Annotated in this window: 47 protein-coding genes and 1 pseudogene (1 of these 48 running past the window's edge); 25 read left to right on the forward strand and 23 right to left on the reverse strand. The window is 74.9% G+C overall.

Features of this window, described 5'->3' with window-relative positions; all coding sequences use genetic code 11:
* The first annotated feature begins 131 nt into the window (after positions 1-131).
* On the forward strand, positions 132-506 hold the full coding sequence (locus ACF09K_RS18275; RefSeq protein ID WP_392244714.1) for a hypothetical protein: 375 nt from the start codon (positions 132-134) through the stop codon (positions 504-506).
* 100 nt (positions 507-606) lie between these two features.
* Positions 607-3,000, forward strand: a complete 2,394-nt coding sequence (locus tag ACF09K_RS18280; RefSeq protein WP_392244716.1) for a SpoIIE family protein phosphatase — start codon at positions 607-609, stop codon at positions 2,998-3,000.
* 6 nt (positions 3,001-3,006) lie between these two features.
* On the opposite strand, the gene ACF09K_RS18285 is transcribed toward ACF09K_RS18280, so the two are convergent.
* On the reverse strand, positions 3,007-3,702 hold the full coding sequence (locus ACF09K_RS18285) for a peptidoglycan-binding protein (RefSeq protein ID WP_392244718.1): 696 nt from the start codon (positions 3,700-3,702) through the stop codon (positions 3,007-3,009).
* A gap of 79 nt (positions 3,703-3,781) precedes the next feature.
* Complete coding sequence (locus tag ACF09K_RS18290) at positions 3,782-4,609, reverse strand: hypothetical protein (protein WP_392244720.1); 828 nt, start codon at positions 4,607-4,609, stop codon at positions 3,782-3,784.
* A 287-nt stretch (positions 4,610-4,896) separates the two neighbouring features.
* On the opposite strand from ACF09K_RS18290, the gene ACF09K_RS18295 reads away from it, so the two are divergent.
* The 4 genes from ACF09K_RS18295 to ACF09K_RS18310 all read left to right on the forward strand — a co-directional run bounded on the left by ACF09K_RS18295 (position 4,897) and on the right by ACF09K_RS18310 (position 10,223).
* Positions 4,897-5,745, forward strand: coding sequence for a bifunctional methylenetetrahydrofolate dehydrogenase/methenyltetrahydrofolate cyclohydrolase (locus ACF09K_RS18295; protein ID WP_392244722.1), 849 nt, complete (start codon positions 4,897-4,899; stop codon positions 5,743-5,745).
* Positions 5,746-5,829: 84 nt separating this feature from the next.
* Positions 5,830-6,612 carry a TetR family transcriptional regulator gene (locus ACF09K_RS18300; protein WP_392244723.1) on the forward strand — a complete coding sequence of 261 codons (783 nt, stop codon included), beginning with the start codon at positions 5,830-5,832 and terminating at the stop codon, positions 6,610-6,612.
* Positions 6,613-6,777: 165 nt separating this feature from the next.
* Positions 6,778-7,194, forward strand: coding sequence for a Zn-ribbon domain-containing OB-fold protein (locus tag ACF09K_RS18305; protein ID WP_392244725.1), 417 nt, complete (start codon positions 6,778-6,780; stop codon positions 7,192-7,194).
* Between the two features lie 251 nt (positions 7,195-7,445).
* A complete protein-coding gene (locus ACF09K_RS18310) occupies positions 7,446-10,223 on the forward strand; it encodes a hypothetical protein (RefSeq protein WP_392244726.1) in 2,778 nt (925 codons plus the stop codon).
* A gap of 108 nt (positions 10,224-10,331) precedes the next feature.
* Here ACF09K_RS18310 and ACF09K_RS18315 read toward each other — a convergent pair whose 3' ends face one another.
* A complete protein-coding gene (locus ACF09K_RS18315; RefSeq protein WP_392244727.1) occupies positions 10,332-10,718 on the reverse strand; it encodes a PPOX class F420-dependent oxidoreductase in 387 nt (128 codons plus the stop codon).
* 501 nt (positions 10,719-11,219) lie between these two features.
* Between ACF09K_RS18315 and ACF09K_RS18320 the strand changes: the two genes are divergently transcribed.
* Both ACF09K_RS18320 and ACF09K_RS18325 read left to right on the forward strand, forming a co-directional pair.
* Positions 11,220-12,050, forward strand: coding sequence for an SAM-dependent methyltransferase (locus ACF09K_RS18320; protein ID WP_392244728.1), 831 nt, complete (start codon positions 11,220-11,222; stop codon positions 12,048-12,050).
* A gap of 120 nt (positions 12,051-12,170) precedes the next feature.
* Positions 12,171-13,571, forward strand: coding sequence for a S1 family peptidase (locus ACF09K_RS18325; protein ID WP_392244730.1), 1,401 nt, complete (start codon positions 12,171-12,173; stop codon positions 13,569-13,571).
* A gap of 155 nt (positions 13,572-13,726) precedes the next feature.
* Here ACF09K_RS18325 and ACF09K_RS18330 read toward each other — a convergent pair whose 3' ends face one another.
* The 5 genes from ACF09K_RS18330 to ACF09K_RS18350 form a co-directional block, all read right to left on the reverse strand.
* Positions 13,727-13,909: a hypothetical protein gene (locus ACF09K_RS18330; protein WP_392244732.1), complete on the reverse strand. Its 183-nt coding sequence runs from the start codon at positions 13,907-13,909 to the stop codon at positions 13,727-13,729.
* A gap of 179 nt (positions 13,910-14,088) precedes the next feature.
* The gene (locus ACF09K_RS18335) at positions 14,089-14,784 is read right to left on the reverse strand and encodes a L,D-transpeptidase family protein (RefSeq protein ID WP_392244733.1); all 696 of its coding nucleotides are present in this window, start codon (positions 14,782-14,784) and stop codon (positions 14,089-14,091) included.
* A gap of 172 nt (positions 14,785-14,956) precedes the next feature.
* Positions 14,957-15,871, reverse strand: a complete 915-nt coding sequence (locus ACF09K_RS18340) for an SDR family oxidoreductase (protein ID WP_392244735.1) — start codon at positions 15,869-15,871, stop codon at positions 14,957-14,959.
* 126 nt (positions 15,872-15,997) lie between these two features.
* Complete coding sequence (locus ACF09K_RS18345; RefSeq protein WP_392244737.1) at positions 15,998-16,627, reverse strand: MBL fold metallo-hydrolase; 630 nt, start codon at positions 16,625-16,627, stop codon at positions 15,998-16,000.
* Entirely contained in the window at positions 16,627-17,715 is a 1,089-nt protein-coding gene (locus ACF09K_RS18350) for an S-(hydroxymethyl)mycothiol dehydrogenase (protein WP_392244739.1), read from the reverse strand. The genes ACF09K_RS18345 and ACF09K_RS18350 overlap by 1 nt, the downstream gene beginning before the upstream one ends.
* Before the next feature lie 172 nt (positions 17,716-17,887).
* Here ACF09K_RS18350 and ACF09K_RS18355 point away from each other — a divergent pair, with 172 nt between their 5' ends.
* Complete coding sequence (locus ACF09K_RS18355) at positions 17,888-19,588, forward strand: ABC transporter ATP-binding protein (protein ID WP_392244741.1); 1,701 nt, start codon at positions 17,888-17,890, stop codon at positions 19,586-19,588.
* A gap of 84 nt (positions 19,589-19,672) precedes the next feature.
* Here ACF09K_RS18355 and ACF09K_RS18360 read toward each other — a convergent pair whose 3' ends face one another.
* Positions 19,673-19,972 (reverse strand): hypothetical protein, encoded by a 300-nt coding sequence (locus ACF09K_RS18360; RefSeq protein ID WP_392244743.1) that lies wholly within the window; start codon positions 19,970-19,972, stop codon positions 19,673-19,675.
* 171 nt (positions 19,973-20,143) lie between these two features.
* Between ACF09K_RS18360 and ACF09K_RS18365 the strand changes: the two genes are divergently transcribed.
* On the forward strand, positions 20,144-20,509 hold the full coding sequence (locus tag ACF09K_RS18365; protein WP_392244745.1) for a nuclear transport factor 2 family protein: 366 nt from the start codon (positions 20,144-20,146) through the stop codon (positions 20,507-20,509).
* A gap of 108 nt (positions 20,510-20,617) precedes the next feature.
* Here the strand turns inward: ACF09K_RS18365 and ACF09K_RS18370 are convergent, their stop codons facing one another.
* On the reverse strand, positions 20,618-21,316 hold the full coding sequence (locus ACF09K_RS18370) for a TetR/AcrR family transcriptional regulator (RefSeq protein ID WP_392244746.1): 699 nt from the start codon (positions 21,314-21,316) through the stop codon (positions 20,618-20,620).
* Between the two features lie 172 nt (positions 21,317-21,488).
* On the opposite strand from ACF09K_RS18370, the gene ACF09K_RS18375 reads away from it, so the two are divergent.
* The gene (locus tag ACF09K_RS18375) at positions 21,489-22,763 is read left to right on the forward strand and encodes a YncE family protein (RefSeq protein WP_392244748.1); all 1,275 of its coding nucleotides are present in this window, start codon (positions 21,489-21,491) and stop codon (positions 22,761-22,763) included.
* Positions 22,764-22,899: 136 nt separating this feature from the next.
* Here ACF09K_RS18375 and ACF09K_RS18380 read toward each other — a convergent pair whose 3' ends face one another.
* The 5 genes from ACF09K_RS18380 to ACF09K_RS18400 all read right to left on the reverse strand — a co-directional run bounded on the left by ACF09K_RS18380 (position 22,900) and on the right by ACF09K_RS18400 (position 28,804).
* The gene (locus ACF09K_RS18380) at positions 22,900-24,771 is read right to left on the reverse strand and encodes an endoglycosylceramidase (protein ID WP_392244750.1); all 1,872 of its coding nucleotides are present in this window, start codon (positions 24,769-24,771) and stop codon (positions 22,900-22,902) included.
* 326 nt (positions 24,772-25,097) lie between these two features.
* On the reverse strand, positions 25,098-25,598 hold the full coding sequence (locus tag ACF09K_RS18385) for a metallophosphoesterase family protein (RefSeq protein ID WP_392244752.1): 501 nt from the start codon (positions 25,596-25,598) through the stop codon (positions 25,098-25,100).
* A gap of 81 nt (positions 25,599-25,679) precedes the next feature.
* Entirely contained in the window at positions 25,680-25,871 is a 192-nt protein-coding gene (locus tag ACF09K_RS18390) for a hypothetical protein (RefSeq protein ID WP_392244754.1), read from the reverse strand.
* Between the two features lie 28 nt (positions 25,872-25,899).
* Positions 25,900-26,271 (reverse strand): DUF6479 family protein, encoded by a 372-nt coding sequence (locus ACF09K_RS18395; protein ID WP_392244755.1) that lies wholly within the window; start codon positions 26,269-26,271, stop codon positions 25,900-25,902.
* A 79-nt stretch (positions 26,272-26,350) separates the two neighbouring features.
* Positions 26,351-28,804 carry a SpoIIE family protein phosphatase gene (locus ACF09K_RS18400; RefSeq protein ID WP_392244757.1) on the reverse strand — a complete coding sequence of 818 codons (2,454 nt, stop codon included), beginning with the start codon at positions 28,802-28,804 and terminating at the stop codon, positions 26,351-26,353.
* Between the two features lie 232 nt (positions 28,805-29,036).
* On the opposite strand from ACF09K_RS18400, the gene ACF09K_RS18405 reads away from it, so the two are divergent.
* The gene (locus ACF09K_RS18405) at positions 29,037-31,328 is read left to right on the forward strand and encodes a SpoIIE family protein phosphatase (protein ID WP_392245091.1); all 2,292 of its coding nucleotides are present in this window, start codon (positions 29,037-29,039) and stop codon (positions 31,326-31,328) included.
* A gap of 593 nt (positions 31,329-31,921) precedes the next feature.
* Here ACF09K_RS18405 and ACF09K_RS18410 read toward each other — a convergent pair.
* Positions 31,922-33,295: a S1 family peptidase gene (locus ACF09K_RS18410; RefSeq protein ID WP_392244758.1), complete on the reverse strand. Its 1,374-nt coding sequence runs from the start codon at positions 33,293-33,295 to the stop codon at positions 31,922-31,924.
* A 190-nt stretch (positions 33,296-33,485) separates the two neighbouring features.
* Here ACF09K_RS18410 and ACF09K_RS18415 point away from each other — a divergent pair, with 190 nt between their 5' ends.
* The 10 genes from ACF09K_RS18415 (at position 33,486) to ACF09K_RS18460 (ending at position 44,117) form a co-directional block, all read left to right on the forward strand.
* The gene (locus ACF09K_RS18415) at positions 33,486-33,899 is read left to right on the forward strand and encodes a PaaI family thioesterase (RefSeq protein ID WP_392244760.1); all 414 of its coding nucleotides are present in this window, start codon (positions 33,486-33,488) and stop codon (positions 33,897-33,899) included.
* A 452-nt stretch (positions 33,900-34,351) separates the two neighbouring features.
* A complete protein-coding gene (locus ACF09K_RS18420) occupies positions 34,352-34,567 on the forward strand; it encodes a type A2 lantipeptide (protein ID WP_392244762.1) in 216 nt (71 codons plus the stop codon).
* A gap of 192 nt (positions 34,568-34,759) precedes the next feature.
* A complete protein-coding gene (locus ACF09K_RS18425) occupies positions 34,760-35,566 on the forward strand; it encodes an HlyD family efflux transporter periplasmic adaptor subunit (RefSeq protein WP_392244764.1) in 807 nt (268 codons plus the stop codon).
* Positions 35,567-35,631: 65 nt separating this feature from the next.
* Positions 35,632-37,782, forward strand: a complete 2,151-nt coding sequence (locus tag ACF09K_RS18430) for an NHLP family bacteriocin export ABC transporter peptidase/permease/ATPase subunit (RefSeq protein ID WP_392245093.1) — start codon at positions 35,632-35,634, stop codon at positions 37,780-37,782.
* Position 37,783: 1 nt separating this feature from the next.
* A complete protein-coding gene (locus tag ACF09K_RS18435) occupies positions 37,784-40,636 on the forward strand; it encodes an NHLP bacteriocin export ABC transporter permease/ATPase subunit (RefSeq protein WP_392244767.1) in 2,853 nt (950 codons plus the stop codon).
* A gap of 77 nt (positions 40,637-40,713) precedes the next feature.
* Complete coding sequence (locus ACF09K_RS18440) at positions 40,714-41,721, forward strand: Ppx/GppA family phosphatase (protein WP_392244769.1); 1,008 nt, start codon at positions 40,714-40,716, stop codon at positions 41,719-41,721.
* Positions 41,722-41,792: 71 nt separating this feature from the next.
* A complete protein-coding gene (locus ACF09K_RS18445) occupies positions 41,793-42,020 on the forward strand; it encodes a hypothetical protein (protein WP_392244771.1) in 228 nt (75 codons plus the stop codon).
* A 236-nt stretch (positions 42,021-42,256) separates the two neighbouring features.
* A complete protein-coding gene (locus tag ACF09K_RS18450) occupies positions 42,257-43,264 on the forward strand; it encodes an iron-containing redox enzyme family protein (RefSeq protein WP_392244773.1) in 1,008 nt (335 codons plus the stop codon).
* A 45-nt stretch (positions 43,265-43,309) separates the two neighbouring features.
* On the forward strand, positions 43,310-43,939 hold the full coding sequence (locus tag ACF09K_RS18455; protein WP_392244775.1) for a HemK2/MTQ2 family protein methyltransferase: 630 nt from the start codon (positions 43,310-43,312) through the stop codon (positions 43,937-43,939).
* The gene (locus tag ACF09K_RS18460) at positions 43,920-44,117 is read left to right on the forward strand and encodes a CDGSH iron-sulfur domain-containing protein (protein ID WP_392244777.1); all 198 of its coding nucleotides are present in this window, start codon (positions 43,920-43,922) and stop codon (positions 44,115-44,117) included. The genes ACF09K_RS18455 and ACF09K_RS18460 overlap by 20 nt, the downstream gene beginning before the upstream one ends.
* A gap of 233 nt (positions 44,118-44,350) precedes the next feature.
* Here the strand turns inward: ACF09K_RS18460 and ACF09K_RS18465 are convergent, their stop codons facing one another.
* Positions 44,351-44,782: a protease inhibitor gene (locus tag ACF09K_RS18465; protein WP_392244779.1), complete on the reverse strand. Its 432-nt coding sequence runs from the start codon at positions 44,780-44,782 to the stop codon at positions 44,351-44,353.
* Positions 44,783-45,180: 398 nt separating this feature from the next.
* Between ACF09K_RS18465 and ACF09K_RS18470 the strand changes: the two are divergent.
* Positions 45,181-45,339, forward strand: a pseudogene (locus ACF09K_RS18470) (alpha-hydroxy-acid oxidizing protein); the annotation flags it as partial.
* Positions 45,340-45,366: 27 nt separating this feature from the next.
* Here ACF09K_RS18470 and ACF09K_RS18475 read toward each other — a convergent pair.
* The 4 genes from ACF09K_RS18475 to ACF09K_RS18490 form a co-directional block, all read right to left on the reverse strand.
* Complete coding sequence (locus ACF09K_RS18475) at positions 45,367-47,016, reverse strand: ricin-type beta-trefoil lectin domain protein (protein ID WP_392244781.1); 1,650 nt, start codon at positions 47,014-47,016, stop codon at positions 45,367-45,369.
* Positions 47,017-47,487: 471 nt separating this feature from the next.
* Positions 47,488-47,865 carry a toxin Doc gene (locus tag ACF09K_RS18480; protein WP_392244783.1) on the reverse strand — a complete coding sequence of 126 codons (378 nt, stop codon included), beginning with the start codon at positions 47,863-47,865 and terminating at the stop codon, positions 47,488-47,490.
* A 3-nt stretch (positions 47,866-47,868) separates the two neighbouring features.
* The gene (locus ACF09K_RS18485; protein WP_392244785.1) at positions 47,869-48,114 is read right to left on the reverse strand and encodes a hypothetical protein; all 246 of its coding nucleotides are present in this window, start codon (positions 48,112-48,114) and stop codon (positions 47,869-47,871) included.
* Positions 48,115-48,292: 178 nt separating this feature from the next.
* Positions 48,293-50,533, reverse strand: a complete 2,241-nt coding sequence (locus tag ACF09K_RS18490; RefSeq protein WP_392244786.1) for a glycoside hydrolase family 9 protein — start codon at positions 50,531-50,533, stop codon at positions 48,293-48,295.
* A gap of 318 nt (positions 50,534-50,851) precedes the next feature.
* On the opposite strand from ACF09K_RS18490, the gene ACF09K_RS18495 reads away from it, so the two are divergent.
* Entirely contained in the window at positions 50,852-53,218 is a 2,367-nt protein-coding gene (locus ACF09K_RS18495; protein WP_392244788.1) for a SpoIIE family protein phosphatase, read from the forward strand.
* Positions 53,219-53,615: 397 nt separating this feature from the next.
* Entirely contained in the window at positions 53,616-54,257 is a 642-nt protein-coding gene (locus ACF09K_RS18500; protein ID WP_392245095.1) for a DUF4232 domain-containing protein, read from the forward strand.
* A gap of 60 nt (positions 54,258-54,317) precedes the next feature.
* Here ACF09K_RS18500 and ACF09K_RS18505 read toward each other — a convergent pair whose 3' ends face one another.
* A complete protein-coding gene (locus ACF09K_RS18505; protein ID WP_392244790.1) occupies positions 54,318-56,336 on the reverse strand; it encodes a ricin-type beta-trefoil lectin domain protein in 2,019 nt (672 codons plus the stop codon).
* 454 nt (positions 56,337-56,790) lie between these two features.
* Positions 56,791-57,271: the 3' portion of a flavoprotein gene (locus tag ACF09K_RS18510; protein ID WP_392244792.1), read on the reverse strand. The gene runs 47 nt beyond the window's last position; only the last 481 of its 528 coding nucleotides appear in the window; the start codon falls outside the window, past its right edge — the gene reads right to left on this strand; it ends in the stop codon at positions 56,791-56,793.

Genomic DNA, 57,271 nt, shown 5'->3' on the forward strand with positions numbered 1-57,271 from the left:
GTCGGCGCCGAGGAGGCTCGGGGGCCTCGCCGGAACGAGCGCCCGCGGCGGCCCCGGTCATCCCCTGGGCCGGGGCCGCCCAGAACCGTCGGACCACCCGTCACGACGACAGACACCCGGAAGCGATCACCATGCCTCTGACGACGACGCGCATCAGCCCGGACTGGCCGTGCCAGGTCAAGACCCCCGGCAGCTACGACTGGGAGCGCTCCGCTGCCAAGTGGCTGCGCGAACTGGTCCCCGCGCGCTACGCGAGCTACCCCGCGCTGCTGCGCCACCCGGTGCTGCTCGCGCGCCACGCGCGGATCCAGGTCGAGCACGAGATCCGGGTGGCCCGCACCGCGCTCCAGACCGCCCGCGCCGACCTGCCGCGCCTCGGCCTGCCCGAGTCCGTCATCGAACACACGATCAAGTTGTACGCCGCCGAGGTGATGCAGCTCCAGCACATCGCCCGCAGTGTGCGCGCGGTCTCCGAGGCGCTCGTGGAGAGCGGCCCCGGACGCTGAACCGCCTCCTCCGCTTCGTCCGCCCGGCCCGCGTCACCGCTGGCGGGAGCGGTTCCGGAAGGCCGTGCCCGGACTCCGGCCGGTATGCGATCCTCGAAACGTGACGAGCGAAGCCGCCCGGCCCTCCGAGGCCGGCCCCCTCCCCGACCTGGCCGCCCTGGCCAAGGTCGTCGCGCGCCAACGCGCCGAGCTCGACCGGCTTCAGGAGAAGACCGCGACCTCGGTGGTGCTGGAGCGCGCCCGGGGCGCTCTCATGGCCCGTACCGGCTGCTCCCTGGCCGCCGCCCACGAGGAGCTCCAGCGGCGGGCCGAGGAGGCCCGGCGGACCCTGCTCGAGGAGTGCTGGATCACCCTCGGGGACCTGGCCCCGTCCGGCCGCACGGCCGTGCGGCCGCCCCGCGCCGACGACGTCACCGACCGCCCGCCGTCGCCCGCGCCGCCCGGCGCGGAACCCGACGGCGAGGCCCTGGCCCGTTTCGCCCGGGCCCTGGTCCGGGTCGGCGGACCGCAGGACCTCGCCCGCTGCCTGCTCGACCACCTCCCGCCGGACACCGGGGCCGAGGCCGTGATGATCTTCACGCGGCTGCCGGCCGGCGGGCTCGAACTCGTCGGACACGCGGGCGTGGACGACGTGCTCGTCGAGCAGTGGCGCCGGGTGCCGCCGCTGAGCGGGATAGCCGCGCTGGACGCCCTCGACTCCGGTGAGGCGCGCTGGCTGGAGAACACGTCGGCGGACCGGTGGCGCTACCAGCTGATCGGGGAACCCGCCGAACGGTGGCCGACCCGCGCCTGGCTGCCCGTGACGAACGGGGGCCGGTCCGCCGACGTCGCCATCGGCGTGCTCCGGCGCCGCACCGAGCCGTTCACCCCCGCCGTCCGCCGGCACCTGCTCGCCGCCGCCCGGCTGTGCGCGGGCCCGCTGCGGATGTTCGGCATCCGGCAGGACCCCGCGATCGACGCGGAGGCGGAGGCGGTGCGGACGGTGTTCGACCGGCTCCCGGGCGCCTCGGTCCTGCTCACCCCGCTGCGCTCCCCGTCCGGGGACGTCGAGGACTTCCGCGTCGACGCCGCCACCGCGGACACCTCCGACGCCGTCGGCCGCCGGGGCCGGGAACTGCTCGGGATGCGCTTCCTGGAGTGCTGGCCGGGGACGGCCGGGGAACCGCTGTGGCAGGGCTGCCTGGACACCCTGACGTCCGGACAGCCGTACGAGAGCGAGCCGTTCGCCCGGCAGCACGTCGTGGCCGGGGGCGGCGAGCTGTCCACCTACTCGGCGCGGGTGGCGCGGCTGGGCGACGGGCTGGTCCTCAACTGGATCCGGCACGACCCCTCGGACCGGCAGGAGCAGCGGCTCGCGGACGTGCAGCGGCTCGGCAACCTCGGCTGGGCCAGCTGGCACCTGGTCACCGACGAGGTGAACTGGTCCTCCCAGGTCTTCGCCGTCCTCGGCCGCGACCCCGCGCGGGGCGCCGTGCCGCTGGCCCAGCTGCCGAGCCTGGCGCTGCCCGCGGACATGCCCGCGGTGGCGCGCGCCGTCACGGACCTGGTGCTGGAGGGCCGGCGGTGCGACGTGCCGTTCCGGTCCCCCGCCCACGACGGGACCCGGCACCTGCGACTCGTCGCCGAGACCGTGCCGGACGACCGGGGCACCCCGGTCGAGGTCCACGGCTTCGTCCAGGACATCACCGCGCAACGCAGCGCCGAACTCGCCCTCGTCGCCAGCGAGCGGGCCATCCTCACCCAGCAGGGCGTGCTGCAGGCCGAACGCACGATGGCGGCCCGGCTCCAGGACGCGCTGCTCCCGCTGCCGAAAGAGCCCGTGCACCTCTCGGGACTGCGGGTCGACATCGCCTACCTGCCCGCCCAGTCGGGCCTCAACGTCGGCGGCGACTGGTTCAGCGCCATCCAACTTCCCGACGGCGACGCCCTGTTCGTGGTGGGCGACGTGGCCGGGCACGGCGTCGACGCGGTCGCCGCGATGGCCCTGCTGCGCTTCACCGCCAAGGGCATGGTCATCACCGGCTCGTCGCTGACCGGCGCGCTCGCCCGGCTCAACGCCCTGCTGCTGCACTCCCGCGACCCGCAGGGCACGGCGACCATGGTCCTGGCCCGCTACGACCCCCGCGAACGGCGGCTGGTCTGGGCGCAGGCGGGCCATCCGCCGCCCCTGCTGGTGCGGGACGGCGAGGCCCGCTACCTCGACCGGCCCTTCGGGATGCTGCTGGGCGCGGCCGACACCGCGCGCTACCAGGAGTCCGAGTGCCTCCTCGAACCCGGCGACCGCCTGGTGCTGTACACCGACGGCCTGGTCGAACGGCCCTCGGAGTGCATCGACGACGGCCTGGAGCGGCTGGCCCGCGCCGCCGTGCTGCCGGGCGCGGCCGGCTCGGTCCCGCTGGGCCGGCTGCTCGGGGCGCTGCTGGAGCCGGAGCAGCGGGACGACGTGTGCGTCCTGGACATCCGGGTGCCCGGCGAGGACGAACGTCCCGCGTAGCGCCCGTCAGCCGGTGCGCGACTCCAGGTCGCGGCGGGTGTCGTCGCCGTAGACGCCGCTCTCGTCGCCGCGGATGCCGTACCAGAGCTGGAAGCGGGCCACGGCCTCGGTGAGGACGGTGTCGTAGCGGCCGTCGGTGGCGCCGTCGTCGTAGACGTCCGGGATGCGGCGCAGGCGCTGCTGGAGGTCGGCGACCTCCGGGCCGGTGGCGCCCTCGCGCAGGGTGCCGGGGCCGTCGGGGTCGGCCGGGGGCGCGGCGGTGACGGCGGTGGTGGCGGGTGCGGTGGCGGCCGGGAGGGTCCGGGCGGCGGTGTCCCGGCCGCCGTCCGGCAGCAGGAGGGCGCAGCCGAACCCGACGAGCGCCGCCGCGAGCACGGCGGCCGCGGCGGCGACGCCCCGGCGCGGTCCGGGACCGCGGGCGGCGGACGGCCTCGCGGCCGGCACCGGCGGGAGTTCCTGGGTCCGCTCCTCGGACGGCAGGGTGACGCTGTCGTAGACCCCGGTGTCCTCGGGGTCCCTGGTGTCCCTGGTGTCCCCGCTGCCCCGGGTGTGCCTGGTGTGCCCGGGGGCGGGGGTGCCCTTGGCCTCGTCCAGTTCGCGGAACAGCTCCGCGAGGGCGTCGGTGTTGCGCGGTCTGAGGACCCGGACGGGTTCCAGGACCGGACGTTCGTGCGGCCTTCCGGGCTCGTCCGCTGTCGGCACGCTGCTCTCCCTCCGTACCGGCTTCCGCACCGGTCTCCCGCGTTCCCGGGGAGGGATACGGACGCGGGGGCGGCGGGGTTCAGCCGGCGAGGAAGCCGTGCAGGGAACGGGTCACCGCGGTGACGAAGGCGTCCCGTGTCCCGTCGTCCAGAACGTCCAGGGAGAGGTACGGGTTGAGGTCCTCCAGCTCGACCAGCAGCAGCTCGCCGTCCGGGGCGCGGCAGGCGTCGACACGCTGGATGCCGTGCGGAAGGCCGTTCCAGTCGACGAAGCGGCGGGCGAACTCCAGGTCCCGCGCGGTGGCGTCGTACGGCTCCAGCCGCCAGCGCCGGTCGGGGTGCGGGGCGTACAGGGCGTACTGGAAGTCGTCGTCGACGAAGTAGAAGGAGATCTCGTGGGCGAAGTCGACGCACGGCTGGATCAGGGTGGCGCCGTCGGCGAGGGCCGGCAGGGCGTCGGGGGCGACGATCCGCAGGCCTATGGAGTCGGCGCCCAGCTTGGGTTTGACCACGTAGCGGTCGGACGCGGGCAGCAGGTGCAGGTCCTCGGGGCGGTCGACGGTGGGGATCACCGGGAAACCCGCGGCGCTCAGGTCGAGGAGGTACTGCTTGCCCGCCATGTCGGCGCGGCCCGTGAGCGGGTTGTAGACGCGGGTGCCGGCGCCCAGCGCCCGCTCGCGGAAGGCGTCGTACTCCTCGCGGTAGCCGAGCACGGGGCCGCTGTTGCGGACGACGACGGCGTCGAAGGCGTCCATCAGCGCGGCCGCCTCCAGCGGGTGGCACAGGGCGAGGTCGAAGTGGGCGCGCAGCCGGGAGGTGAGGAAGACGTCCTCGTCGCCGTAGCGGCGCCCGCGGGCCTCGTAGGCGAGGTCGGTGACGTAGAGGAGACGGCGGCGGACGGCGGACATGCGGGACTCCTCGACGGTGCGGGCGGTGCGGGCGGTGCGGGCGGTGCGGGCGGTGCGGGCAGTGCGGGCGGTGCGGGCAGCGTACGTCGGGGGTGCCGGGAGGTTCCGTCCGGGGCCCGGCGGCGGGCGTCCTCGCCGGGGCGGTCCGGTACGGGCGGGACGTACGATGACGGGGTCGGGTATCGGACCGTGCGACCGGTCCGGGACAGCGTCGTCTCCCCGTCGTCCCCCTTGTACGTCTTGTACGTCTGTACGTCTTCGGTACTCCTGAAGGGCCCGCGACTTTCGTGACCACCGCAACACTCCTGGACGGCAAGGCCGCCGCGGCCGACATCAAGAACGAACTCGCCCTGCGCGTGCAGGCGTTGAAGGAAGGCGGCATCACCCCGGGACTCGGCACGATCCTCGTGGGCGACGATCCGGGCAGCCGCTCCTACGTCGGCGGCAAGCACCGCGACTGCGCCCAGGTCGGCATCGCGTCGATCCGCGTCGAGCTGCCCGCCACCGCCTCGCAGGCCGACGTGGAGGCGGCGGTGCTGCGGCTGAACGCCGACCCGGCGTGCACCGGGTTCATCGTGCAGCTCCCGCTGCCCGCGCACATCGACACGCACGCCGTGCTGGAACTGATCGACCCGGTGAAGGACGCCGACGGCCTGCACCCGGCCAACCTGGGCCGGCTGGTGCTCGGCATACCGGCGCCGCTGCCCTGCACCCCGCGCGGGATCATCGACCTGCTGCGCCGCAACCACGTGGCCATCACCGGCCAGCAGTTCTGCGTCATCGGCTGCGGCGTGACGGTGGGCCGCCCGCTGGGCCTGATGCTGACCCGCAGCTCCGAGCACGCCACCGTGACCCTGTGCCACGAGGCCACCCAGGACGTCGCCGCGCACGCGCGGGTGGCGGACGTGGTCGTCGCGGCGGCCGGTGTCGCGCACATGGTGACGCCGGACTGGATCAAGCCGGGCGCGACCGTGCTGTCCGTCGGTCTCACCCGCACCGTCGAGGGCATCCTCGGTGACGTCCACCCGGACGTGAGCGGTGTCGCGGGGTCGTTCGCGCCGCCGGTCGGCGGGGTCGGTCCGATGACGCGGGCGATGCTGCTGACCAACGTGGTCGAGGCGGCCGAACGGTTCTGACGGCGCCGCTCCGGCGACTGCACTCGGTTCCCCCCGGAGGGAACTGAGTGCCATCGTCCTCGGCCGGGTGTTACGTTCCCTGCCATGAGCTCCAGTGACAGCGCCGAGGCGGCCGGCGCCAAGCCGCCCATGCGGGACGCCCTGGTCGCGGCGGCCTTCCGGCTCTTCCCGGAGCGGGGCTACGAACAGACCACCGTCGACGACATCGTGGCCCTCGCGGGGGTGGGACGACGGTCGTTCTTCCGCTACTTCCCCTCCAAGGAGGACGTGGTCTTCCCCGACCACGAGCGCTGCCTGGCCGACATGACCGCCTTCCTCGCCGCGGGCGACGAGGGGGACGAGCCGGTGCGCCGGGTGTGCGACGCCGCCCGGCTCGTGCTGCGGATGTACGCCGAGAACCCCTCCTTCTCCGTGCAGCGCTACCGGCTCACCAAACAGGTGCCGGGACTGCGCGCGTACGAGCTGTCGGTGGTGTGGCGCTACGAACGCGCCCTCGCCGAGTACCTCCGGGGCCGCTTCGCCGGCCGGCCCGGCGGACACCTGCGGGCCGACGTGATCGCGGCCGCCGTGGTCGCCGCCCACAACAACGCGCTGCGCTCCTGGCTGCGTTCGGACGGCACGGGCGACGCGAGCGCGACGGTGGACCGCGCCCTCGGCTACGTGCAGTCCGCGTTCGGCACCCCGGCCGGGGCCGCGGACGGGCCCGCGGACGCGGCCCCGGCGCCCGGGCGGCCGGACCGCCCCGGGCACCCCGGAGGCGGCGGGGACCCCGGGCACCCGGAGGACGTGGTGGTCGTCGTGTCGCGGCGCGGAGCGCCCCTGTGGCGGGTGGTGCAGGAGATCGAGACGACCCTCGGACGCGGGTAGGGCGGCGGCGGGGCCCCGTCAGATTGGGGGTACGCAGTGCCTTTACGGGTGGCACTGAGTGCCATACCCTGTGGGCGTGCACGGTGGCACGGCGAACCGCGCACGCCCGTGCCCGGGTGAGCCGCGCACGGCGCATTCCGGCCGAAGTGCAGGGAGTTGACCAGCGTGTACCACCACTCAGGAAGCGCCGTTCAGCAGGCGGCGGGCACCTCGGCGAGCCTTCTCGACCGCAAGGCCGCCACGGACACGGACGCGATCCTCTTCCAGCGCTGCACCTGGTGCGGCACCGCCATGTACCACCGGCTGCTGTGTCCGGTGTGCCAGGGCAGCGACCTGCGCACGGAGCGCAGCGAGGGCACGGGTACGGTCCGCCACGCGACGGTGGTGCACCGCAACACCCCGTCCGCGCGCAACGTCTCCCTGGTCGAGATGAGCGAGGGCTTCGTGGTGCGCGGCCGGGTGACGGGCCCGCTCATCGGCATCCACAGCGGCGACCGGGTCCGGCTGTCCACCGCCAAGGACCCGGTGCGGGGCGAGCCGGTCTTCCAGCTGCTCGACGAGCCGTACCGGGCCTGGCACTGACACCTCTCCTCCCCCCACCTTCCCTCCGCGCCCTCTTCCGCACCCCCTTCCCCACGGTCCCGGACGGCCGGTCAGGAAGCGGTCGCGGTCCGGGCGGTCACGGATGACCGAATTCTTGTCCCGCGCGGGCAGAATCCGGCACACGACGGTCGGCACAGGCAACCCACGGGTCCCCTTTCCCTTCCTCCGGGACGTGAGGGGCTCCGGATACGGACGGGGCTCCCGCGCTCCGAACGTTGAGGAGTGGACCCTTGATCCGTGCCCGGCGAATAGGTGTCACCGCCGTGGCCGCGCTCGCGGCCCTGGCGGGAACACCGGGACTGGCACAAGCACAGCAACCGTCCGGAACGACGACGACGTCGGCCGCCTCCCCCGGCAGCGGTCTGCCGCCCGGCTGGCGGATCGGCGGCGGGAAGGCCGCGCGCGAGCTGGTGTGGCGCGCGCCCGCCCCCGTGCCGATGGGCGACGCCCGCGTGGAGTTCCGCGCCGGCGACCGGCTGCTCGGCGCCCCGGAGCGGGCGGACGACGGCCGCACGTTCCGGCTTCCCCTGGACGCGGCCGGCGACGCGCCCCTGACGGACCTCCAGGTCCTGTCGGGCGGACGCCGGCTGGACGTGCCGGCCGGCGGGGCCGCGCGGAGGCACCGCGACGCGCTGTCCGCCGCGAGGCCCCCGGCGGCGCTCCCGGCGAACCCCGTGGACCCCGGCAGGCCGGGCCCGTACCGCACGCTCACCGGCGAGTACGGCCTCGACCCGGTGAAGCTGCCCGGCTTCGCCGCGCCGGTCGAGATGCGGGCCGTGGTGGTGGCGCCCCGGGGCGCCACCGGCGAACGGCCCCTCGCCCTCTTCCTGCACGGCCGCCACGGCACCTGCTACAAGCCGGGCACCGACGACGTGACCGGCGACTGGCCCTGCCCGGCCGGCACGAAGGCGATCCCGAGCCACCGGGGGTACCTGCAGGACCAGCGACTGCTCGCCTCCCAGGGCTACGTGACGGTGTCGATCTCCGCCAACGGCGTCAACGGCCAGGACTGGGAGGCCGAGGACGGCGGCGCACAGGCCCGGTCCTCGCTGGTGCGGCAGCACCTGGCGAAGTGGGCCGGCTGGGCCGCCCGCCCCGGCACCGCCCCAGCGGCCGTACGGGGCGCGCCCGCGGCCGACCTCTCGCGCGTCCTGCTCGTCGGGCACTCCCGCGGCGGCGAGGGCGTCAACCGGGCGGCGATGGACAGCCTGTACCCGCCGCCGGCCGCCCAGGACGGCTACCGCGGTCCGGTCCGCTGGAAGATCCGCGGCACCGTCCTCGTCGGACCGACGGTCTTCGGCCACAATCCGGTCGCCGACGTGCCCTCCACGACGATCCTGCCGGGCTGCGACGGCGACGTCTCCGACCTCCAGGGCGAGGTGTACGTCGACGGCACGCGCGGCGTCAGCCGGGGCACCGCCCTGCACAGCGCCGTGTACGTGGTCGGCGCGAACCACAACTTCTTCAACACCGAGTGGACGCCCGGCCGGTCCGAGGCGCCCTCCTCCGACGACTTCTGGGAGGACCCGGAGCAGCCCGACCCGGTGTGCTCCGCGGGCGCCCCCACCCGGCTGACCGCCGACCAGCAGCACCGGGCCGGCGCCACCTACGTCGCCGCCGCGGCCCGGCTGTTCGTCGCCGGCGACGACCGGGTGCGCCCGCTGCTCGACGGCTCGGGGCGGCGCGCCCCGTCCGCGGACCCGGCCCGGGTGCTGACCCACGCCGTCGGCGCCCGCCGCACGGCCGGGTTCCTGCCCGACGGCGGGGTGCGCGTCACCGGCGGCAGGCTGTGCGCGGCGGTCGACCCCGACCCCGCCGAGGCCTGCCTGCCCGAGGGCACCAAGGGCTCCTCGCCCCACTTCGCCTGGTGGCAGAGCGACGAGGAGGCCGGCCGTAGCGCGGTGGCACTGGACTGGACGGCGCCGGGCGCGGTGACGCGCGTCCGGCCGGCCGCGCCGCTCTCCCTCACCGGCGCCGGGAGCCTGGCGCTGCGCGTGTTCGTGCCGCCGAACACCACCGGCACCGAACTGGACGTGGCGATCACCGACTCCGCGGGCCGTCGGGCCCGGCTCGGCCGCGTCACGGTCGACGGGCTGCCCGGCAGCGAGCGCACCGCCTCCTACTGGGCGCGCGAAGTGCGCGTCCCGCTGACCGCGGCCACCCGCGCCGGACTCGCCCTCGGGCGCGTCACGTCGCTGGAGCTGACGCCGCGTTCGGCGTCCGGGAAGGCCTGGCTGATGGACGCCTGGGGCTGGGCGCCCGGTACCCCGGTGGTGCGGCCGGCGGCTCTGCCGCGCGTCGACATCGGCCGCCTCACCGTCGAGGAGGGCGACTCCGGGACCCGGACCTACCACGTCCCGGTGCGGGTCTCCGGGCACGGCAGCGGAACGGTCCGCTTCTCCGTCGTGGACCCCGGCACCGGGCGGTCCGTGGACCGGCTGGTCACGGTGCGGCCCGGAGCCACCCCGCTCGACGTGCCGGTCGAGGTGAGGGGCGACACCCGCTTCGGCTACGACGAGCAGCACGACCTCCTCGCCAAGGCCGTGCGCGGCGCCGTCGTCGGCTCCTACCGGGGCGGTGTCACCGCGCGGAACGACGACCCCGCGCCCGAGGTGACCCTGACCCCGGTCACGGACCGGGTGACCGAGGGCGGAACGCTGACCTGGCGGATCACCCTGTCCGAGGCGGCCGAGGTGGAGTTCTGGCAGCCGGTGCGGGTGCTCGCGGTCACCGGGGGCGCCGAGTTGTCCACCAAGGACGTCGACCCGCGGTGGCTGACGGACCAGACCGGTGAACTGCCCGACCCCGAACGCCCGCTGTCGCAGGCGGATCTGTGGATCTGGGCGCACGTCCCGGCCGGGACCACCACCGCCGACCTCACCGTGGTGACGGTGGCGGACGAGGTGGCCGAGCCGGCCGAGTCGCTGCGCCTGGCGCTCACCGACGACGAGGGCGAGCCGCTGCCCGGCAGCCCCGTCCGCACCGGAACGGTGACGGACGCGCCGTAGCCCGCACGGCCGCGGGCGGACATCGTGGCCCGCACGGCCGCGGGCGGACGCCGCGGCCGCGGGCGGGAGGGGGCGGGAGGGGGCGGGGGCCGGGCGGTCCCCGCCCCCTCACCCGTCCAGGGTCACGCGGATCCCGACCGTGCCGTCCGGGCCCCGCCGGAGCCTGCTGCCGAGCAGCGTGAGGCGGCCGACGACGCCGTACTTGCGGGCGAGCAGGGTGCGGTAGCGGGCGGTGGTCGGCGCGTCGCAGATCTCGGCGCGGGCCGGGACCTGCTCCCCGGTGGGGTTGCCGCGCACGTCGCAGGGACCGACCATGACGTCGCCGCGGGCCCTGATCCGCTTCACCTTCCAGGAGTCGGCGACCGTCCAGGCGCCGAGGGCGTCCCCGTCGCGCACCACCCACACCGGGGTGGCGACCCCGGTGCCGTTCTTCCGGTAGCTGGTGATCAGCAGGTACTTCCCCGCTCCGAGCCGGTCGAGCGCCTTGTCGTCCATGCCCGCAGTGTAGGCACGCGCACCGGGACCGGCGCAGTCGGCCGCCGCCCCGCGGCCCCGCCCCGGTGAGGATGCCGGGCGAGGCCGCGGGGTTCGGCCGTACACGCCCGGCGCCGCCGGCGCCTCGGTGCGGCCGCCGCCCGCCGGCCGGCCCGTGTCGCCCGGGGTCGTCGCGGCACCGGCCGCCCGCACGACGGGCCCGGCGGGCGGGACGTCCGTCCCGGCGCCCCCCGGCGGCAGGACGTCGCCGGGGCGGGTGCGCCGCTTCGTGCGCGTACGGCGCCGGAGGCGGTCGGGGGTGCGGGCGCGCGGCGGATCCGGTTCACCGGACGCCGCGCGCGGGATCCCGGCCTTGGGCCCACGCCGGGGGCCGGACCGGCGGCCGGTCGCGGCGACGCAAAGCGACGGACCGGACACGGAGATCAACTCCCGCGACTAGATTGCTCCTCGATCCGGAAGAACCGAAGAACCGTAAACACCACGCATCCCAGGAGCAGTTCCGTGACCGAGAACCCGCCGGCCGTGGACGAGGCGGCACAGTCGCTGCGCGACCGCATCAACACCGACCAGCCCCACACCGCCCGCATCTGGAACTACTGGCTGGGCGGCAAGGACAACTACGAGGTCGACCGCGCGGCCGGCGACCAGATCCGCCGGCTGCACCCGGGCATCGGCGAGTACGCCCGCGCCGACCGCCTCTTCCTGGGCCGCGCCGTGCGCCATCTGGTCCACGAGGCCGGGATCCGCCAGTTCCTCGACATCGGCACCGGCCTGCCCACCGCGGACAACACCCACGAGGTGGCGCAGACCGCCGCCCCGGACGCGCGGATCGTCTACGTCGACAACGACCCGCTGGTCCTGGCGCACGCCCGCGCCCTGCTCACCAGCACCCCCGAGGGCCGTACCGACTATCTCGACGAGGACCTGCGCAACGTCGACGCGATCCTCGAACACGCCGCGGGGACACTGGACTTCGGCGAGCCCGTGGGGCTGATACTGCTGGGCGTCGTCATCTTCGTCGGCGACGAGGAGGACCCGTACGCCCTGGTGCGCCGGCTGGTCGACCGGCTGCCGGCGGGCAGCCACCTGGTGCTCTCGCACACCGTCACCAGCCCGTCGATGCCGGACGTCGACGAGGCCGTCAGGTTCTGGAACGAGCACGGCACGCCGAAGCTGACCCAGCGCACGCCCGAGGACGTGGCCCGTTTCTTCGAGGGCCTGGAGCTGCTGGAGCCGGGCGTGGTGTCCTGCTCGCGCTGGCGGCCGGAGGAGAGCGGCGGGGCGGAGCCGGCGGAGGTCGCCATGTTCGGCGGGGTGGCCCGCAAGCCGTGAGGTGCCCGCCCGCGGGCTGAACACGGCCGGGTCCCAGCACGTAAGGGAGTGGGGGTCCTCGACGACCGGAGGGCCCCCGCGGTGTCGGTACCGCGCGTTCGCTGTTCCCGGGAGCCAGGCATGAGGCACGTACGACGACGGATCGTCCGGCGAGCGACACGGCTGGCGGCCGTCGGCGGACTCCTGCTGGGGGGCGCCATGGTCACGCAGGCCGCCGTGGCGAGCGAGCCGCCCGCCACCAGGGCCGTGCCGGGCGGCGCGGCGCGGTCCGTCGCGAGCACCGGCGCGGAGCTGGTGGAGCGGCTCGGCACCGCGCGGACGGCGGGCACCTGGGTCGACCGGGAGGGACGACCGGTCGTCGCGGTCACCGACGAGGCCACGGCCGCGACGGTCCGCGCGGCGGGCGTCGGGGCGAAGGTCGTCGGGCACAGCATGAACGAGCTGAAGTCGGCCGCGGCGGCGCTGCGTTCGGCGCCCCGGGTGGCCGGGACCGCCTGGGTGCTGGACTACAAGGCCAACCAGGTCGTGGTGCGCGGCGACCGCACCGTGTCCGCCGCCGACTGGGGGCGGATGACGGACGTGGCGGCGGGCATCGGCGGTTTCGTCCGCATGGAGCGCACCGGGGGCACCTTCACCACCCGGCTCAACGGCGCCCAGCCCATCCTGTCGACCGGCGGACGCTGTTCGGCGGGTTTCAACGTCACCAACGGGTCGGACGACTTCATCCTCACCGCCGGGCACTGCGGCCCCGCCGGGGCCGACTGGTTCGCGGACGACCAGGGCACCCGGCAGGTGGGCCGGACGGTCGACTCGACGTTCCCCGGCTCCGACTTCTCGCTCGTGCGGTACACCGACGGGGAGGCCGGTCCGGGAGCGGACATCGTGGCCATCGGCGACGGCAACGGCGTGCGCATCACGGGCGTCGGCGACGCGGCCGTGGGGCAGCGGGTGTTCCGCAGCGGCAGCACCACCGGCCTGCGCGACGGGGAGGTGACCGGCCTCGACGCGACGGTCAACTATCCGGAGGGCACCGTCTCCGGGCTGATCGAGACGAGCGTGTGCGCCGAGTCCGGCGACAGCGGCGGGCCGATGTTCTCCGAGGGCGTCGCGCTCGGCGTCACCTCGGGCGGCAGCGGTGACTGCACGACGGGCGGTACGACCTTCTTCCAGCCGGTGACGAGGGCGCTGGCGCAGCTCGGTGTGCAGCTGATCGTGGCGGCACCGTCCGAGACGGCCGGGAACGGCGCCTCGCCCGCGCCGTCCGAGGGCGCTCCCGAGCCGTCGTCGTCACCGACGCAGGCGGCGGTGGCACCGGGATCGGTCACGCCGGGTTCGACGACGCCGGTGACGGGCGGCACGGACGCCGTGTCGCTGGTGGCGCGGCTCACCGACCCGCGCACCATCGGGCCCGGCCTGCTGGTGATCGCGGGCAGTCTGGTCGCGCTGGTGGCGACCCGGTACATCCGGGCGGAGCAGGACCGCAAGGCGTACCAGCGGCAGTACTCGGCGAGCTGGGGGTGAGGTGACGCCGGCCACGGTGGCGGGGAGCCCGGTGGCACCGGGCCCCTTCGGTGTCGCGGGGCGACGAGAAGGGCACCCACGAGAGGTGCCCGGACGGAAGTGCGGGGGCGGGGCCGCGAGGCGGAAGGTCCCGCGGCCGGACGGCCGGACGGCCCTCAGGCCGCGTCGGCCGACTGCGGGGCCGCGGCGGCCCACTCCAGGACGAGCCGCTGGTACTCCTCGCGCTGCTCGCCCGTCAGTGTCCCGCCCGACCGGAGCCACAGGGCCCTGATCTCCTCGTTGACCTCGGCAGCCGAGCGCGCCGAGCGCTCGGTGAGGTGTTCGACAGTGGTGGACATGGTGTGAATCTTACGGGGCCCGGGGTGAAGACGGCGTGAGTAATACGTGAGTTAAGCGGACAGAACGGACGTGTCACTGATCACGTCCGTTCTGCCGCGTTCGTCCCGTAGCGTCCGTTCAGCGGCGCCCGCTCCGCCGGGCCCGCACGTCCGCGTGCCCGGCGTCGGTCGGGTGCCGGTCAGGTGCCCGGCTTGCGCCCGTAGACGAAGACGTCGTCGCCGGTCTTGAGCAGGGACCAGTACTTCTTCGCGGCCGTCTTCGTCATGTTGACGCAGCCGTGCGAGCCGGGCGGGTTCCACATGCTGACGCCGACCGAGTGGAAGGCCTGGCCTCCGTCGAAGAACTGGCTGTACGGCATCGGCACGTTGTAGATGCTCGACACGTGGTCGATGTTGCGCCAGTAGACCTTCTTCAGGCCGGTGCGGGTCTCGTAGCCGTCGCGTCCGGTGCGGACCGGGACGGGCCCGTAGACGAGGCGGCTGCCGTCCTGGATCCAGCTGATCTGGAGGGTGAGGTTGACGCAGGCGATGCGGCCCTTGTTGGTCGGGCACTTGCCCGCCTTGTTGGGCTTGGTGCCCACCGCCTTCTGCTTGTTCATGAGATCCATCACGCCCCAGGTGACGGGTCCCGCGTAGCCGATGTTCGGCGTGATGCCGTGCTTGGTCTGGAAGGCCTGGACGGCCTTGCAGTCGGCCGACGACTGCTTGCCGTCGACCGGCCGGCCGAGGAACCTCTCGACCTGCTTCTGGTACGGCCCGGTCTGCGTGGTGCAGCTCGCGGCCTGTGCGGGCGCCGCGCCCAGCGCGAGCGTCAGCGGCGCGATCAGCCCCGTGACCCCGAGCGCGACGGCACCTCGTCTGCGTATGTCCCCCATGACTGCCACTCCTGCCCCTGCCTCTCCCCGGCCCGATTCCGGCGACTCCACCCACTAGACCCGTTCGGCGGCGCTTCGGTTGTGGTGCGGGCCGTACTGTGACGAAACGGTGAACTTCCCCGCGGGCCGCCCGCCGGGTCCCGGCCGGAGCCGGATCACCCGCGGGGCCGGCTCAGCGGTAGCCCGTCGTGTCCGCCGGCCTGCCCGCGTCCTGGACCTCGACAAGATAGCGCCAGGCGTCGGGGCGGCTGCCGTCGAGGTCGGTGAAGCCGTACTCGGGGGCGAGCGATCCGCTGGACAGCGACTGCCCGTTGCGGCGGGCGACGTCGGGGTCGGCGGCGAGGGCGGCGACGGCGCGGCCGACGTAGCGGGGCGTCTCGGAGATGGCGAAGTGCGGGACCGCCCCGAGGGCGTCGCGCCAGTTGTCCTCGCGCACCCCGAACTGGTCGAGCATGATCTCGGAGCGCATCCAGCCGGGGGTGAGCGCGAGGGCGGTGGCGCCGCGCGGGCCGAGTTCGTGGGCGAGGGCGAAGGCCATCCGCAGGACGGAGGCCTTGGCCAGGTCGTAGAAGAAGTTCACGCGGTAGGTGTCGCGGTTGTACTCGGCGGTGCCGTCGGTGACCTCGACGACCAGGCCGCCCGGCCGGCGCAGCAGGAGCGGCAGGGCGTGGTGGCTGGTGATCGCGTGGGTCTCGACGGCGAGCCGCAGCAGCCGCAGGCCGTCGTCGAGGTCGTGCTCCCAGACGGGGGTGTCCCAGGCGAAGAGGTTCTCGCCGCCCCAGATGTCGTTGACCAGGAGGTCGAGGCGGTCCTGCTCGGCGGCGATCCGGTCGACGAGCGCGCGGACCTGGGCGGGTTCGAGGTGGTCGGTGGGTACGGCGATGCCGTGGCCGCCGGCCTCGGTGACCAGGTCGGCGGTGTCCTCGATCGTCTCGGGGCGGTCGTACTCGGAGCGGCGGGCGCGGGTGGAGCGGCCGGTGACGTAGACGGTGGCGCCGGCCGCCCCCAGTTCCACGGCGATGCCCCGCCCCGCTCCCCGGGTCGCCCCGGCGACCAGGGCGACCCTGCCTTCCAGCGGACCGGACATGTGCGACCTCCTGTGGGTGTTCTCCGTCGATGACGTCACCGAGGATCACGTGGAAGCCGGACATCTCCTGTCGCCTTTTCCGGCGGGATCGCGCGGTCGGCCGAGGGCGGGTGCCGGGCGGGCCGGTCAGTGGCCCCGTGCGATCCACTCCTGGAGGTGGGGGGCCTCCGCGCCGATGGTGGTCGGGTCGCCGTGGCCGGTGAGGACCTTCGTCTCGGGCGGGAGGGTCAGGAGGCGGTCGCGGATGGAGTCGATGATGGTCGGGAAGTGGGAGTAGGAGCGGCCGGTGGCGCCGGGGCCGCCCTGGAAGAGGGTGTCGCCGGTGAAGAGGACGCCGAGGACCGGCTCGTACAGGCAGACCGCTCCGGGTGCGTGGCCGGGGGTGTGGAGCACGGTGAGGTCGGCGCCGGCGACCTCGATGACCTGGCCGTCGACCAGGTGGGCGTCGGGCTCGCGGTCGGGGTGGGTCATCCTCCACAGCGGGAGGTCGTCGGGGTGCAGCCAGATCGTGGCGCCGGTCGCGTCGGCGAGGGCGGGTGCGGCGTCGATGTGGTCGTTGTGGGCGTGGGTGCACACGATGGCGGTCAGCCGGCGGTCGCCGAGGGCGGCGAGGACGGCGTCGGCGTCGTGGGCGGCGTCGACGACGACGGCCTCGTGGTCGTCGCCGACGATCCAGACGTTGTTGTCGACGTCCCAGGTGCCGCCGTCGAGGCTGAAGGTCCCGGAGGTGACGACGCGTTCGATGCGGGTGGCCATCACAGCACCACCACCGAGCGCAGCACGTCGCCGTGGTGCATCCGCTCGAAGGCCTGCTCCACCTCGTCCAGGGCGATGGTCTCGGTCACGAACGCGCCGAGGTCCAGGCGGCCCTGCTGGTGGAGGTCGATCAGCATGGGGAAGTCGCGGGAGGGCAGGCAGTCGCCGTACCAGGAGGACTTGAGCGCGCCGCCGCGTCCGAAGACGTCCAGCAGCGGCAGTTCCAGCTTCATCTCCGGGGTGGGCACGCCCACCAGGACGACGGTGCCGGCCAGGTCGCGGGCGTAGAAGGCCTGCCGGTAGGTCTCCGGGCGGCCGACGGCCTCGATCACCACGTCCGCGCCGAAGCCGCCGGTCAGCTCGCGGATCGCCTCGACCGGGTCCGTCTCCCGGGAGTTGACCGTGTGGGTGGCGCCCATCGACCGGGCGGTGGCCAGCTTGCGGTCGTCGATGTCGACGGCGATGATCCTCGCCGCGCCCGCCAGGTTCGCCCCGGCGATCGCCGCGTCGCCGACCCCGCCGCAGCCGATGACGGCGACGGTGTCACCGCGGCCGACGCCTCCGGTGTTGATCGCGGCGCCGATGCCGGCCATCACGCCGCAGCCCAGCAGCCCGGCCACCGCCGGCGACACCGACGGGTCGACCTTGGTGCACTGGCCGGCGGCGACCAGCGTCTTCTCCGCGAAGGCACCGATACCCAGCGCCGGGGACAGTTCCTGTCCCGTCGAGGCGAGCGTCATCTTCTGGGTCGCGTTGTGGGTGTCGAAGCAGTACCAGGGGCGTCCGCGCAGGCAGGCCCGGCACTGGCCGCACACGGCCCGCCAGTTCAGGACCACGAAGTCGCCGGGGGCCACGTCGGTGACGCCCTCGCCTACCGCCTCCACGACGCCGGCCGCCTCGTGGCCCAGCAGGAAGGGGAAGTCGTCGTTGATGCCGCCCTGCTTGTAGTGCAGGTCGGTGTGGCACACCCCGCACGCCTGGATCTGCACCACGGCCTCCCCGGGTCCGGGGTCGGGCACGAGGATCGTCTCCACCCGCACCGCTTCGTTCTTCCCCGGTGCGATCACTGCGCGCACTTCCTGCGCCATGGTGCTGTTCCTTTCGTCGGCGGCCTGCCGTCCGCTTCCGACCCTACGCGTGATCGATCGGTGGACGACGCACGTCGAGCCAGGTCACCGGCCGAAAAGGTCTCCGCGGACCCGGTCGCGCGGGGCGCGACGTAGCCTGAACGCCGCAACCCGACCCGCATCGAGGAGCCTCGTGAGCATCGCAGAGACGCCCGTCGGCCGGCCCCCGTGGCGGCTGCTGCTCCACTACGTCGCACCGCACCGCTGGACGCTGCTGGCGGGGGCGCTGCTCTCGCTGGTCACCGGGGCCACCGGACTGCTGCTGCCGCTGGTGGCGAAGGGGTTGATCGACGACCTGTCCCACGACCGGGCGATCACCGGCGCGTTGGTGCTGCTGTCGGTCCTGGTGGTCGCCAACGCGGCGGTGGGCGCTCTGGGTTCGTACGTGCTGCGGCGCACGGCCGAGTCGGTGGTGCTGAGCGCGCGGCGGGCGCTGTCGTCGTACCTGCTGCGGCTGCGGATCGCGGCGGTGGACCGCAGCGAGCCCGGTGACCTGATGGCCCGCATGACCTCGGACACGACCCTGCTGCGGGAGGTCACCACCGACTCGCTGGTCGGCCTCGGCACCGGCGGCCTCACGCTCGTCGGGACGGTGGTGCTGATGGGGGTGGTGGATCCGGTGCTGCTCGGGGTCACGCTGTCGGTGATCCTGGTCGCCGGGACGGTCATCGGGGTGATGGGCGCCTCGCTGGAGCGGGTGCTGGGCGCGCTGCGCACGGTCAAGGCGGCGGGTGCCGAGGACCGCGAGGAGAAGGCGCTGCACGCGGCGGCACAGGACTCGTGGCGGCAGAGCGTGTCGGCCGCGAAGTGGTCGGCGGCCGCGGGCAACACGGCCGGTCTGGCGATGCAGGGCGCGTTCATCACGGTGCTGGCGGTGGGCGGGGCGCGGGTCGCCACGGGCGCGATCGACATCGCGACGCTGGTGGCGTTCCTGCTGTACGTCTTCTACCTGATGTCGCCGATCCAGCAGGTCATCGGTGCCGTCGTGCAGTACCAGGCGGGCTCGGCGGCGCTCGGCCGCATCCAGGAGACGCTGCTGCTGCCCGCCGAGCCGGCGTCCCGTCCCGCGCCGCTGCCCTCCCCGGCGGCGGAACCGGCCTCGCTGTCCTTCACCGACGTCCGCTTCCGGTACGCCGACGATCTGCCGTACGTCCACCACGGGGTGACGTTCGACGTGCCGGCGCGCGGCATGACCGCGTTCGTCGGCCCGTCCGGCGCCGGCAAGACGACGGTGTTCTCGCTGGTCGAGCGGTTCTACGACCCCTGCTCCGGAACGGTCGCCCTCGACGGCCGTCCGCTGCCGGAGTGGGATCTCGGCGCGCTGCGCGCCGCCATCGGCTACGTCGAGCAGGACGCCCCGGTGCTGTCGGGGACGCTGCGCGACAACCTGCTGCTGGGGAACGCGGAGGCCGACGGCGACGCCGTGCGGCGGGTGCTGAAGACGACCCGCCTGGACACGATGGTCGGCGGTCTGCCGGACGGGCTCGACACGCTGGTCGGGCACCGCGGGACCAAGCTGTCCGGCGGTGAGCGCCAGCGGGTGGCGATCGCCCGGGCCCTGCTGCGCGATCCGCGCCTGCTGCTGCTGGACGAGGCGACCTCCCAGCTGGACGCGGTGAACGAGGCGGCCCTGCGCGACACCGTCGCGGACGTGGCCCGTACGACCACCGTCCTCGTGGTGGCCCACCGGCTGTCGACGGTGACCTCGGCCGACCGGATCGTGGTCATGGAGGCCGGGCGGGTGCGGGCGGTGGGCACCCACCGTGAGCTGGTGGCCGCCGATCCGCTCTACGCCGAGCTGGCGGCGACGCAGTTCCTGGCGACGGCGGGCTGACGCGCGGCCCGGGGGCCGCCCGTGTTCCGGGCGGCCCCCGGCGGACCTGCGGGACGTGCGGGACTCGCGGGACGTGCGGTGGGGTCAGGTCCGGACGGCCGGCACCAGGCCCGTGACGGGGGCGACGAGGCCGGTGATCTGCTGGAGTTCGTTGAGCTGCCGGAGCCCCTTCACCTTGTTCAGCTCGTTCAGCTGACCCGAGACCGAGGGCAGTGCGTCCCGCTGTTCGGCGGGGACCTGCGCCTCGGCGAGCGAGTCCAGTGCGCTGAGCGGGTTCAGCCCGCCGACGGACGGGGCTTCGGCGGCGCTCGCCAGGGGCGCGGCGAGGCCGGTGACCCCGGCGGCGAGAGCGGCGACGGCGACGATGCGACGAGTGGAGATCATGCCCGGAGCAACGCGCGGAACGGCCCCGCGGACACGGGTGCCGGGCCACGCTCACCCGGGGGACGCAAGCGGGGGTCTGCGCTTGCCGAGCGCGGTGCGGCGGAGGAGTCTCGAAGGGTGAGGGCCCGCCGGGCCGTCCCCCGCGGCCCGTGGTCCTCGAAGGAGGTCACCATGGGCACCGCGACAGGTTCCGCCTTCGACACCGAGACCCTGCGCCGGGGCGTGGAGGGCCGGACACCCGCGACACTGCTGTCGCTCTACGCGGACGACGCGGAGCTCCGCGTCGTGGACCGCAACAGCCAGCCCAGCCACCCGACGGTCCTGCACGGCCGCGACGAGATCGCCGGGATGCTCGAGGACGTGTACAGCCGTGACATGACGCACCGGCTGGAGGACTGCGTGGTGCAGGGCGACCGCGCCGCCTTCAGCGAGTCCTGCGCGTACCCGGACGGCGTCCGCGTCCTGTCCGAGTCGATGATCACCCTGCGCGACGGCAAGATCGTCGGGCAGACGATGATCCAGGCCTGGGACGAGTGAGGGAGGGGCCGTCGGCGGCGGGCGGGACAAGGGGGTGGGACAAGGGGCGGGGTGAGAGGGCGGGACGAGGGGCGGCCCGGCGGCCGGTGCGACCGTGCGCACCGGCCGTCAGCGGGTCCGGCGGGTCCCTTCCGAGCTCCGTTCCGGACTCCCTTCCGGGCTCCGTTCCGCGGGCCGCAGGATGCCCAGCAGCTGCCGCACGAGTTCGTCCACGACCTCGTCGAGGGTGGCGTCCACCCGGCCCGCGCTCCAGTCGTGCAGGAGGCCGTTGACGCTGCCGATGAAGGCCGTCGCCGCGAGGCGGTGGTCGCGGGGGGCGGCCTCGCCGCGGCCGGCGGCGGCGTCGGCCTCGGCGCAGATGAGCTCGACCCAGCGGGCGCGCCGCGCGAGGCGCTGTTCCTCCATGCGGGGACTGACGCCGACGATCTCGACGAAGGTGATGCGGATGCGGCGCGGGTCGGCGGTGACGTTGTCGGCGTAGGCGTGGAAGAGCGCGGCGACCCGCTCCGCGAGCGGCAGGTCCCGGGCGGCGGCGAAGGCGGCCACGACCGCTTCCTCGGCCAGGTCGTTGACCTGGAGGTGCAGCGCGGCCAGGACGTCCTCGAGGGTGCGGAACTCCTCGTAGAACTGCCGGGTCGACAGGCCGGCCGCCTCGCTGAGCGCCGCGACCGTGGTGCTCCGGTAACCGGGGGCGTCGCCGAACAGCCGCAGCGCCGCGTCCAGGAACCTGCGCCGCCGCTCGGCCTGCCGCTCCGCGGCGGACCTGCCGGCGTACCGGCCGGTCGGCGCCCTCAGCCTGCCCGCCACGCTTCCTCCCTCGTCGTCCCGTCTCCCGATTTTGTCGTGCACGTGGCTTGTGGCGAAGGGCACCCCTTCCTTACTTTCCAGTAAGTCAACTTTGAACGCACCCGTGTTCAGATTCGGGACCTCCCTGCACAGCTGCCCGCACGCGCCCCCCACCCCAGAGGAGAGAGCAGCCATGGCTGCCTTCAGAACCAGGCACCTTTGCTCCGTAGCCGCCGCCCTCGTCCTGACCGTCACCGCCCCCGCCGCCGTCGCCACCGCCGCGCCCTCCGCCTCCGATGCCGCCTCCGCCACCGACGCCGCCGCGCTGCGCGAGGTGCTGCTGGTCGCCAACAACTGGGACGGCACCGCGGACGTCATCAGGTCCACCGGGGACTACGCGAGGATCGGCCGGATCAACGTCATCCCCGACAAGGACCGGCGGATGGCGGAGATCAACGCCGACCCGATCCGATGGATCGCCTTCATGACGATCCGCAACAGCGTCGGCGAGGGCCACGACCAGTTCGTCGACGACATGTACTCCACGCCGGACGGGACCTCCGTGGTGGTCTCCCGGCCCAGCTTCGCCGACGTCGTCTCGATCGACGTGGCGACGGGAGCCGTCAACTGGCGCTTCCCGGTGTCGGGTTACCGGGCCGACCACATGGCCGTCTCCCCCGACGGCAAGCGGGTCGCGGTCTCCGCGTCGACGTCGAACACCGTCCACGTGCTCGACATCGACAGCGGCAGGCAGCTCGGCTCGTACTCCACGGGCGACAAGCCGCACGAGAACATCTTCACCAAGGACGGCAAGTACATCTGGACCATGTCGATCGGCGACGTCACCACCGCCCTCGACGCGCCGTGGCTGGACTGGACCAAGGGCGACCGGCGCGTCACCGTCGTCGACGCGACGACGTTCCAGCCGGTCAGGACGATCGACATGCGGCAGCGGCTGGACGCGATCGGCCTCTCCGGCCACTCGGACGCCGTCCGCCCGGCCGCCTTCTCGCCCGACGAGTCCAAGCTGTACTTCCAGGTCTCGTTCTTCAACGGCTTCTTCGAGTACGACGTCGCCACGGACCGGATCACCCGGACCAAGACGCTGCCGGAGAACCCCGCCACGAACGACGACCGCACCACGTTCGTCAACGACTCCCGGCACCACGGGCTGTCGATGCGGCCGGACGGCAGCAAGCTGTGCGTGGCGGGCACGATGGACGACTACGCGACCGTCGTCGACCGCGCCACCCTCCAGGAGGGCCCGCTGGTCCCCGTCTCCAAGCCGTACTGGGCGACGGTCGGCGGCGACGGCAAGGACTGCGTGGTCTCCGAGAGCGGTGCGGACCAGGTGACGGCGATCGACTTCGCCACCGGCCGCAAGGTCGTCTCGGTGCCGGTGGGCGACCACCCGCAGCGGGTGCGGCTCGGCCATGTCGCGGCCGACTGGACGTCTCCGGCGGGCTGAGCCGGGGCGCGCCCGCCCGTGCGCCGGGTCCGGACGGATCCCGGCGCACGGGCGACCGGCACACAGGCGACCGGCACACGGACGGCCGGCACACGGGCCGACCGGCACACGGACGGCCGGCGCACGGGCGGGCCCGTCAGCCGCCGATCCGCCGCGCCGCCCACGCGGCCAGCTCGCCGCGGGCCGCGGTCAGCAGGGCCGGGGCCGGGGCGGTGGCGCCGTTGGTCACCAGGGCGTAGTGCACGGTGCCCGCGTCGCCGTCGGTGAGCAGCAGGCGCCGGCTTCCGGTGCCGCCCGGCTCGGGGGCGACCCCGACCGGGGTGGCGCCGGTGTACGCCGGCGGGGCGTGGACGGTGCCGAGGTCGGAGACCACGGTCGTCGCCCCGGTGGGGAACGAGGCGGGCAGGTGCAGTTCGGTCGGCGCCGCGCCGCCGCCGGAGCGCCACACGAGCAGTCCGTACTGTCCGGAGCCCACGAGCCGCGCCACGCCGGGCAGGGAGCTCGGCACCGGGTTCCAGGTGAGGGTGGCCGAGCCGTCGCGGGAGCGGTCCTCGTAGGTGAACGCCAGGGTGGTGCCGGAGGTGGCGCTCGGGTAGATCCGGTCGAGCAGCCGCGCGTCCTGACGGAGCGTCACCCGACCGCTGTCGTCGAGGCGTACGGCGGAGAGGTCCTCGTCGTTCCAGGCGTCGCCGGCGGTGAGCACCTTGTCGGGGTTGCCGTTCATCGGCTCGTGGTGGCGGCCGTGGTGGACGTCCCACTGCCACTGGTGGCCGGAGAGGACCGGTCCGGAGCCGGCCGGGTCCGTCCACCAGGCGGCGCCCTTCACCCGCGAGTCGAGGGCCTGGTACATGGCCTTGAGGACGGTCGGCGCCTTGTCCGCGACCGTACCGGCGAGGGGGTGGCCGAACTCGCTGACCACGGCGGTCGTCCCGGCCGCCGCCGCCCGGTCGCGGACGGCGCCGAGGTCGGTGGCGTACTGGCCGTCGGCCGCCTTGCCCCACATCAGGATCGCGGAGATGGCCTTCTGGTCGTAGAAGTGGGTGTTGAGGACGTAGCGGGAGCCGAGGGTGCCCGCGTCGAGGAGGCCGCCCTCCTGCCGCTGGGAGGCGATGTTGGCGTTCCAGAAGAGGTTCGGCTCGACGAGGGCGGGCTTGTCCTGCCAGCCGGCCGCGTCCATCCGGGCGCGGAACCTGACGTAGAAGGGCCACAGCAGGTCGCGCTCCCAGGCCCGGCTGTTCTGGCCGGAGTCGTAGGCGCCCGCGTAGGGCTCGTTGTAGGGGTCGAAGCCGATGACGCCGGCGAACTCCTCGGCGCTCAGGTGCTGCCGGACGTACGTCATGGTCTGCTCGGCGGTGGCGAGGAAGGCGTCCTGGAGGCCGTGGGCGTTGTGCCAGAAGTCGTGCTGGGCGGCCTTCACCGCGCCGTTCTGGGTGATGTTCTGGCCCCAGAACAGGCAGATCCCGCAGGACTCGTCGGGGTAGTCGCCGAGTTCCACCGCCCACCGGGGGGCGCCGTCGCCCGTGTACCAGCTGTCGGGGCCGAAGAGGTGGCGGGAGTAGAGGTCCTGGTGGAAGTCGGGGTAGACGCGGACGCCGGCGTCGAGGAAGGCCCGCAGCTGATCGGTGGCGGCGGCCAGGTAGGCGGTGTCGACCTGGCCGCGCACGGGCTCGGCGTAGGCCCAGGAGAGCAGGAAGCGCACGGAGTTGCCGCCGCCGAGGGCGCGCAGGGCGGTCGCCGACTTCTTCGCGTCGGCGACCGAGGCGAAGGGCAGGCCCTTGTTCTCGGCGAGCTTGGTCTCGCCGGAGACGTTGTAGCCGCGCAGCACGACCTCGCGGCCGGTGCCGTCCGTGAAGCGGCCGCCGGACACGGTGAGCGCGGTGCCGTCGAACGGGAGGGAGTCGGGCAGGGGGGCGGCGGTGGCGGCCGGGGTCCCCGCCACCGTCAGGAATCCGCAGAGTCCGCAGAGGACGACCAGAACAGCGAGCAGACGTGCCCGGGCATTCGGCATGTCCCCTACGGTCCGGCCCTTCCCGGGCACCGTCAATAGCTTCTGACTCAGGAGTAAGCTGACTTGCCGTCATCACCGCTCGCGCGACGGAGCAGCCGGACGGGCGGGCGGCCGGACGGTCGGGCGGTCGGGCGGGAGCCGCTCCGGCTGCCTCCCCGGTGGGGCTCGGTCCGGGGCGCGTACGCCCGAGGGGGTGGCCGTGTCCGTGGCCGCCGCGATCGCCGCCCCGCGGTGGGGCGGCGGCGGGGCCCGGCGGCGGCGGGAGAGGCCCGCCCCCGCACGTCCGCCCCGCGCGCCCGGCACACCCGGCGCGACAGCCGCTCGTGTCAGCGGGGCGGCAGCCGGTGCAGGACGACGTCGGTGAGCCGTCCCGCGTCCACGGCGGCGGTCAGGTAGGTGCAGTGCGGTTGACGCCGGCGGTCGGTCGGGGAGCCCGGGTTGAGCAGCCGCAGCCCGCCGGGGGCGACGGTGTCCCACGGGATGTGGCTGTGGCCGAAGACCAGGACGTCGGCGTCGGGGAACCGGGCGGCGCAGCGGGCCTCCCGGCCCCGCGCGGGCCCGGTCTCGTGGACCACCGCGAGGCGCAGCCCGCCGAGGTCGGCGTACGCGGTCTCGGGGAGGCGGGCCCGCAGGTCGGGGCCGTCGTTGTTGCCGTACACGCCGATCAGCCGGCGGCTGCGGCGCTCCAGCAGGTCCAGGGTGGCCGTGTCGACCCAGTCCCCGGCGTGCACGACGACGTCCGCCTCCGCGAGCGCGTCCAGCAGCGGCGCGGGGAGCACCTTGGCGCGCCGGGGAAGGTGGGTGTCGGACGTCAGCAGCAGGCGCACGGACTCAGCGTACGGCGGCGGGTTCCCGCGCCGGTCCCTCAGCCGTCTCAGTCGTCCAGTCGTCTCAGTCGTCCAGTCGTCTCAGTCGTCGCCCCTGACGATGTTGCCCTCCGGGCCGCCGCGCGCCGCGGGCGCGGCGCCGGAGGGTTCCACGGCCGGTACGCAGGTGCGGAACGCGGCGCCGGTGCCGGTGCCGCGCAGCCGGCGGGCCCTGGCCCAGCCCGTCTCGGGCCCTCGGGCGGTGGGGCGGTCGGCCAGGGGTGAGATCGTCACGGTCGTTCATCGCCTTTCTGCGTCACGGTCAGCGGGCACCGGGGCCGCCGCTGCCGAAGGAGCCGCCGGACCCCGAGTCCCAGCGGGGGCGGCTGCGGTCGTCGCTCTCGCGGCTGCCGGTGGGCCGCAGCTCGTGCGGGGTGAGGCGTTCGCCGTTCTGCGACCGCGGCATCTCGTTGGGCTCGCGCGCCCCGTGGCTCTCCCGCACCGGACCCGACGCGGGCATCCGGGGCTGTTCCTCGGGGCGCGGCGGGGCGGGCTCGCGGCTGCGGATCCTGGCACCGAGCCGGAAGGCCCAGATCAGGCCGCCGACGAGCGCGACGCCCACGACGACGAAGGCGACGGTGGCCAGGGCCGACTTTCCGGAGGCCGCCAGCACGGCGGTGGCAGTGGTGTCCATGGATGCCGGGTACCCTGCGCACGCCCGGGAACACCCCGCGTGCCGCCGCCCGGCCCGCGCGGCCCCGCTCCCCCGCCGGTCATTCCAGCGAAAGCTCGCTCCACACCTGTTTGCCGCCGCTGACCGGCAGCGTTCCCCAGGTGTCGGACACGGCTTCCACGAGCAGGATGCCGCGGCCCCCGGTGGCCTCCCAGCCCAGGCTGGTCGGTTTGACGGGCGTGCGGGGCGAGGCGTCGGTGACGGAGACGCGCAGCCGGTGGTTGACGAGCACGAGGTCGAGGCGGACCGGGCCGTCGGTGTGCACGAGGGCGTTGGTGACGAGTTCGGAGACGACCAGCAGGGCGGCGTCCATGGCGTCCGCCGGCACTCCCCAGCCGCGCAGGCTGCGCCGGGTGAAGCGGCGGGCGTGGCGGGCGGCCTCGGGGACCCGCCACACCGTCCAGCCCTCGCGCAGCGGCTGTACGGCCATGCCGTCGTAGCGCATCAGGAGCAGGGCGACGTCGTCGCCGCGGTGGGCGTTGCCGAGCAGGGCGTCGGCGACGAGGTCCAGGTGGGCGGGGTCGGACACGGACAGTTCGTGCGCGAGGCGGTCCATGCCGGTGTCGATGTCCAGGGCGGCGGACTCCACGAGCCCGTCCGTGGTCAGGGCGATCACGGTGCCGGGCACCAGCCGCAGCGGGGTCATCGGGAAGTCGGCCTGGGTGACGACGCCGAGCGGGGGGCCGCCGTCGGACTCGTCGATCTCCGTTGCGCCGTCCGGGTGACGCAGCACGGGCGGCGGGTGCCCGGCGCGGACGCACCAGGCGGTGCCGGCCTCCATGTCGACCTCGACGTAGCAGCAGGTGGCGAAGAGGTCCGTCTCCAGCTCCATCAGGAGCCGGTTGGCGTGCGAGACCACCACGTCCGGCGGGTGCCGCTCGGCCGCGTAGGCGCGCAGGGCGGTGCGCATCTGGCCCATGAGCGTGGCGGCGCCGGTGCTGTGCCCCTGGACGTCGCCGATCACGAGGGCGACGTGGTTGTCGGGCAGCGGGATCACGTCGTACCAGTCGCCGCCGACCTCCAGACCCGCGGTGGCCGGCAGGTAGCGGGCGACGGCGACCGCGCCGGGGAGCTTCGGCAGCCGGCGGGGCAGCAGCTGGCGCTGGAGCATGCCGACGAGTTCGTGCTCGGCGTCGAAGGCGTGGGCGCGTGTCAGGGCCTGGCCGACGAGTCCGGCGGAGGCCGTGAGCAGGGCGCGTTCGTCGGCCCCGAAGTCGTGCGGGGTGTCCCAGCCGATCAGGCAGACGCCGGCCATGCGGCCCCCGGCGGACAGCGGCAGGACGGCCAGGCCGCCGGGGCCGACGTCGGCGAGGGCCGGCTCCAGGGTGGTGCCGGCGGGCCAGATCCGGGGCCGTCCCTCGCGCAGGGCGGCGGCGAGGGTGGGCATGGTGCGCACGGGTGCGTCCGGCCACTCCGTGCGCCACTCCAGCCGCCACAGTTCGGGCCAGGACTCGGGTTCGGGCGGGTCCAGGACCGTCACGACGAGGCGTTCGTTCTCCAGCTCGGCCAGGGCGATCCGGTCGGCCCGCAGCGGCAGGCGCAGCGCGGCGACGACGGCCTTGCTGACGTCGCGGACCGTGCCCGCGGTGGCGAGGGCCGCGGCCAGGCGTTGCACGCGGGCCACGTCGGTGGCGCCGGAGCGCACGGTGGAGACGTCGGCGACGGTGCCGGCGAGCCGGGCCGGGTGCCCCTCGGCGCCGGGCAGGAGACGGCCGCGCAGCCGCAGCCAGCGGGGCGGGCCGCCGTCGGCCCGCAGCACCCGGAACTCCAGCTCGCGCTCGCCGATGGACATGTGGTCGGCCTCGACCACGGACATCAGTGCGGGCAGGTCGTCCGGGACGGTGTGGCCGAGCAGGGTCTCCACCCGGCCGTCGAAGTCGGTCCGGCGCAGGCCGAACAGGTCCAGGATCTCGTCGCCGACCTCGACCCGGCCGGTGTCCATGGCGAGGCTGAAGGAGTTGGCGCGCACCTCCCCGACCTCGTCGGGCTCTCCGGCGGGGGGCGGGCGGACGGCCTCGGCGACGAGTTCCAGACAGGCGCGGTCGACGGCGTCGAAGCCGTGGGGACGCTCGCTGACGGCGAGCAGGCAGCCGCCGTCGCCCTCGCGCAGCGGCAGGAGGGCGAGGTGGACGTCCCCGGCGGGCATCCGGTGCGCGTCCGGGCAGTCCGCGAGCTGCTCGGGGCCCAGCCACAGGGGCGCCCCGGCGCGGTGGGCGTCGGCGAGCGGGGACCGTCCGTCGAGGGGGTAGCTCTCCCGCAGCCCGTACAGGGTCCTGGGGGCGCCGGCCGACTCGATCAGACAGAGCAGGTCGCCGTCCTCGCCGGGCGTGTAGACGGCGGCCAGGCTCGCGCCCGAGAAGACCAGGGCCTGTTCGAGGACGCGCCGCATCCGTTCCGGTGAGGCGGGGTCGGCGGTGACCGTCTTCAAGGCGTTTTCGACCCGCAGGGCTCTCGCCTTGCGCTCCGCAGCACCCTGACTCACCACGACCGTCATTACAGCGCTTGTGCGACGTTCCCGCAGCCCTTGCGACAGCGCGGAGATGTGCCGGGGCGGGCGGACGCGGTGGACGGCTCCCGGGGCGGGTGGCGGCCCCGGGGCCCCGTGCCGGTCCGCGGCGTACGGCCGTCCGACCGTCCGCGCCGCTCTCGACGTGCGCTCTCGCCGTGCGCTCGCGGCCCGCAAGGGGCAGATTTGATTGCCCGGGATCACACGGCCGGGCGAGGAGGTGGGCGCCGTGTCCGAGGGAGAGCGGTCCGGCCGGGCGCCCGGGAGCCGGGTCGGGCCGGAGGTGCTGTCGTCGGCGCTGGCGGCGATGATCGACGCCGTCGGGGCGCACTCCGGCGCCGTCTACCTGCTGCCGGACGACGAGCCGGTGCTGGAGATGGCGGTGATGGCGGGGCTGCCCCGGTCGTTCGCGGCGCCCTGGGAGCGGGTGGGGCTCGGTGCGCAGATCCCGGTGGCCCACGCGGTGCGCGAGCGGCGGCTGGTGTGGGTGGGCGGCGAGGAGGAGATGGCCCGCTCCTATCCGCGGGTCGGCATGGTCCTGCCGTACTCGTTCGCGCTGGCCGCGCTGCCGCTGGCGACCGCTTCGAAGGTGTACGGGGCGGTCTTCGTGACCTGGCCCGGCTCGCACGCGCCGGAGCTGTCCGACCGGGAGCGGCACGAGCTGCGGACGGGCTGCGAGCGGCTGGCCCTGCGGCTGGAGCGGGCCGCCGCCGGGAACCGCCCGGCGCGGTCCGGGGCCGATCGGCCCGCCGCGGGACACGTCGGGGCCGATCAGCCGGCCACGGGGTCCGGGGCCGATCAGCCGATCACAGGACACGCCAGGACCGACCAGCCGGCCGCGGGACACGCCGAGGCAGATCAACCGGCCACGGGGTCCGGGGCCGATCAGCCGATCGCGGGGTCCGGGGACGCGGGCACACCGGACCCGGTCGAGGCGGCGCGGCTGGTGGCCCGGCTGCCCTACGGGCTCTGCTCGCTGGATCCGGCCGGGCGGGTGGTGTTCGCCAACGAGGCCGCGGCCGACCTGTTCGGCGTCCCGGTGGACGAACTGCTGGGCGCCACGCTGTGGGCGTCGGTGCCGTGGCTGTCCGATCCGATGTACGAGGAGCGCCACCGGGCCGCGTCGATCAGCGGGAACGTCACCTCCTTCGTGGCGCTGCGCCCGCCCTCGGACTGGCTGTCCTTCCGGCTGTACCCCGGCACCACGGGGAGCACCGTGCGGGTGGTCCGGGCACGGACGGTGTCGGTGACGTCCCCGCCCGACGCCGTGCGCGACGACGACGCCCCGCCCCCGCTGGTGTCGATGTCGCAGGCGCTGAGCCTGGCCGGGGCGCTGACCGAGACGGTGAGCGTGCAGGACGTCGTGCGGCTGGTGGCCGAGGAGATCGCGCCGGCCGTGGGCAGCGGGGCCCTGGCGCTGCTCGGCGTACGGGCGGGCCGGCTGCACGTCCTCGGGCACCACGGCTACCGGGACCCGCACGTGGTGGAGCGGTTCGACCGGATGCCGCTGGCCTCCCCCACCCCCGGCACGCAGGCCGTCACCCACGGGGTGCCCGCGTTCTTCGGCTCCCGCAGCCGGGTGGAACAGCTCTACCCCGGGAGGGAGTTCGCCTCCGACGGCTTCGCCGCCTGGGCCTACCTGCCGCTGATCGCCTCGGGCCGCCCGGTGGGCGTCTGCGTGCTGGCCTACGCCCAGCCGCACGACTTCTCCACGCACGAACGCGCCGTCCTGACCAGCCTGGCCGGGCTGGTCGCGCAGGCCCTGGACCGGGCGCTGCTCTACGACGCCAAGCACCGGCTCGCGCAGGGCCTCCAGGCCGCTCTCCTCCCCCACTCGCTGCCGTCCCTGCCGGGCGTCGAGGCGAGCGCCCGCTATCTGCCGGCCTCCCGCGGGATGGAGATCGGCGGCGACTTCTACGACCTGGTGCCCTCGCGGCCGCTGCCGGCGGCCGTGATCGGGGACGTGCAGGGGCACAACGTGACGGCGGCCGGGCTGATGGGGCAGCTGCGCACGGCCGTGCGGGCGTACACGACCGTGGGCCAGGAGCCGGCCGAGGTGATGCGCAGCACCAACCGGCTGATGATCGACCTGGGCACGGACCTGTTCGCGAGCTGTCTGTACCTGCGGCTGGACCCGGCGCGCGGTCGGGCGGTGGTGGCGCGGGCCGGGCATCCGCCGCCCCTGCTGCGGACGCCGGACGGGCGGGTGCGGGCCCTCGACCTGGCGGGCGGTCCGCTGCTGGGCATCGACCCGGAGGCGACGTACCCGGGCACGGAGATCGAGCTGTCGCCGGGCTGCGTCCTCGCCCTCTACACCGACGGGCTGATCGAGTCACCGGAGGTGGACATCGAGGACGCGGTGGCCCACCTGGGCCGGCGGCTGGGCGAGGCGGGCGACCTGCCGCTGGAGGAGCTGGCCGACGAGCTGGTGGGGCACGAGGCGGGGGCGGAGGAGCGGACCGACGACGTGGCGCTGCTGTTGCTGCGCGTGGCGGCCCGGGAAGGCGGCTGAGGGACCGTCGGGAGGCGCTTCCGGCGGTCCGGGACATCGGCTGAGGGACCGTCGGGAGGCGCTTCCGACGGTCCGGGACATCGGCTGAGGTGCCGTCGGGAGGCGCTTCCGACGGTCCGGGACGTCGACTGAGGGACCGCCAGGAAAGGGTTACGACAATCCGGGACGTCAGCTGAAGGACCGTCAGAAAAAGGTTCCGGCGGTCCGGAACCGCGGCTGGGGAGCCGTCGGAAAGGGCTTCCGGCGGTCCGCGACGGTGACCGGCGGTCCGTCAGGGTGTCCTTCGGAGCGGGGAGACGCGACGGTCCGGCCCTCCCGTCGGAGGGCCGGACCGTGGTCCCGACCGGACCGGTGGAGGCGTCCGGACGGTGGTGCCGGGGCAGGGCGTGTCCGACGGTTCCCGCCGGGCGCGCGACGCCCGGCACGGTGCCTCGCCGCGTCGTGGGTCACCTGAGCGCGTCCCGTACGCGGGCGGCCCTCCGCCTTGCGTCCTCCCCCACCGCCCGAACGGCGTGGGGAGGGCTCCCGGCATCGGACGCCGCGCCGGTCCGGCGCGGATCGCCGGACACGTCCCGAACGGGTCGGACCGTGCGTCAGTGGGTCCCGGTCAACCCGGAGTCGTCCTGGACGGCGCCGCCCTGCTCCTCGGCACCGGCACCCGCATCGGCACCGGCGTCACCACCGGCTCCCTGGCCGCCCGCTTCCTGCCCGGCCTCCCCGCCGGCACCGGCGCCGGCCTCCTCACCGGCACCCGCACCCGCGCCGGCGCCGTCGCCCGCTCCGGCCCCCGCACCGGCCTCCTCGCCGCCGACGCCGTCATCGGCGCCGACCCCCTGGCCGGCCCCGCCGTCGCCGAGGGTCGCGCCGACCGCCTCCAGGGCGGTGGTCACCGGCTGGAAGAAGGTCTCGCCGCCGGCCGTGCAGTCGCCGCTGCCGCCGGAGGTCAGGCCGATCGCGAGGCCGTCCTGGGTGAACAGCGAGCCGCCGCTGTCGCCGGGTTCGGCGCACACGTCGGTCTGGACGAGGCCCGTGACGGTGCCCTCGGGGTAGTTGACGGTGGCGTCGAGGCCGAGGACCTGTCCGTCGGCGAGACCGGTGGTGCTGCCCATCCGGAAGACCTGGGTGCCGACGGTCGCGTCGGCGGCCTGCGAGATCTGGACGGTCTGCCGGCCGAGATTCACCTCGCTGGGGGCGACCGTGGCCGGGTCGTCGTACTTCACGAGCGCGAAGTCGCCGGCGCCGGGGAAGACCGCCTGGTCGACGGTGGCGATGGGCTCACCGGCCGCGGAGTCGGACCAGGCCTCGGCCGCGACCCCGCAGTGACCGGCCGTCAGGAAGGCCGGGGAGCCGTCTCCCGCGGTGACGTTGAAGCCGAGCGAGCAGCGCGCGCCGCCGGCGAAGATGGCGTCGCCGCCCGAGGCGAAGGTCCGGAAGGCGCCGGCCGACTTCCTGAGGGTGGCCGTGCCGTCGCCGAGGCCGCGGACGGTCGACTCCAGCCGGTCCCACTTGCCGCCGGTGACCGTGGAGTCGGCGGTGACGAGGATCTTGTTGGTGCGCGGGTCGACCGCCCAGGCGGTGCCCGGGATGGTCGCGTCGGCCTTGAGGGTCTTGGCGGCGGCCTCGAGTTCGGCGGTGCTGTTCTCGACCTCGCGTATCTGCGCGCCGGCCTTCTCGGCCCGGACGACGACGTCGTTCCGGTCGCCGGAGACGTCGGCGACGTTGACGACGAGCCGCTTGCTGCCGGTGTCGTAGTACGAGCCCGCGAAGGCTTCGCCGAGCAGGTTCCGCAGCCGGGTGGCGAGGTCCGAGGCGTCCGCGGCCTTCAGGGTCTTCGGCGCCGCGGCGGCCGTGCCGCCGCCGTCCTGGGAGGCGTTGGCGTGCGGGAGCAGGAGTGCCGCCGCTCCGAGCGCCGCGACACCGCCCAACGCCATCGCGGTCTTGCGCTTCGGAATTCGCTGGTGACTCAAGAGACTCGACCTCCTGGGGGGACGGGGTCCGGCTGCCGGGGGGCGGCAGCTCCTTACGGCGGCGCCTGGTTGACGATGGGTACGCGGGAGGCGCGCGGTGCGTTCAACGCGGTTTGCCGACTTCCTTTGCGAACCCGCGAATCGGCCACGACCGGAGTCCGGGACCGCCGTGCGGGGAACAATCGCCCATATGACGATGAAGACCACCGAAGCCGACAAGATCCTTTCCGACTGCTTCGCCCCCTGGGTGCGCGCGCTGGGGCTGTCCGTGGCGGCCCTGGGGGACGACCGGGCGACGCTGCGTCTGCCCTGGTCGGCGGAGTTGGCCCGGGAGGGCGGCGGGTTGTCGGGGCAGGCGCTGATGGCGGCCGCCGACACCGCGACGGTGATCGCCGTCTCGGCGGCCCGGGGGGCCTTCGTGCCGATGACGACGGTGCAGCAGTCGACGTCCTTCCAGCGCGCGGTGGCCGGTTCGGACGTCCTGATCCACGCGGTCCTCACGAAGCTGGGCCGCCGGATGGCGTTCGCGGACGTCACCATGACGGCCGAGCGGTCCGGTGAGCTGGCCGCGCGGGCGAGCACCGTCTACGCCCTCCTGGGATGACACCGAAGGTGACCGTCCGTTGACGGAACGCACCGGCCCGGAAGCGGAATCCCCGCTTCGGGGAATCTGCACACCGATTGCCCAAGCGGGTCACGGGAGACGGAGCTTCTGCACAACCACGCAGGCCCCGCTGCGGCATTGGGACGGGTGTGCCGGATTCGCCGCGAAGGTGTGCGCCCCTCGCCGGAGCGATCCCGGCCGCGGCTGTGAAGAAGTCGCCGACAAGGGGTGGCCGCACCTGCACGCTGTGACGCCGTTGTGACGCAAGTGCCTTGGTGAGAGCGGTGATTGATTGGATGCGCCGACGGCGGACCTGCTTTGATCCATCGCACCGCCGGGTCCGCCGGGGTCCGTGGAGACGGGCCTCCGGCGCCCGCGGCCGCGGCCGTCATCTGTCACCGGAGGGGGCCGCTCCCCCCTTGTGAGACATCCATACGAAGGGAAGTTCCCCCATGAACCCCACCTCCCAGGTCCAGACCGCCGAGATCGCCGACGCCGACCTCGACAACGTCTCCGGCGGCCTGTCCGTGAACGCCGTCGGCACCGTCACCGGTCTGGTGGACGGCATCGCCCCGGTCTCCGGCCTGGTCGACACCGTCGTCGGCACCGTGGAGGGCACGACCGGCCTGAGCGCCGCCCCGGTCACCAACCTGGTCGCCGGTCTCTGATCGCCGTCTCGTGACCCCCTGAGTCCCGGAGCCGGCACCCGGTTCCGGGACTCCTCGGTGCCGCACCGCCCCGAACCGGTCGGCGCACCGCCCCGAACCGGCCGCCGCACCACCTCGAACCGGTCGCCGTGCCGCCCCGAGCCGGTGCCGTGAACCCCCGAGCCGGTGCCGTGAACCCCCGAGGGAAGACCCGTGCAGTTCCGCCAACAGGCCCTCACCAAGCTCCGGTCGCCGGAGGAGCTCGACCTGCCGGTGCGCCTCGCCCGCCCCCAGGGCCGGCTGGTGCTCTGCGTGACCGTGGCCGTCATGGCCGCCGCGTCCGTGTGGGCGGTGACCGGTTCGGTCGTCTCCACGGTGAGCGCGCCCGCCGTCCTCACCCACGGCGAGGGCAGCTACGTCCTCCAGAGCCCCGCCGCCGGCCAGGTCACCGCGGTCCTCGCGGAGGAGGGCGAGCAACTGCCCGCCGGCTCCCCCGTGCTGAAGGTGCGGACGGCCGACGGCGAGACCGTGGTGCGCACGGTCGCCGCGGGCCGGATCACCGCCCTCGCCGCCGCCCTCGGGCAGATCGTCGTGACCGGCGCGGACGTCGCCGCTGTGGAGAAGGTCCCGGACGCGGACGCCCCGCTGTACGCCACGGTGTACCTCCCCGCGGAGAACGCGGGCTCCGTCCCCGCGGACGCGGCCGTGGACCTGACCGTGCAGACCGTGCCGGCCCAGCGGTACGGCGTGCTGCGCGGCCACGTGAAGTCGGTGGACCGCGCGGCGCGTTCGGCGCGGCAGATCGCCGCCTTCCTCGGCGACGGCCGGCTGGGCGAGCAGTTCACGAAGGAGGGCCGTCCGGTGGCGGTCCTGGTCCGTCTCGACGTGTCCCCCGCGACGCCGAGCGGCTACCGGTGGTCGTCCGCGGACGGACCGCCGTACACGCTCACCTCCATGACCCTGGCCACCGCCTCGATCCGGCTGGCCGACCAGCGCCCCCTCGATTGGCTGCTTCCTTGACCGCGACCGGTACCCGCGGCAGACGGCGGGCCGCGCCGCCCCGGCGGCCGGTCCCCGCCGGCCGGATGAAGACCGTCCGCACCCCCACCGTGCTCCAGATGGAGGCCGTGGAGTGCGGTGCCGCCTCCCTCGCCATGGTCCTCGGCCACTACGGCCGGCACGTCCCGCTGGAGGAGCTGCGCATCGCGTGCGGGGTGTCGCGGGACGGCTCGCGCGCGAGCAACCTGCTGAAGGCAGCGCGCGGTTACGGCCTCACCGCCAAGGGCATGCAGATGGACCTGGCGGCTCTCGCCGGGGTGCGAGCGCCCGCGATCCTCTTCTGGGAGTTCAACCACTACGTCGTCTACGAAGGCCTGGGCCGCCGCTTCGGCCGCCGGGGCGTCTTCGTCAACGACCCCGGCAAGGGCCGCCGGTTCGTGCCGATGGACGACTTCGACGGCAGCTTCACCGGTGTGGTCCTGGTGCTGGAGCCCGGCGAGGGCTTCGAGCGCGGCGGGCGCCGGCCGGGGGTGCTGGGCGCGGTGCCGGCCCGGCTGCGCGGCACCGCGGGCACCCTGCCGGCCGCCGTGCTGGCGAGCCTGCTGCTGGTCGCCGTGGGCGCGGCCGTCCCGGCGTTGAGCCGGACCTGGATCGACACGTTCCTGATCGGCGGCCGGACCTCGCTGCTGGAGGCGCTGTTCGCGTCCATGGGCGCGTGCGTGCTGCTCACCGTCGCGCTGACCTGGCTGCAGCAGGCCAACCTGCACCACGGCAGGATCGTCTCCTCGACCCTGTCCAGCGCCCGCTTCCTGCGCCATCTGCTGCGGCTGCCGGTCACCTTCTTCTCCCAGCGCAGCCCGGCCGACCTGGTGCAGCGCCTCCAGTCGAACGACGCGGTGGCCGAGACCCTGGCCCGCGACCTCGCGTCGGCGGGCGTGGACGCGGTGGTCGTCGTCCTGTACGCGGTCCTGCTCTGCGCCTACGACCCCGAGCTGGCGTTCGTCGGCGTCGGCGTGGCCCTGCTGAACCTGGTCGCCATGCGGGTGGTGATCCGGCTCCGCGCGACGCGCACGGCGAAGCTGCGGGCGGACCACGCGCGGCTGACCAACACCGCTTACACCGGGCTCCAGTTGATCGAGACCATGAAGGCGACCGGCGGCGAGGACGGCTACTTCCGCAAGTGGGCGGGGCAGCACGCCACCACGCTGGAGGAGCGGCAGCGGCTCGGCGTGCCGAGCGCCTGGCTGGGCGTGGTCGCGCCGACGCTCGCGACCGTCAACAGCGCGCTGATCCTGTGGATCGGCGGGATGCGGGCGATCGAGGGCGCCGTCTCGGTGGGCCTGCTGGTCGCCTTCCAGTCGCTGGTCGCCCGCTTCAGCGCTCCCCTGACCCGCCTCAACGGCGTGGCGGGACGCCTCCAGGACTTCGCGGCGGACGTGGCCCGGCTGAAGGACGTGGAGGACTTCCGGGCCGACCCGCTCTACGACCGCCGCTCCGGCGGCGACTCCACCCGCCGGCTGCGCGGCCACGTCGAGCTGGAGGACGTCGGCTTCGGCTACAGCCCGCTGGACGAGCCGCTGCTGACCGGCTTCGACCTGCGCGTCGGGCCGGGGCAGCAGGTGGCGCTCGTGGGCGGCTCGGGCAGCGGCAAGTCGACGGTGTCCCGGCTGATCTCGGGGCTGTACGCGCCGTGGGAGGGCGTGATCCGCATCGACGGGCGGCGCCTGGAGGACATCCCGCGCGAGGCGCTCGCCGCCTCGGTCTCCTTCGTCGACCAGGAGGTGTTCCTCTTCGAGGGCACGGTCCGCGACAACGTGGCGCTGTGGGACCCCTCGATCCCCGACGACGCGGTGGTGGAAGCGCTGCGGGACGCCGCCCTGTACGACGTCGTCGTGCGGCGGCCCGGCGGCATCCACGGCCGGGTCGAGCAGGACGGCCGCAACTTCTCCGGCGGGCAGCGCCAACGCCTGGAGATCGCACGGGCGTTGGTGCGCCGGCCCAGCATCCTGGTGCTGGACGAGGTGACCAGCGCGCTGGACGCGGAGACCGAGCAGGTCGTCATGGACAACCTGCGCCGGCGCGGCTGCGCCTGCGTGGTGATCGCCCACCGGCTCAGCACGGTCCGCGACAGCGACGAGATCGTCGTCCTCGCGCACGGCACGGTCGTGGAGCGCGGACGGCACGAGGACCTCCTCGCACGCGGCGGGGCGTACGCGGCACTGGTCAGGGAGCGATGAGATGACGGCAGTGTCCGAGGGCGACGTCGTCCTGTCGGCGTTGGGGCACGCGGGCACGCGGGTGGACTGCACAGGGACCGGCCGGCTCGGTCTGGAGGGTCCGCAGGTGCTGTGGCTGGTCGCCGCCGGCGCGCTGGACCTGTTCGCGGTGGACGCCGAGCAGCAGGGCCACTGGCACCACCTGGGCCGGCTGGAGGCGGGCGCGCTGCTGCTCGGCCCGGTCGCCGGCCCCCGGCACACGCTGGTGGCCCGCCCGCTGCGCGGCTGCGTGGTCCACCGGATCGCCCTGCGCGAGCTGTACCGGCCCGCCGGCCCCCTGACCTGGTCCTGTGACGAGTACGGCAACCCCCTGCACGCACCGCCCGCGTCGAGCCCCCTGGAGTACGCCTTCGCCCTCGGCGTCGGCCGCGGACTGGCCGTCCTCTTCCAGGCGCCGACGGCCGACGGGCGGGCCGGGGAGGACGGGGGCGCCGCCGCGCGGACGCGCACGGGCACGCGGGACGACGACGAGGTGTTCTGGATGCAGGTGCCGCCCGGCAGCGTCCGGTACGGCTCGGAGTACGGAGCGGAGGCCGCCGCCGACCTGCTGATGGACCCGGCCCTGTGGCGGTCGGTGGTCGACCAGCAGCACCGCCTGCTGACCGCCCTGGACCGCTGGATCGAGCAGCTGGAGCACACCCACGAGACCCGCACGGCGGCCGGTTTCAGGGCCGGTGAGGCGGTGCGCGCGCAGGCCGACCGGACCCTGCTGGCGTCGATCGGCGGGAAGGCGGGGCCGCGCGCGACGGCCGCCGACGCGGACGCCACGTTCGCCGCCTGCCGGCTGGTCGCGCGGGCGGCCGGCATCGCCCTGGTGGAACCGGCCCGCGCGGGCGCCGGCGACGACCGCCTCGACCCGGTCGAGCGGATCGCGCTCGCCTCCCGCGTGCGCACCCGGGCCGTACGGCTGGACCGGCGCTGGTGGCGTGACGACGTCGGCCCGCTGGTCGGCCACCGGGCGCTGTCGGGGGCGCCGGTCGCCCTGCTGTGGCGGCGCGGCGGTTACGTCGCCGTCCACCCCGCGACCGGCCGCGAGACACCGGTGGAGAAGGCCAACGCGGCCGAGTTCGCGCCGCGGGCCGTCATGTTCTACCGCCCGCTGCCCGAGCGGCGGCTCGGCCCGCTCGGACTGCTGCGGTTCAGCATGCGGGACACCGGCCGCGACCTGGCGAACCTGCTGCTCGGCGGGCTCGTGACGGTGGCGGTCGGCGCGCTGGTGCCCGTCGCCACCGGCAAGGTGCTCGGCCAGTACGTGCCGAGGGCCCAGCCGGCGCTGATCGAGCAGGCCTGCCTGGCCGTGCTGATCGGCGGCGTGGTCGCGGCGGCGTTCATGCTGCTGCAGAACACGACGATCCTGCGGCTGGAGGGCCGCGTCGAGGCCACGCTCCAGCCGGCCGTGTGGGACAGGCTGCTGCGGCTGCCGACGAGGTTCTTCGCCGAGCGCTCCACGGGCGAGCTGGCGAGCGCGGCCATGGGGATCAGCGCGATCCGCGGGCTGCTGGCGGGCCTCGGCCCGTCGGTCGTCCAGTCCGTCACCGTCGGCGCCGTGAACCTGGGCCTGCTCCTCTGGTACAGCGTCCCGCTGGCACTGGCCGCGATCGGCATGCTCACCGTCGTCGCGGCCGTCTTCCTGGGACTCGGGCTGTGGCAGGTGCGCTGGCAGCGCAGGCTGGTCACGCTCTCCAACAAGCTGAACAACCAGGCGTTCCAGACCCTGCGGGGACTGCCGAAGCTGCGGATCGCGGCCGCCGAGAACTACGCCTACGCCGCCTGGGCCGGCGAGTTCGCCCGCAGCCGCGAACTCCAGCAGCGGCTCGGCCGGATCAGGAACCTCGGCACGGTGCTCGGCGCGGTCCACCTGCCGCTGTGCTCGCTGCTGATGTTCATGCTGCTGGCCGGTCCGGCGCGCGGCGCGCTGTCGGCGGCGGACTTCCTCACCTTCCACACGTCGATGACGATGCTCCTCACCTCGGTGACCTCGCTGACCGGCGCGTTCGTGTCGGCGGTGGCCGCGCTGCCGCTGTTCGAGGAGATCCGCCCGGTGCTGGAGGCCGCCCCGGAGGTGCGGGCGGCCGGCGCCCGGCCGGGCCCGCTGTCCGGCGCGGTGGAGGCCCGCCGGCTGTCGTTCCGCTACTCCGACGACGGCCCCCTGGTCCTGGACGACGTGTCCTTCGCGGTGCGGCCGGGCGAGTTCGTGGCGGTCGTCGGCCCCAGCGGCTGCGGCAAGTCCACCCTGCTGCGCCTGCTCATCGGCTTCGACCGCCCGCTCTCGGGCAGCGTGCTGTACGACGGGCAGGACCTGGCGGCCCTCGACCGGTCGGCCGTGCGCCGGCAGTGCGGGGTGGTGCTCCAGCACGCCCAGCCGTTCACCGGCTCGGTCCTGGACGTCATCTGCGGCACCGGGTCGTACACGCCCGAGGAGGCGATGGCGGCGGCGGCGATGGCGGGGCTCGCGGAGGACATCGGGCGGATGCCGATGGGGCTGCACACGATCGTCTCGGGCAGCGGCTCGGTCTCGGGCGGTCAGCGCCAGCGGCTGATGATCGCCCAGGCGCTGATCCGGCGGCCGCGGATCCTCTTCCTCGACGAGGCCACCAGCGCCCTGGACAACGAGACCCAGCGCACGGTCATCGACAGCACCCGGGGGCTCGACGCCACCCGCGTCGTCATCGCCCACCGTCTGTCGACGGTGCTGGACGCCGACCGGATCGTGGTCATGGAGGACGGCAGGGTCGTCGAGGAGGGCCCGCCGTCGCAGCTGCTCGCGGACCCCGGCGGCCGGCTGCGCGAGCTGGTGCGGCGGCAGCTCGCCTGAGGCGGCGGCGCCCGTGTGAGCAAGTCGGCCACCGCGGCGTGACGTAGGGAGCGGTTGCGCCGGGTACTCGCCCCGCCATGAGAATCAGCGTGCTGGACGTGGGATCCAACGCCGTGCGGCTGGTGGTGGCGGACGCGCAGGACGGCGTTCCGCTGCCGGTGCACACGGCGAAGTGGCGGCTGCGGCTGTCCGAACGGGTCAGGCCGGGTGAACCCATACCCGACGAGGCGATCGCGCACCTGGTCGACGCGGTCGACGCCGCGAACCGTACGGCGGCCCGCTGGGGCGCGACGAGCCCGCTGGCCTTCGCGACCGCCATGGTGCGCAACGCCCCGAACCGGCAGGAGGTGCTGCGCACGGTCACCGCGCGCGGCGGTGTCCCGCTGTGCACCCTGCCGGGCGAGGTGGAGGCCGAGCTGACGTTCCTCGGGGCGCGGCGCTGGATGGGCTGGCGGGCGGGGCCGCTCGCGCTGATGGACATCGGCGGCGGCTCCTTCGAGGTGGCGTTCGGGCGGGGCCGGCTGCCGGACTTCGTGGCGTCGCTGCCGCTGGGGGCCGGACGGCTGACCCACGAGTTCTTCCCGGACCAGGACCCGCCGCCCCCGCACCGGGTGCGCGAGCTGCGCCGCAAGGTCCGCCACCAGCTCCGGGACGTGGCCGCCCGGATCCGCTGGGAGGGGCCGCGCACCGCGGTGGTCACCTCCCGCACGTTCCAGCAGCTGGCCCGGTTGTGCGGGGCGCCGCCCGGCCGCCACGGCCCGTTCGTCGCCCGCACGCTGGACTCCGCCGACCTGGGCGAGGCGGTGGTCCGGCTGGCCCGGCTGCCGGTCGCCGCCCGCGCCGAACTGCCCGGCATCTCCGCCCCGCGCGCCGCGCAGAGCCTGGCCGGGGCGGTGGTCGGGCACACGGCGATGAAGCTGATCGGCCTGAGGACGGTCACCGTCTGCCCGTGGGCGATCCGCGAGGGCATCATGCTGCGGCACATCGAGGACGGCTCGTCCTGGTGGGCGGAGGTGATCCGGCTCTCCGAGGAGTCGGAACCCGCGCAGCCGGTGCCCCTGCGGGTCGCGGCCGCCGCGAACTGACCGGACCCGGCCGGGCGCCGCGCGGCGGCGGAGGCCCGGCATCCGAGAGGACGAGAAGAAGGGAACCGCCCATGTCGGAGAACGCCAAGCACCCCGGGGACCGGCACGCGCACGAGGAGCGGGACGCCGGCGAGGACCGGCGGGACCCGCCCCGGACCGCGCTCGAAGAGGTGATGCGGGAGATCGAGGAGGCCGAACGCCGCACCGACGAGGAGCAGGCGGCCCGCCGCGGCCGCGGCGAGGCCTCCGAGGCCGTCACCCCGAACACCCGGGCCCAGGAGGAGTCCCGGGGGGACTGACGGCCACCGGGCCGGAGCCGCCCGGCCGGGAGCCACCGGCCGGGAGCCGCCGGACGACGCCCCGGAGGAAGCCGGCAGGGCGGCTCGGCCGCCGTCCCCCGGCCCGCCGGGCCCGCCCGACGGGCCCGGTCCGGCCCGGGGGACGGACCAGGGGACGGACCCGGGGGACGGCCCGGGAGACGGACCGGGGGACGGACCGGGCGGATGACCGGCGGCCGGGAGGGTACCCGGCGCCCATGGCACACGAAGGACCACGGCTGCCCGCCGCCCGCGGCCCCCTCTCCACGGCTGTCCGGGAGTACCTGCTGGGTGCGGGCCCCCTGCCGCCCGCCGACGCGGCGGCGGCCGCGCCCGCGTACGGTGACGACCTCCAGCTGGCCCTCTACCTCTGCTACGAGCTGCACTACCGCGGCTTCGGCGGGGTGGACGCCGACCTGGAGTGGGACCCCGGCCTGCTGCGGCTGCGCGCCGCGCTCGAGGACCGCTTCCTGACCGCCCTGCGCGCCGACACGCCGGTCCACGACAGCGTCGAGGACGCGGTCGCGGAACTGCTCGTCGAGCCGGTGGACGGCGGCGGGGTCTCCCACTTCCTGCGCGACGAGGGCGAGTTGTGGCAGCTGCGCGAGTACGCGGCCCAGCGTTCCCTCTACCACCTCAAGGAGGCCGACCCGCACGCCTGGGTGCTGCCGAGGCTGTGGGGGCGCGCCAAGGCGGGGATGGCGGCGGTGGAGTTCGACGAGTACGGCGGCGGCCGCCCCGACCGGGTGCACGCGCGGCTGTTCGCGGACCTGATGACGGACCTCGGCCTGGACACCGCGTACGGCCGCTACCTGGACGCCGCATGCGCCGAGACGCTGGCCACGGTGAACGTCATGTCGCTGCTCGGCCTGCACCGTTCTCTGCGCGGCGCGCTGATCGGTCACTTCGCGACGGTGGAGATCACCTCCTCGCCGGGTTCCCGGCGGCTCGCGGAGGCGATGCGCCGCGCGGACGCCGGCCCGGCCGCCGAGCACTTCTACGACGAGCACGTCGAGGCCGACGCGGTCCACGAGCAGGTCGTACGGCACGACGTGATCGGCGGGCTGCTGGAGGAGGAGCCGCACCTCGCCGCCGACGTGGCGTTCGGCGTCGGCGTGACCACCTTGCTGGAGGACCGGCTGGCCGCACGGCTGCTCGCCTCCTGGCGCGCCGGCCGTTCCTCGCTGCGCACCCCCCTCCCGTCCGGAACGGCTCATGTTTCTTGATTGCCGGGGTACTCGGCGGGCGTGAATCCGCTGGTACTTCCGGGCGTGTACGCCCCTCAGGAGGACACCGACCTGCTGGCCGGGGCGCTGTCCGAAGAACCTCTGTCGCCGGGCTCGGACGTCCTCGACGTCGGTACCGGCTCCGGTGCGCTGGCCCTGGAGGCGGCGCGGCTCGGGACCCGCGTGACCGCCGTCGACGTGTCCCGGCGAGCGGTGTACGCCGCCCGCTGGAACGCGCGGCGGGCCGGGCTGCCGGTGCGCGTGCTGCGCGGGAACCTCTTCGAACCGGTGCGGGGGCGGACCTTCGACCTGGTCCTCGCCAATCCGCCGTACGTACCCGCTCCGACCGGCGGCCGCGCGCCGCGCGGACCGGCCCGGGCCTGGGACGCGGGCGGCGACGGCCGGCTGCTGCTGGACCGGATCTGCCGCGAGGCGCCGGCGCTGCTGCGGCCGGGCGGGGTGCTGCTGATGGTGCACTCCGCGCTGAGCGATCCGGACCGGACCGTCCGGCATCTGCGCGCGGCGGACCTGAAGGCGTCCGTGACCCGCAGGCGGCGCATTCCGTTCGGGCCGGTCCTGCGCTCCCGGGAGGAGTGGCTGCGGCGGCGGGGCCTGCTGTCCGGTGACGAGAACAACGAGGAACTGGTGGTCGTCCGTGCCGAACTCCCCCGCTGAGCGGCCGTGCCGGCTCAGCGTGCAGCGCAAGGGGCCCCTGCTCGTCGAGGGGCCCGTCGAGGTGGAGCTGGAGGACGGCTCCACCGTCGTCTCCGACCGCTTCCGGGTGGCCCTGTGCACCTGCCGGCGCAGCCGCCGCTATCCGTGGTGCGACACGAGCCACCGCGACCGGGCCTGAGCCAGCCTGATCCGGCCTGATCCGGGCCGGGACCAGCCCGGTCCCGGCCGATTCCGGCCGGTCCGCTCCGCTCCGCGGGGCGTCGTGCGCGCATGTGCCAGGGGCCGGCGGGCGGCCCCACTCCGCCCGGCCGGCCCCTGGTCGCGGGATCGCCGTGGTTGTCCGTGTCAGTGGCTCGCACTCCCCACGTCACGAGCCGTTCTCGTTGCCCACGGAGCCACGCGACCCCGGTCTCAGAACGCGAAGAGAGCACTCCCGGAGGAGTTCTTCACGCACTCGTTGGAGAAGGTGCGCTCGTAGGAGACGCGCTTGCCCTGCCACACGCCGTCGACCGTGACGACCACCGGGTCGTACTGCCTGGTGCACCAGGCGTCACCCGGGCCGGCCAGCAGCTCGAGGTCGCCGCCCGCCGTCCGCAGTTCGGCGCAGGCCGCGGCCGGGGCGGGGTGGCTGCCCGAGGGGCCCGGCGCACAGGTGAGGGTGACGGCACGGGCCGGGCTGACGGCGGCGGCGCTCTCTCCGTGCCCGAGGGTCAGCACCAGGGCCGACGGGGCGTAGAGCGAGGCCGGGGCGGCCGGAGCGGCGAGCGCGGACCCGGTGAGGGGTCCGCAGACTGCGGTGGCCGTGAGGCCGAGGGTCGCTGCCCAGCGCGCGGTGTTCCGCATTGTGTGCATCCTTCCGCTCGTTTCGAGGTGTGCCGGTCCGACTCGGTCGGTGCCGAACGCGGCGAGCGCGAGTCTGCCGACTCCGCCGCCGGAACTCACATCGACCCCACGCCTTTCGGTAACCTTGCGTATTGAATCAGTGGCGCGAAGTAACGGAGTTCGAACGTTCCAACCGCCCGGGCAAGCGCTTCATGATCCCTTCACCGGCCCGGGTGTCCGGTTTCCGTAGGCTCGGCAATCGTCCGGAAACATTCGCCCGCGGACCGGCGCGCCTCCTCCCGGGACCGCGGCGGCCGGCCCGCCGGGCCCTGTCCGGCGGCCTCCGGGCCGTCGTCCGCTCCGCCGCCACCGGCCGCCATGGTCGCCGTGGAGCGCGGCTCGACGACGAGGGGCGGCGCGGGCGGCCGTACGTCTACGGCCTCGGCCTGGACGGACAGTCCGGCGTGGAGCACGTGATCCGCCGCCTGCTCGCCGAACCGGACCTCACGCCGGCCCTGTCCGGTCACGCCGGCCCGGCGACCGCCGGACCGGCGGACCTGGAGGAGGACACCGGGTGACGGCCGTCGGCCCGGCGGACGCGTCGTTCAGGCGGTGTGGTCCGGCAGTTCGACGGGCCGCGCCGCGGGCGGCTCGGTGCCGGTGATCGACAGCGAGCCGGTGGCGGCCGGTATCGCGTCGGTCTGCCAGCGCTGTCCGTCGGAGCGGTCGCGGACCTTGACGACGACGTCCGCGCCGGGGTCCGCGCCGGCCCCGGCGAGGGCGAGGGAGTCGCTCCAGCGGGGCAGCAGTTCCCCGCGCGGCGTGAGGTCGTAGCGGACGTCGCGGGCGCGCGGGGTGTCGGTGCCCGTGCACGCCTCCAGGATGACGACGCCGGCGTCCGCGTGGGAGTCCGCGCACAGCCGCGGTTCGGCCAGGCTGCGCAGCTGCCCGTCCTCCTCGTACGACCACTGCTGGGACCGGTCGTCCGAGCAGTCCGCCAGTTCCAGCGCGGCGCCCGCCCTGGCCTCGCCCCGGACGTCCAGGCACAGGTCGGCGGCGAGGTCGCGCAGCCGGGTCTGCCGCGGGGCGTCGGGGAGCCGGGCGGTGTCGGGAGCCGGGGGAACCGTCGGGGTGGCCCGGGACCCGGTGCCGGAGGAGGCCGTGCCGCCCGCCGGGAAGGCGGCCGGGCCGGCGGTGCCGTCGTCGGTCCACAGGCCGGCGGCGAGCAGGGTGGTGAGCAGACCGGCCCCGGCGAGGCCCACACCCGTGTACAGGGCTCGCGGGGAGCGCGGGCCGCCGCCGGGCTCGCGGCGGCGGCCGGGCGCGGGGAGGCGGGTGAACAGCCCCGCGGCGCGGCGCGTGCCGCGGGGGCGGCCGCCGCGGTGCCGGGCGGAGCCGCGCAGGCGCACGGACTGCCGGCCGGCGCGGCCGGGCCGGGACTCGACGTAGCGGCGGGCTCCCCAGCCGAGGACCGCCTCGGCGAGCAGGATGCCCAGGTCGCCCTCGAAGTGGCCGAGTTGTTCCGCCGCGGCACGGCAGTAGCGGCAGGCGTCCAGATGGCGGCGGACGTCCGGCAGGAGGTCGCCGCCGCGGCCTATGGGGACGTCGAGGAGACGGTTGTAGAACCGGCACTCCTTGCCGGGCGCGAGTTCCCGGTGGGCGCGGACGCAGCCCTCGCGCAGCTTCTCCCGGGCCTGTTCGTGCACGGAGGTCACGGTGTCGGTGTCCATGCCGAGCAGGCCGGCGGCGACGGTGACGCGTTCGGCCTCGACCTCGACGTGCCAGAGCACGCAGCGGGCGACCGGGGGCAGGCCTTCGAAGGCGCGTGCCGCGAGCAGCCGGTTCTCGGGGGTCGGGGACGTGGCGGCCTTCATCCCCCGGGCGCCGGCCGGCTTGCCGAGGTCGGGCAGGGACGCGGAGAGCGACTCGTCGGCGGCCCACAGGCGGACGGTGTCGCGCACGGTGACCAGCAGGCGGGGCCGCAGCGCGGTGCCGGGCTCGCCCAGCTTCAGGCGGTCGAGGACCTGGTGGAAGGCGGCGGTGGTGACCATGGAGGCGGCGCCGGTGGACGAGGCGAGGCAGATCACCGCGTAGTCGTGCACCGGCTGCCAGTGCCGCGCGATGAGCATCGCGGTGGACTGGGCCACCTCGGCGTCCGTCCCCCCGCGGGTCCCCGCGGCGAGGGACTCGTCGGATTCCCCGGGTCCCGAGCCGGGCGGGGGGTAGGGCGGGCGAGGGGGCTGGGGGGTGAGCACGGTGCGGCTTCCTTCGGTACGTACCTGTCCGGCGCGGCGGGAGCACGTGTCCGCCTCCGCCGGCGAACACGGGGCGCCCGGCCCCGGCCCCCGCACGAGTGGCTCACCTTCGCACAACCGAGTCGCGCACAACAAGCCGCCGGGGCTTCCCGGCCGCTGTTGAAAAGATGTCGACAGGCGGCGCCCGTTGCGTCCCGCTTCCGCCTGTTCCTGATCTCCCCTCCGCCGCGCGCCGCCCGGGTCCCGTGCGGTCCGTCAGATCCCCGCGATCCGCGGGAGGCGGGCGCACGCGGTCCCGGCGCGCGCGGCGTGCGCGGCGCGCGGTGGACGCGGCGCGCGGTGGACGCGGCGCGCGGTGGACGCGGCGCGCGGTGGACGGGGAGCGGCCGTTCCCCGGCGGCCACGCGCGGGCCGGCGGCGGTTCTCCTCGCGCGAGACGGCCGCCCGCCCGGGAGGCCCCCGGGCCCTTCCTCAGATCTGCCAGGACCGCAGCCGGTCGGCCGCGCCGTAGACGTCGGTCCTGCCGTCGATCAGGTCGCGGGTCAGGTCGACGAGGGCGCCGTAGGGCGGGTCGATGCCGACGCCGCTGACGAACATGTAGGCCACCGCCGTCGCGCTGGCGAAGCGGGCGTTGGCCGAGGGCAGGGGCCTGAGCAGCGCGAGGGTGTGCAGCAGCGCGGCGGCCCGCCAGGCCGGGTCGGAGTCCACGCCGAGCCGCGGCGGGTCGACCCGGTGGCGGGCGACGGCGGCGACGAGCGCGGAGAAGTCGTTGACGGTCGGCTGGTCCGGCAGGACCTCTTCGTGGCGCTGGAGCAGCCAGGGCACGTCGATGTGGATGACGGGTGTCATCGGTCAGGCGACCCGTCCCTCGCCCCGGACGGGCGCCTCGTCGTCGGGGAACGCCGCGGCGAACTCGTCGGCGTGGGTGGCGAAGAACCTGCGGAAGGCCTTCGCCCCCTCCTGGAGCGCCCGGTGCCTGGCTATGTCGGCGGCGGCGGCCTCCCGGACGAGCGCCTTCATCGACGTACCGCGCTCCTTGGCGATCTGCCGCAGGTCCTCCAGCTCGCGATCGCTGAATTCCACGTTGAGGGCTGGCATGTCCCTCACGGTACCGCTCGGGTACTTGCTCGTAAATATCCCCTGGTCACACTGAGGGGAAGGCGGTACCGAACGGTGCCCGAGCGATCCTGCCGCCGATCGTTTCCGGGCAGTTTCGGACACCGTTCGGCCACCGGCGGTCGGGCGGCGGCCCCTCTCGCCGGCCGCCGCCCGGCCGCTACCCCTGGTCGGCCACGAAGGAGGCCATCCGAGCCAGGGCGGCGTTCCAGTTGATCGCCGTCTCGTTCGTCGACCAGGACTGGATGTCGTCGATGTAGCAGAACTGCCCGACGCAGTCCTTCAGTTTCGCCTGGGCGAGGGGGTCCTGGATGCTGGAGTTCGGGCCGCCCGCGAGCGTGCCGGCCGGGGGGCTCGGCAGCTGGGGGTCGAGCTGGTTGGCGTACCAGCGGCTGTGCTGCCGGTGGGCGGCGACGTCGCCGTAGCCGGTGACGTAGGAGATGTTCAGCGCGTTGCGGCCGAGGATGTTGTCCATCGCCTGGACGGCTCCGTCGCGGTACTTCGAGGCGCCGGTGATGTCGTAGGCGGTGGCGACGACCACGGCGTTGTTGAGGACCTGGTGGGCGGAGCCCCAGTCGTAGCGGTTGTCCTCCGGCGCGTACGGCATCCCGTACGCCTGGCCGCGCAGGGTCGCGAGGTAGGCGTCCGCGCCCTTGACGACCGAGCGGCGCACCTTGTCGCGGCCGGGCAGGCGGCTGGGGACGGTCGCGAGGTCGAGGCGGGCCGCGGCGGCGGTCCGGGACCAGTCGAAGCCCCGGGGGACGAAGACGTCGGCCGTGTGCGCCGGGGAGTTCAGGACGTGGTCGGAGAACTGCCGCTCACCGGTGGTGAGATACAGCTCGGCGGCCGCCCAGTAGAACTCGTCGGTGACGTCGTCGTCGTTGTAGGCGCCGCCGCCGGTGCCGTCGGCCGGGTCGGCGTACACGGCGGGGTGGGCGAGGGCGGCCGTCCAGGCCTTGCGGGCGGCGCTCAGCGCGCGGGCGGCGAAGGCCTTGTCGTAGGGCTTGTACAGGCGGGCCGCCTGGGCGGCGGTCGCGGCCAGGTTCAGGGTCGCGGCGGTGGTCGGCGGGTGCAGTTCGCGCTTCTGCGGGTCGTCGCTCGGCAGCATCGGCAGGCCGGTCCACTGCTCGTCGTGGACCTTGTGGTGCGCCATGCCGGCCAGCGGCCGGCCGTCCGGCACCTGCATCCTCAGCAGGAACTCCAGTTCCCAGCGGGCCTCGTCGAGGACGTCCGGCACCTTGTTGCCGCTCTCGGGGAGCGCGAGGGTGCCGTCGCCGAGCTTCGCCGGGTCGCCGGTGCGGGCCGTCAGGGCGCGTTCGTGGGTGCTGAGCAGCTCCCAGGTGGCGATGCCGCCGTTCACGACGTACTTGCCGTGGTCGCCGGCGTCGTACCAGCCGCCGGAGACGTCGAGGGTGTAGTCGCACACGCCCGGCTGGCACGGTACGGAGGTGTCGCCCTGGTTGGGGGCGACGCCGAGGTGACCCGCGGCCCTGCCGTAGCCGGGCCGCAGGTCGTCGCGGATCGCGATGCCGCTGCGCTGCGGGTAGTAGTACTTGACGGCGTCCAGGCGCAGCCGTTCGTAGGCGGCCGTGCCGATGTCGAAGGGGTGGCTGGTCTCGCCGTCGACGACCAGGGTGAAGCCGGTGCCGCGGGTGCGGTAGGCGCCGAAGTCGACGGAGTGGACGTGCTGTCCGGAGGAGGCGTCGAGGCCGCGGGGCACGGTCCAGCCGCGCGCGACGGCCGCGCCGCCGGCGTTCCTCAGCTCCCAGGGCAGCTTCCCGGTGGCGTCGGTGACGACGGTGGCGTTCTTCGGGCCGGCGGGCAGGTAGCCGACCTGGTTGACGCGCACCCGCGGCCCGGTGTCCGGCTCGTACACCTCCGGCGGCACTCCGCCCAGCAGGGACACGTCGTCGAGGCAGAACCGCCACGGATCGGCGCTGCCGCCGACCTGGAAGGCCACCTGGCCCTCGGCGGAGTCGACCTGCGAGGTGAAGGTGTAGGAGTACGACCCGGCCGATTCGGTGAGCACCGGGCTCGCCTCCTGCCAGGTGTCGTACGGCGCCACGGCCTGGCCGACGATCGCCCGCACCACGTGCCCCTCGGGCACGCCGGAGGCCTTGAAGGAGAACCGGTAGGTCTCCCCCGCGACCAGGCTGATGCCGCCCTGTCCGACGGCGGAGTCCCAGCGGTTGACGGTGCCGCCCGGCACGTCAGCGCACAGCCGGCCCTCCGACGGGGCGGCGGTGACGTTGCTGGACCACCACGCGTCGGCGCCGGCGTCGAAGGTGCCGTTCTTGACCTGCTCGACCTCCTCGGCCCCGGCCTGCGGCACGGGCAGCGCGGTGAGGGCCGTGCCCAGCAGGGCTGCCAGGGACAGCAGGGTGGTTCTGCGTCGTTTCACGTCCGAAGCTCCTCCGGAAGGGGCGGGAGCGCTCGGCGACGATACGGTGGGAGCGCTCCCAATGACGGTCGGAGGACATGTTTGTTGCACTCATGACACTCCGTCAACGGTCCGGACCGGACGGCTTCGAAAGTGATCACGCGCGCCGCGGTCCGGACGGAGGCCCGCCCGCCGGGGTCCGCCCTCCGGGGTCGCCCGCCCGGCGGTCCCACCGGTCGAAGGGCGTCGCGGGGCGGGCGGGAACGCCACGACAGGGCCTACGCTGGAGCGGACGTGGCGCGCCCGTTCACTGTGAGTTCCCGCGATGGAGTGGCGACGATGAGCCCGGAGTACCCGTTCGACGAGGCCGCGACGGCCCGGGTGGTCATCGACGACACCGGCACGGTCGTCGGGTGGAACGAGGGTGCGCGAGCCCTGCTGGGCTGGGCCCCGGCCGAGGTCGTGGGACGCCCCGCCGGCGAGCTGCTGGCCGAGGGGCGTCTCCCCGCGGCGGCCGCCCCCCGCTGGGACGGCACGCTCGCGCTGCGCCACCGGGACGGCCGATCGGTGCGGATCTGGGTGCTCGCCCACCACCGCCCGCCCCGCGACGGCGCCCCGGCCACCTGGCTCGTGGTGACCCCGCTCCCCCGGGCCGGCGCCGGCTCCCACGACGACGTTCTGGCCACGGCGGCGCTGGCGCAGTCACCGTGCGCCGTCGCCGTCTACGACGAGCGGCTGCGGCTGGCCCGGATCAACGACGCCATGGCCGAGGTGATCGGGCTGCCCGAGGAGCGCGTCAGGGGCCTGCGGGTCTCCGAGATCGGCGGCCGGGCGCAGAGCGCGGAACTGGAGGGGCACATGCTCGGGGTGCTCACCGGCGGGCGGGCGAAGGACGTCCAGATCCACACGCGCACCGGCGGCGAGGCGCGCGCGCACGCCTGGCTGGCCAGGTTCGCGCCGGTCACCGACGCCGCGGGCCGCGTGCGCGGGGTGTGCCTGGCCGCGCACGACTTCACCGAGAACCACCTCGCCCGCGAGCGGCTGCAACTGGTCAACGAGGCGAGCGTGCGGATCGGCAGCACCCTCGACGTCACCCGGACGGCGCAGGAGCTGGCCCAGGTCTGCGTGCCCGCGCTCGCCGACTTCGTCAGCGTCGACCTGCTGGACCCGCGGGGGGAGGCGGAGCACCCGGTCCGCTTCACCGCTCCGCTGGGCCTGCGCCGTGCCGCTCACCACTGGGTCGATCCCGGCGGCTCGGTGGCCGTGGTCGAGCCCGGCGAGGTCCAGGACTACCCGGCGGGATCGCCGCAGGCCGACTCCCTGCTGGCGGGACGCACCGTCCTCGCCTCCGTGGGCGGGCTCGACACCTGGCCGGCCCGGGATCCCCTGCGCGGTGAGCGGGTCCGCGAGTTCGGCGTCCACGCCACGCTGTCCGTACCCGTGAAGGCCCGCGGCGTGACGCTCGGCGTGGCGGTCTTCACCCGGTACCGGCGGCCGGACCCCTTCACCCCGGACGACGTGCTGCTCGCCGAGGAGATCACCGCCCGGGCCGCGGTCTGCATCGACAACGCCCGCCGGTACTCCCGCGAGCGGGACACCGCCCTCGCCCTGCAGCGCAGCCTGCTGCCGCGGACCCTGCCGGACACCCTCGCCGTCCACGCCGCCTCGCGCTACCTGCCGGCCACCCGCACCGGGGTGGGCGGCGACTGGTTCGACGTGATCCCGCTGTCCGGGATGCGGGTCGCCATGGTCGTCGGGGACGTGGTCGGGCAGGGCGTCCAGGCCTCCGCCACGATGGGCCGGCTGCGGACCGCCGTGCGCACCCTCGCCGACATCGACCTGGCCCCCGAGGAGCTGCTCACCCACCTCGACGACCTGGTCGTCCGGCTGTCGGAGGAGGCCGGCGGCGAGGGCGACCCGGGCGAGGTGGGCGCGAGCTGCCTCTACGCGGTGTACGACCCCGTGTCCCGACGCTGCACGCTCGCCCGGGCCGGGCACCCCCCGCCGGTGCTGCTGCGGCCGGGCGGGGAGCCGCGCCGGGTCGAACTGCCCGCCGGTCCCGCGCTGGGCGTCGGCGGACTGCCCTTCGAGGCGGCCGAGCTGGAGCTGGCCGAGGGCAGTGTGCTGGCCTTCTACACGGACGGGCTGATCGAGTCCCGCGAGCGGGACGCGGACACCGGTCTCCGGCTGCTGAGCAAGACCCTCGCCGCGTACTCGGGCTCCCTCGACGAGACCTGCGACCGGGTGCTGCACGCCCTGCTGCCGCAGGGCGGGGCCTCCGACGACGTGGCCCTGCTGCTCGCCCGCACCCGCGGGCTGCCCTCCTCGCAGGTCGCCACCTGGGACATTCCCGCGGACCCCGCGCTCGTGGCGCCGATCCGCCGGCAGGCGGTCGAGCAGCTCGCGCGCTGGGAGCTGAGCGAGCACTCCTTCACGACGGAGCTGGTGGTCAGCGAGCTGGTCACCAACGCCATCCGGTACGGCGCCAAGCCCATCCGGTTGCGGCTGATCCACGATGCGGCCACCCTGATCTGCGAGGTCTCCGACACCAGCCACACCGCGCCGCACCTGCGCCGGGCGAAGACCTTCGACGAGGGCGGCCGGGGACTGCTGCTGGTGGCCCAGCTCACCCAGCGGTGGGGCAGCCGGCACAACGCGGAGGGCAAGACGATCTGGGCGGAGCTGGGACTGCTCGGGGAGGACTGAGGGCGGCCGGGCCGGCGGGTGAGCGGCGTGTCGGCCGTGTCCCCGGCGGGCACCCGTCCCGAGTATCCGTCCCGGGTACCCGGAGCGGGGTGACGCGGCATCGGAGGGTGGAGCGACGATGGCAGATTCGGCTCTGGCTCATGCGGACCGGTCGTCCGGGGACCCGGCACGCCCGTCCCCGCCGGGTTCGTCCCCGGCGAGTCCGCCTCCGGCAGGCCCGTCCACGGCGGGCCCGTCCACGGCCCGGTCGTACCCGAAGCATCCGTCTCCGAAGCATCCGTCCCCGGAGGGCCCGTTTCCGGAGGGCCCGTCCCCGAAGCATCCGTCCCCGAAGGGCCCGTCCCCGGCGCGCCGGTCGCGGTGGGGACGGCGCCGGGCCGTGCCGGCGGCAGGTGTTCTGGTGGTGCTGGGGTCGCTGGGCGCCTGCGGCACAGGCGGTGCGGACGGTACGGGATCCGCGTCCGCCTCCGCCCCCGCGTCCTCGTCGTCCGTGTCGCCGTCATCACCGGCGTCACCGGCATCGCCCTCGCCGCCCCCGTCGACGGCGGCGTCCGCGCGGACGTCCACGGCGCCGGCCGCCGCCTCCACCGCGCCCTCCCCCGCCCGGACGGCCGCCGGTGGTCGCTGCCACACCTCGGAACTGCGCGCTTCCGTCGGACGCAACGACCCGGGGGCCGGGCAGGAGAACTTCCCCGTCGTCCTCACCAACGCCTCCGCCCGGACCTGCACCGTGCGCGGCTACCCCGGCGCCGCCTTCCTGGACGCCGCCGGCAGGCAGTTGGGCCCCGATCCCCGGCGGGAACCGGGGTCCGGGCCGGTCACCGTGACGCTGGCGCCGGGCCGCAGCGCGTGGGCGGGGCTGACGTTCTCCAACCCGGAGGTCAGCGGGGCCGAGGCGGCGACTCCCACGACGCTCGTGGTGACCCCGCCCGACGAGCGGGACCCGCTACGGGTGCCGTGGACGGGCGGGAAGGTTCCCGTGGCGGGCAACGCGTCCTCGGTACGGCTCACCGTGCTCGCGCCCGGCACCGGCCCCTGACCCGGTGTCCGGCCCGGTCCACGACCGCGCCGCCCGGACGTGCTCCGGCCGGCCGTGCCGTCAGCGGCGGCCGTCCGGGCCGGAGCCTCCGTACCCGTGACCGCCGAGGTCATGGCCGCCGTAGCCGGCGTCCGGGGTGCCGCCGTCCGGGCAGGAGGCCCCGTAGGGGTGGGCGCAGGCGGTGTCTCCGGGGACGGGGACGGAGGTGGCGCTCGGGGCCGGGGCGGTCGTGGGGGCCGCCTTCGGGGCGGTCGTGGGGGCCGGGGGCCGCGACGGCTCGGGGGCGGAAGGCGGGGTCCGGGGGTCGGCCGGGGCGCTGTCGGCGCCCCAGTGGACGACCTGCATCCGGGGGTCCGGCCGCGAGGTGTCGATCACCCAGCGCTGGGCGCCGCTGTTCGTGCGGTTCTTCAGGACGAGGGCGCCGGATCCGTCGGTGGCGGCGGGCGCCAGGGCGAGGTTCTGGTCGGAGCGCGGGACGAGCGTCCCCTGGAGGGTGAAGTCGTAGCGGAGGCTCCTGGCATCGGGCTGCGAGGCACCCGCACAGGGGGCCAGCCGCACCGAGTAGCCGAGGCGGGAGTCGAGGCAGAGACCGGGGTCGCCGGCGTTGCGCAACTGCCCGTCGCCCTCGTACGACCACTGCTGGCCCGCGTCCGAGGAGCAGGTGGCCAGCTCGGTCTCGGCGCCCTCGACGGCCTTCACGCCGACGATGCCGATGCACAGCCCCGAGGCGACGTTGTGCAGGCGGCCGCGCAGGGTGCCCTGGGTCTCCTCGCCCGCGCCCGCCCAGGACGGGTCGGAGGTGGAGGCGTCCGTGCCGGGTGCCGGGACGGCCGCCGTGCCGTCGCCGGAGGCGGAGTCGCCGGAGCCGCCGGACAGCGCCGACCACAGGACGAGCGGGAGGACGACCACTGCGCTGACGGTGAGTACGGCGACGGAGAGGTTGCGGCGCCGGGCCCGGCGGGCCGCCCGGTGGGCCGAACGGCGGGAGACGGGACGGGCGCCGCGGCCGGAGCCGGAGGAGGAAGAGCCGGAGGAGGAAGAGGAGACTGCGGCGGCTGCGGCGGAGGCGGCGGTGTGCGGTTCCGTGCCCGGCGCCGGGGCCCCGGTCCGCTCGCCCGTGCCGGCCGCCCCTCCGCCCGCCCCTCCGGGGGACGTGGCGGGAGGCGCGGCGGCGGGCGCGTCCTCGGTGAACGCCTCCCCGACGGAGGCGAGTTGCCGCACGGGCGGTGCTGCCACGGGCGCGTCGGCGGAGGGTTCCGTCCTGGCCCGCAGGTAGGCGTCCGCGGCCCAGCCGAGGACGCCCTCGGCGAGGGCGGTGCCGAGGCCCGCGTCGAACCGGCCCAACTGGTCGGCGGTGTGCGCGCAGTGCCGGCAGTGGCCGAGGTGGGCGCGCAGGTCGGGGTCGACGTCGACGCCGCCGCGGCGGCAGGTGACGTCGAGAAGCCGGTGGTAGCGGTGGCAGTCCTCGTCGACGGCGAGTTCGCGGTGGCCCAGGAGGCATTCCTCGCGGAGCCGTTCGCGGGACCGGCGCAGTTCGACGCGGGCCGCCTCCGCCTCCAGGCCGAGCAGTCCGGCCGGGACGGCGAGGGGTTCGGCCTCGATCTCGGTGTGCCACAGCAGGCAGCGCGCGGACTGGGGCAGCCGCTGGAACGCCCGGGACAGCAGCCGGCGGTGCGCGGGCGGCAGCAGCCGGGCGGCCGGTCGTTCGCCGTCGTCCTCGGCGGCGCGCAGGTCGGGGTGGAGCAGGTCCCGGCGGCCGTCGGAGTCCCACTCCGCGGCGATGCGGCGCACGGTGACCAGGAGGTGGGGGCGCCACGCGGAGGTCGGTCCGTTCTGCCGCAGGGTCTCGCCGAAGAGCCGGGTGAAGGCCGCCGTGGTGAGCATGCCGGCCGCGCGCTCGCCGTCGGTGCACAGCCGCGCGTAGGCGAAGGCCGCCTCCCAGTGCCGGTCCAGCAGTTCACCGACGGGGTGCAACGCGGGCGAGGCGCCCGTCCAGTCCTTCAGCTCGGCGCTCAGTTGTTCGTCCGTCACCTCGAAGCGGCGCGCCGAAGGGAATTTCGACAGGCCTGCGTCTTTCACGGCTGCATTCCTCCCGGGGACATGCGGCATAAAGTCCGTACCAAGGGGTGCGCGAACCCGTTGTCCTGCCGATGGGGCTCTTCGCGCACAGCGTTCGACATCCCGAACGACCGCTGGGCACGGCTCTTTGGGGGTGTGGGGGGTAAGGCGGGGGGTGTCTCGTGCGCACGGTCGGGGAAAAAATCTCCGCGCGTCGACGAGGCCCCACCTTGGCACAGGCGGGCCGGGCAGAACAAGTGATCCCGCGGTTTCGCGCATTACTCGCCGAGGCAATGCTTTTGACAGACTGTCAATGGCGATCGCCATTCACGGCGGCCGCTGTAATGGTGTCCCTTTTCTGGAGGTAATTGCGGGACGCATTCCGTACCGGACGCGGCGGGCGCCGGACGGCCCGGGACGCCGGCGGTGGTCGGGCCGGCCGGTGGGCTGCCGGCCGGACCGGCCACCGGCCGGCTCAGGAGATCAGGTCGAGCACCCGTTCCCAGCCGAACTCCGTGCCCTCGACGTCCTCCGCGCCCTCGTGCGGAGATCCGAATCGGACACCCATCCCGCGCAGCCGTATCAGGCTCTCCTGGTAGGCGGGATGACCGGCCAGCGCGTCGTTGACGCAGGGCAGGACGCCGACGGGGACGCCGAGGCCGGCCGCCTCGGACAGGGTGGCCAGGGCGAGGGTGTCGGCGATGCCGGCCGCCCACTTGTTGACGGTGTTGAAGGTGGCCGGGGCGACGACGACCGCGTCGGGGGCGGGGAACGGCCGCGGTTCGCCGGGCCGCCGCCAGGCCGAGCGCACGGGCAGGCCGGTGCGTGCCTCGACGGCGGCCACGTCGAAGAAGCCGTTCGCGGCGACGGGCGTCGCGATCACGCCCACCCGCCACCCCCTGTCCTGTGCGGCGGCGATCAGCTTCCCGACGTCCGCGGCGATGCCGGCGGCGCAG

The organism is Streptomyces sp. NPDC014882 (genome assembly GCF_043081325.1).
GTDB lineage: Bacteria > Actinomycetota > Actinomycetes > Streptomycetales > Streptomycetaceae > Streptomyces.

Bases quoted from the DNA above. Each gene is read 5' to 3' on its own strand.
- ACF09K_RS18380 (WP_392244750.1), bottom strand. From the start codon at position 24,771: ATGCCGAATGCCCGGGCACGTCTGCTCGCTGTTCTGGTCGTCCTCTGC.
- ACF09K_RS18365 (WP_392244745.1), top strand. From the start codon at position 20,144: ATGGGCACCGCGACAGGTTCCGCCTTCGACACCGAGACCCTGCGCCGG.
- ACF09K_RS18335 (WP_392244733.1), bottom strand. From the start codon at position 14,784: ATGGGGGACATACGCAGACGAGGTGCCGTCGCGCTCGGGGTCACGGGG.
- ACF09K_RS18315 (WP_392244727.1), bottom strand. From the start codon at position 10,718: ATGGACGACAAGGCGCTCGACCGGCTCGGAGCGGGGAAGTACCTGCTG.
- ACF09K_RS18415 (WP_392244760.1), top strand. From the start codon at position 33,486: ATGACGATGAAGACCACCGAAGCCGACAAGATCCTTTCCGACTGCTTC.
- ACF09K_RS18330 (WP_392244732.1), bottom strand. From the start codon at position 13,909: ATGTCCACCACTGTCGAACACCTCACCGAGCGCTCGGCGCGCTCGGCT.
- ACF09K_RS18395 (WP_392244755.1), bottom strand. From the start codon at position 26,271: ATGGACACCACTGCCACCGCCGTGCTGGCGGCCTCCGGAAAGTCGGCC.
- ACF09K_RS18465 (WP_392244779.1), bottom strand. From the start codon at position 44,782: ATGCGGAACACCGCGCGCTGGGCAGCGACCCTCGGCCTCACGGCCACC.
- ACF09K_RS18345 (WP_392244737.1), bottom strand. From the start codon at position 16,627: ATGGCCACCCGCATCGAACGCGTCGTCACCTCCGGGACCTTCAGCCTC.
- ACF09K_RS18485 (WP_392244785.1), bottom strand. From the start codon at position 48,114: ATGCCAGCCCTCAACGTGGAATTCAGCGATCGCGAGCTGGAGGACCTG.
- ACF09K_RS18375 (WP_392244748.1), top strand. From the start codon at position 21,489: ATGGCTGCCTTCAGAACCAGGCACCTTTGCTCCGTAGCCGCCGCCCTC.
- ACF09K_RS18440 (WP_392244769.1), top strand. From the start codon at position 40,714: ATGAGAATCAGCGTGCTGGACGTGGGATCCAACGCCGTGCGGCTGGTG.
- ACF09K_RS18420 (WP_392244762.1), top strand. From the start codon at position 34,352: ATGAACCCCACCTCCCAGGTCCAGACCGCCGAGATCGCCGACGCCGAC.
- ACF09K_RS18325 (WP_392244730.1), top strand. From the start codon at position 12,171: ATGAGGCACGTACGACGACGGATCGTCCGGCGAGCGACACGGCTGGCG.
- ACF09K_RS18360 (WP_392244743.1), bottom strand. From the start codon at position 19,972: ATGATCTCCACTCGTCGCATCGTCGCCGTCGCCGCTCTCGCCGCCGGG.
- ACF09K_RS18275 (WP_392244714.1), top strand. From the start codon at position 132: ATGCCTCTGACGACGACGCGCATCAGCCCGGACTGGCCGTGCCAGGTC.
- ACF09K_RS18300 (WP_392244723.1), top strand. From the start codon at position 5,830: ATGAGCTCCAGTGACAGCGCCGAGGCGGCCGGCGCCAAGCCGCCCATG.
- ACF09K_RS18480 (WP_392244783.1), bottom strand. From the start codon at position 47,865: ATGACACCCGTCATCCACATCGACGTGCCCTGGCTGCTCCAGCGCCAC.
- ACF09K_RS18450 (WP_392244773.1), top strand. From the start codon at position 42,257: ATGGCACACGAAGGACCACGGCTGCCCGCCGCCCGCGGCCCCCTCTCC.
- ACF09K_RS18435 (WP_392244767.1), top strand. From the start codon at position 37,784: ATGACGGCAGTGTCCGAGGGCGACGTCGTCCTGTCGGCGTTGGGGCAC.
- ACF09K_RS18495 (WP_392244788.1), top strand. From the start codon at position 50,852: ATGAGCCCGGAGTACCCGTTCGACGAGGCCGCGACGGCCCGGGTGGTC.
- ACF09K_RS18350 (WP_392244739.1), bottom strand. From the start codon at position 17,715: ATGGCGCAGGAAGTGCGCGCAGTGATCGCACCGGGGAAGAACGAAGCG.
- ACF09K_RS18445 (WP_392244771.1), top strand. From the start codon at position 41,793: ATGTCGGAGAACGCCAAGCACCCCGGGGACCGGCACGCGCACGAGGAG.
- ACF09K_RS18290 (WP_392244720.1), bottom strand. From the start codon at position 4,609: ATGTCCGCCGTCCGCCGCCGTCTCCTCTACGTCACCGACCTCGCCTAC.
- ACF09K_RS18340 (WP_392244735.1), bottom strand. From the start codon at position 15,871: ATGTCCGGTCCGCTGGAAGGCAGGGTCGCCCTGGTCGCCGGGGCGACC.
- ACF09K_RS18430 (WP_392245093.1), top strand. From the start codon at position 35,632: ATGAAGACCGTCCGCACCCCCACCGTGCTCCAGATGGAGGCCGTGGAG.
- ACF09K_RS18400 (WP_392244757.1), bottom strand. From the start codon at position 28,804: ATGACGGTCGTGGTGAGTCAGGGTGCTGCGGAGCGCAAGGCGAGAGCC.